The 57,671-nt window shown below is 42.5% G+C and carries 59 protein-coding genes and 1 pseudogene; 27 read left to right on the top strand and 33 right to left on the bottom strand.

The features are described 5' to 3' along the window. Positions 1-130 precede the first annotated feature (130 nt). Positions 131-2,107, bottom strand: a complete 1,977-nt coding sequence (locus tag AC1DO4_RS23670) for a KGGVGR-motif variant AAA ATPase (RefSeq protein ID WP_477420035.1) — start codon at positions 2,105-2,107, stop codon at positions 131-133. Then, a complete protein-coding gene (locus AC1DO4_RS23665; RefSeq protein ID WP_477420034.1) occupies positions 2,104-2,778 on the bottom strand; it encodes a toll/interleukin-1 receptor domain-containing protein in 675 nt (224 codons plus the stop codon). Before AC1DO4_RS23665 ends, AC1DO4_RS23670 begins: the two co-directional genes overlap by 4 nt. A gap of 299 nt (positions 2,779-3,077) precedes the next feature. On the opposite strand from AC1DO4_RS23665, the gene AC1DO4_RS23660 reads away from it, so the two are divergent. Next, positions 3,078-3,266 (top strand): hypothetical protein, encoded by a 189-nt coding sequence (locus tag AC1DO4_RS23660; RefSeq protein WP_477420033.1) that lies wholly within the window; start codon positions 3,078-3,080, stop codon positions 3,264-3,266. A 233-nt stretch (positions 3,267-3,499) separates the two neighbouring features. Here the strand turns inward: AC1DO4_RS23660 and AC1DO4_RS23655 are convergent, their stop codons facing one another. After that, a complete protein-coding gene (locus AC1DO4_RS23655) occupies positions 3,500-3,697 on the bottom strand; it encodes a hypothetical protein (protein WP_477420032.1) in 198 nt (65 codons plus the stop codon). Between the two features lie 440 nt (positions 3,698-4,137). Here AC1DO4_RS23655 and AC1DO4_RS23650 point away from each other — a divergent pair, with 440 nt between their 5' ends. The 5 genes from AC1DO4_RS23650 to AC1DO4_RS23630 all read left to right on the top strand — a co-directional run bounded on the left by AC1DO4_RS23650 (position 4,138) and on the right by AC1DO4_RS23630 (position 8,533). Further along, positions 4,138-4,686, top strand: coding sequence for an N-acetylmuramoyl-L-alanine amidase (locus tag AC1DO4_RS23650; RefSeq protein ID WP_477420031.1), 549 nt, complete (start codon positions 4,138-4,140; stop codon positions 4,684-4,686). A 626-nt stretch (positions 4,687-5,312) separates the two neighbouring features. Beyond that, positions 5,313-5,624, top strand: coding sequence for a hypothetical protein (locus tag AC1DO4_RS23645; RefSeq protein WP_477420030.1), 312 nt, complete (start codon positions 5,313-5,315; stop codon positions 5,622-5,624). 293 nt (positions 5,625-5,917) lie between these two features. Next, entirely contained in the window at positions 5,918-6,427 is a 510-nt protein-coding gene (locus AC1DO4_RS23640) for a hypothetical protein (protein WP_477420029.1), read from the top strand. A gap of 275 nt (positions 6,428-6,702) precedes the next feature. Then, a complete protein-coding gene (locus AC1DO4_RS23635) occupies positions 6,703-6,888 on the top strand; it encodes a hypothetical protein (RefSeq protein WP_477420028.1) in 186 nt (61 codons plus the stop codon). Positions 6,889-7,063: 175 nt separating this feature from the next. Next, on the top strand, positions 7,064-8,533 hold the full coding sequence (locus AC1DO4_RS23630; RefSeq protein ID WP_477420027.1) for a CHAT domain-containing protein: 1,470 nt from the start codon (positions 7,064-7,066) through the stop codon (positions 8,531-8,533). A gap of 289 nt (positions 8,534-8,822) precedes the next feature. Here the strand turns inward: AC1DO4_RS23630 and AC1DO4_RS23625 are convergent, their stop codons facing one another. The 6 genes and pseudogenes from AC1DO4_RS23625 to AC1DO4_RS23600 form a co-directional block, all read right to left on the bottom strand. Then, positions 8,823-9,578, bottom strand: coding sequence for a hypothetical protein (locus tag AC1DO4_RS23625; RefSeq protein WP_477420026.1), 756 nt, complete (start codon positions 9,576-9,578; stop codon positions 8,823-8,825). A gap of 80 nt (positions 9,579-9,658) precedes the next feature. Next, entirely contained in the window at positions 9,659-10,162 is a 504-nt protein-coding gene (locus AC1DO4_RS23620) for a hypothetical protein (protein ID WP_477420025.1), read from the bottom strand. Position 10,163: 1 nt separating this feature from the next. Continuing rightward, entirely contained in the window at positions 10,164-10,763 is a 600-nt protein-coding gene (locus AC1DO4_RS23615) for a hypothetical protein (protein WP_477420024.1), read from the bottom strand. 234 nt (positions 10,764-10,997) lie between these two features. Beyond that, positions 10,998-11,890: pseudogene (locus tag AC1DO4_RS23610) on the bottom strand (RteC domain-containing protein). A gap of 711 nt (positions 11,891-12,601) precedes the next feature. Next, entirely contained in the window at positions 12,602-13,192 is a 591-nt protein-coding gene (locus tag AC1DO4_RS23605) for an SLOG domain-containing protein (protein WP_477420023.1), read from the bottom strand. Between the two features lie 5 nt (positions 13,193-13,197). Then, positions 13,198-14,382 (bottom strand): toll/interleukin-1 receptor domain-containing protein, encoded by a 1,185-nt coding sequence (locus tag AC1DO4_RS23600; RefSeq protein WP_477420022.1) that lies wholly within the window; start codon positions 14,380-14,382, stop codon positions 13,198-13,200. Between the two features lie 216 nt (positions 14,383-14,598). Here AC1DO4_RS23600 and AC1DO4_RS23595 point away from each other — a divergent pair, with 216 nt between their 5' ends. From AC1DO4_RS23595 to AC1DO4_RS23540, 12 genes are all read left to right on the top strand, one after another. Further along, positions 14,599-15,786, top strand: coding sequence for a toll/interleukin-1 receptor domain-containing protein (locus tag AC1DO4_RS23595; protein WP_477420021.1), 1,188 nt, complete (start codon positions 14,599-14,601; stop codon positions 15,784-15,786). A 766-nt stretch (positions 15,787-16,552) separates the two neighbouring features. Further along, a complete protein-coding gene (locus tag AC1DO4_RS23590) occupies positions 16,553-17,878 on the top strand; it encodes a toll/interleukin-1 receptor domain-containing protein (protein WP_477420020.1) in 1,326 nt (441 codons plus the stop codon). Further along, a complete protein-coding gene (locus AC1DO4_RS23585) occupies positions 17,871-19,922 on the top strand; it encodes an nSTAND1 domain-containing NTPase (protein WP_477420019.1) in 2,052 nt (683 codons plus the stop codon). The genes AC1DO4_RS23590 and AC1DO4_RS23585 overlap by 8 nt, the downstream gene beginning before the upstream one ends. A gap of 419 nt (positions 19,923-20,341) precedes the next feature. Then, the gene (locus tag AC1DO4_RS23580) at positions 20,342-20,848 is read left to right on the top strand and encodes a hypothetical protein (RefSeq protein WP_477420018.1); all 507 of its coding nucleotides are present in this window, start codon (positions 20,342-20,344) and stop codon (positions 20,846-20,848) included. A 42-nt stretch (positions 20,849-20,890) separates the two neighbouring features. Next, entirely contained in the window at positions 20,891-21,052 is a 162-nt protein-coding gene (locus AC1DO4_RS23575) for a hypothetical protein (protein ID WP_477420017.1), read from the top strand. After that, positions 21,019-22,311 (top strand): hypothetical protein, encoded by a 1,293-nt coding sequence (locus AC1DO4_RS23570; protein WP_477420016.1) that lies wholly within the window; start codon positions 21,019-21,021, stop codon positions 22,309-22,311. Before AC1DO4_RS23575 ends, AC1DO4_RS23570 begins: the two co-directional genes overlap by 34 nt. Further along, positions 22,292-22,528 (top strand): hypothetical protein, encoded by a 237-nt coding sequence (locus AC1DO4_RS23565; protein WP_477420015.1) that lies wholly within the window; start codon positions 22,292-22,294, stop codon positions 22,526-22,528. Before AC1DO4_RS23570 ends, AC1DO4_RS23565 begins: the two co-directional genes overlap by 20 nt. A 319-nt stretch (positions 22,529-22,847) precedes the next feature. Then, on the top strand, positions 22,848-23,540 hold the full coding sequence (locus tag AC1DO4_RS23560) for a toll/interleukin-1 receptor domain-containing protein (RefSeq protein WP_477420014.1): 693 nt from the start codon (positions 22,848-22,850) through the stop codon (positions 23,538-23,540). Further along, positions 23,444-24,961, top strand: coding sequence for an nSTAND1 domain-containing NTPase (locus AC1DO4_RS23555; RefSeq protein WP_477420082.1), 1,518 nt, complete (start codon positions 23,444-23,446; stop codon positions 24,959-24,961). Before AC1DO4_RS23560 ends, AC1DO4_RS23555 begins: the two co-directional genes overlap by 97 nt. Beyond that, positions 24,962-25,495: an SIR2 family protein gene (locus tag AC1DO4_RS23550; protein ID WP_477420081.1), complete on the top strand. Its 534-nt coding sequence runs from the start codon at positions 24,962-24,964 to the stop codon at positions 25,493-25,495. 14 nt (positions 25,496-25,509) lie between these two features. Further along, positions 25,510-26,739 (top strand): nSTAND1 domain-containing NTPase, encoded by a 1,230-nt coding sequence (locus AC1DO4_RS23545; RefSeq protein WP_477420013.1) that lies wholly within the window; start codon positions 25,510-25,512, stop codon positions 26,737-26,739. Positions 26,740-27,730: 991 nt separating this feature from the next. Continuing rightward, complete coding sequence (locus AC1DO4_RS23540) at positions 27,731-28,426, top strand: IS1 family transposase (RefSeq protein ID WP_477420012.1); 696 nt, start codon at positions 27,731-27,733, stop codon at positions 28,424-28,426. Between the two features lie 414 nt (positions 28,427-28,840). Here AC1DO4_RS23540 and AC1DO4_RS23535 read toward each other — a convergent pair whose 3' ends face one another. After that, complete coding sequence (locus tag AC1DO4_RS23535) at positions 28,841-29,182, bottom strand: winged helix-turn-helix transcriptional regulator (protein WP_477420011.1); 342 nt, start codon at positions 29,180-29,182, stop codon at positions 28,841-28,843. 119 nt (positions 29,183-29,301) lie between these two features. Between AC1DO4_RS23535 and AC1DO4_RS23530 the strand changes: the two genes are divergently transcribed. Continuing rightward, positions 29,302-30,171 (top strand): SDR family oxidoreductase, encoded by an 870-nt coding sequence (locus AC1DO4_RS23530; protein ID WP_477420010.1) that lies wholly within the window; start codon positions 29,302-29,304, stop codon positions 30,169-30,171. A gap of 185 nt (positions 30,172-30,356) precedes the next feature. On the opposite strand, the gene AC1DO4_RS23525 is transcribed toward AC1DO4_RS23530, so the two are convergent. The 3 genes from AC1DO4_RS23525 to AC1DO4_RS23515 all read right to left on the bottom strand — a co-directional run bounded on the left by AC1DO4_RS23525 (position 30,357) and on the right by AC1DO4_RS23515 (position 33,413). Next, on the bottom strand, positions 30,357-31,244 hold the full coding sequence (locus AC1DO4_RS23525) for an NAD(P)H-binding protein (RefSeq protein WP_477420009.1): 888 nt from the start codon (positions 31,242-31,244) through the stop codon (positions 30,357-30,359). A gap of 26 nt (positions 31,245-31,270) precedes the next feature. Then, positions 31,271-32,332, bottom strand: coding sequence for an alkene reductase (locus tag AC1DO4_RS23520; protein WP_477420008.1), 1,062 nt, complete (start codon positions 32,330-32,332; stop codon positions 31,271-31,273). Positions 32,333-32,429: 97 nt separating this feature from the next. After that, the gene (locus AC1DO4_RS23515) at positions 32,430-33,413 is read right to left on the bottom strand and encodes a helix-turn-helix transcriptional regulator (RefSeq protein WP_477420007.1); all 984 of its coding nucleotides are present in this window, start codon (positions 33,411-33,413) and stop codon (positions 32,430-32,432) included. A 269-nt stretch (positions 33,414-33,682) separates the two neighbouring features. Here AC1DO4_RS23515 and AC1DO4_RS23510 point away from each other — a divergent pair, with 269 nt between their 5' ends. Together AC1DO4_RS23510 and AC1DO4_RS23505 are read left to right on the top strand one after the other, a co-directional pair. Further along, positions 33,683-34,252 carry a Crp/Fnr family transcriptional regulator gene (locus AC1DO4_RS23510; RefSeq protein WP_477420006.1) on the top strand — a complete coding sequence of 190 codons (570 nt, stop codon included), beginning with the start codon at positions 33,683-33,685 and terminating at the stop codon, positions 34,250-34,252. Positions 34,253-34,302: 50 nt separating this feature from the next. Next, positions 34,303-34,623, top strand: coding sequence for an SDR family NAD(P)-dependent oxidoreductase (locus tag AC1DO4_RS23505; RefSeq protein ID WP_477420005.1), 321 nt, complete (start codon positions 34,303-34,305; stop codon positions 34,621-34,623). A gap of 21 nt (positions 34,624-34,644) precedes the next feature. On the opposite strand, the gene AC1DO4_RS23500 is transcribed toward AC1DO4_RS23505, so the two are convergent. The 12 genes from AC1DO4_RS23500 to AC1DO4_RS23445 form a co-directional block, all read right to left on the bottom strand. Further along, positions 34,645-35,232 carry a TetR/AcrR family transcriptional regulator gene (locus AC1DO4_RS23500; protein WP_477420004.1) on the bottom strand — a complete coding sequence of 196 codons (588 nt, stop codon included), beginning with the start codon at positions 35,230-35,232 and terminating at the stop codon, positions 34,645-34,647. 160 nt (positions 35,233-35,392) lie between these two features. Continuing rightward, positions 35,393-36,073 carry a GNAT family N-acetyltransferase gene (locus AC1DO4_RS23495; protein WP_477420003.1) on the bottom strand — a complete coding sequence of 227 codons (681 nt, stop codon included), beginning with the start codon at positions 36,071-36,073 and terminating at the stop codon, positions 35,393-35,395. Between the two features lie 136 nt (positions 36,074-36,209). Next, positions 36,210-37,100, bottom strand: coding sequence for a helix-turn-helix domain-containing protein (locus tag AC1DO4_RS23490; RefSeq protein ID WP_477420002.1), 891 nt, complete (start codon positions 37,098-37,100; stop codon positions 36,210-36,212). Between the two features lie 104 nt (positions 37,101-37,204). After that, the gene (locus AC1DO4_RS23485) at positions 37,205-38,047 is read right to left on the bottom strand and encodes an oxidoreductase (protein WP_477420001.1); all 843 of its coding nucleotides are present in this window, start codon (positions 38,045-38,047) and stop codon (positions 37,205-37,207) included. A 424-nt stretch (positions 38,048-38,471) separates the two neighbouring features. Next, a complete protein-coding gene (locus tag AC1DO4_RS23480; RefSeq protein ID WP_477420000.1) occupies positions 38,472-39,350 on the bottom strand; it encodes an NmrA family NAD(P)-binding protein in 879 nt (292 codons plus the stop codon). A gap of 187 nt (positions 39,351-39,537) precedes the next feature. Further along, on the bottom strand, positions 39,538-40,089 hold the full coding sequence (locus AC1DO4_RS23475; protein WP_477419999.1) for a DUF420 domain-containing protein: 552 nt from the start codon (positions 40,087-40,089) through the stop codon (positions 39,538-39,540). An 11-nt stretch (positions 40,090-40,100) separates the two neighbouring features. Beyond that, positions 40,101-40,565, bottom strand: coding sequence for a hypothetical protein (locus AC1DO4_RS23470; protein ID WP_477419998.1), 465 nt, complete (start codon positions 40,563-40,565; stop codon positions 40,101-40,103). 299 nt (positions 40,566-40,864) lie between these two features. After that, on the bottom strand, positions 40,865-42,553 hold the full coding sequence (locus AC1DO4_RS23465) for a carboxylesterase/lipase family protein (RefSeq protein WP_477419997.1): 1,689 nt from the start codon (positions 42,551-42,553) through the stop codon (positions 40,865-40,867). A 151-nt stretch (positions 42,554-42,704) separates the two neighbouring features. Next, on the bottom strand, positions 42,705-43,202 hold the full coding sequence (locus AC1DO4_RS23460; protein WP_477419996.1) for a nuclear transport factor 2 family protein: 498 nt from the start codon (positions 43,200-43,202) through the stop codon (positions 42,705-42,707). Positions 43,203-43,291: 89 nt separating this feature from the next. After that, entirely contained in the window at positions 43,292-43,870 is a 579-nt protein-coding gene (locus AC1DO4_RS23455; protein WP_477419995.1) for a YceI family protein, read from the bottom strand. Positions 43,871-44,040: 170 nt separating this feature from the next. Next, a complete protein-coding gene (locus AC1DO4_RS23450) occupies positions 44,041-44,631 on the bottom strand; it encodes a Crp/Fnr family transcriptional regulator (RefSeq protein WP_477419994.1) in 591 nt (196 codons plus the stop codon). Positions 44,632-44,999: 368 nt separating this feature from the next. Further along, positions 45,000-45,710 (bottom strand): Crp/Fnr family transcriptional regulator, encoded by a 711-nt coding sequence (locus AC1DO4_RS23445; protein WP_477419993.1) that lies wholly within the window; start codon positions 45,708-45,710, stop codon positions 45,000-45,002. A gap of 135 nt (positions 45,711-45,845) precedes the next feature. Here AC1DO4_RS23445 and AC1DO4_RS23440 point away from each other — a divergent pair, with 135 nt between their 5' ends. From AC1DO4_RS23440 to AC1DO4_RS23420, 5 genes are all read left to right on the top strand, one after another. Beyond that, positions 45,846-46,559, top strand: a complete 714-nt coding sequence (locus AC1DO4_RS23440; RefSeq protein ID WP_477419992.1) for a class I SAM-dependent methyltransferase — start codon at positions 45,846-45,848, stop codon at positions 46,557-46,559. Positions 46,560-46,564: 5 nt separating this feature from the next. Then, a complete protein-coding gene (locus AC1DO4_RS23435; RefSeq protein WP_477419991.1) occupies positions 46,565-47,224 on the top strand; it encodes a methyltransferase domain-containing protein in 660 nt (219 codons plus the stop codon). Between the two features lie 64 nt (positions 47,225-47,288). Beyond that, positions 47,289-47,714 (top strand): DUF983 domain-containing protein, encoded by a 426-nt coding sequence (locus AC1DO4_RS23430; RefSeq protein ID WP_477419990.1) that lies wholly within the window; start codon positions 47,289-47,291, stop codon positions 47,712-47,714. A gap of 8 nt (positions 47,715-47,722) precedes the next feature. Next, positions 47,723-49,387, top strand: coding sequence for a SulP family inorganic anion transporter (locus AC1DO4_RS23425; protein ID WP_477419989.1), 1,665 nt, complete (start codon positions 47,723-47,725; stop codon positions 49,385-49,387). A 19-nt stretch (positions 49,388-49,406) separates the two neighbouring features. Next, the gene (locus AC1DO4_RS23420; RefSeq protein ID WP_477419988.1) at positions 49,407-49,577 is read left to right on the top strand and encodes a biotin/lipoyl attachment domain-containing protein; all 171 of its coding nucleotides are present in this window, start codon (positions 49,407-49,409) and stop codon (positions 49,575-49,577) included. A gap of 177 nt (positions 49,578-49,754) precedes the next feature. Here the strand turns inward: AC1DO4_RS23420 and AC1DO4_RS23415 are convergent, their stop codons facing one another. The 5 genes from AC1DO4_RS23415 to AC1DO4_RS23395 form a co-directional block, all read right to left on the bottom strand. Beyond that, positions 49,755-50,579 carry a DUF6544 family protein gene (locus tag AC1DO4_RS23415; protein WP_477419987.1) on the bottom strand — a complete coding sequence of 275 codons (825 nt, stop codon included), beginning with the start codon at positions 50,577-50,579 and terminating at the stop codon, positions 49,755-49,757. A gap of 25 nt (positions 50,580-50,604) precedes the next feature. Next, positions 50,605-50,871: a hypothetical protein gene (locus AC1DO4_RS23410; RefSeq protein WP_477419986.1), complete on the bottom strand. Its 267-nt coding sequence runs from the start codon at positions 50,869-50,871 to the stop codon at positions 50,605-50,607. Further along, complete coding sequence (locus AC1DO4_RS23405) at positions 50,868-51,203, bottom strand: hypothetical protein (RefSeq protein WP_477419985.1); 336 nt, start codon at positions 51,201-51,203, stop codon at positions 50,868-50,870. Before AC1DO4_RS23405 ends, AC1DO4_RS23410 begins: the two co-directional genes overlap by 4 nt. Before the next feature lie 11 nt (positions 51,204-51,214). Beyond that, positions 51,215-52,246 (bottom strand): Acg family FMN-binding oxidoreductase, encoded by a 1,032-nt coding sequence (locus AC1DO4_RS23400; protein ID WP_477419984.1) that lies wholly within the window; start codon positions 52,244-52,246, stop codon positions 51,215-51,217. 99 nt (positions 52,247-52,345) lie between these two features. Then, positions 52,346-54,877: a cation-translocating P-type ATPase gene (locus tag AC1DO4_RS23395; RefSeq protein WP_477419983.1), complete on the bottom strand. Its 2,532-nt coding sequence runs from the start codon at positions 54,875-54,877 to the stop codon at positions 52,346-52,348. Between the two features lie 598 nt (positions 54,878-55,475). On the opposite strand from AC1DO4_RS23395, the gene AC1DO4_RS23390 reads away from it, so the two are divergent. Next, a complete protein-coding gene (locus tag AC1DO4_RS23390; RefSeq protein WP_477419982.1) occupies positions 55,476-55,973 on the top strand; it encodes a pyridoxamine 5'-phosphate oxidase family protein in 498 nt (165 codons plus the stop codon). Between the two features lie 776 nt (positions 55,974-56,749). Here AC1DO4_RS23390 and AC1DO4_RS23385 read toward each other — a convergent pair. From AC1DO4_RS23385 to AC1DO4_RS23375, 3 genes are all read right to left on the bottom strand, one after another. Next, positions 56,750-56,917, bottom strand: coding sequence for a transposase (locus AC1DO4_RS23385; RefSeq protein WP_477420080.1), 168 nt, complete (start codon positions 56,915-56,917; stop codon positions 56,750-56,752). A 92-nt stretch (positions 56,918-57,009) separates the two neighbouring features. Next, entirely contained in the window at positions 57,010-57,396 is a 387-nt protein-coding gene (locus AC1DO4_RS23380; protein WP_477419981.1) for a hypothetical protein, read from the bottom strand. 1 nt (position 57,397) lies between these two features. Next, positions 57,398-57,671 (bottom strand): hypothetical protein (locus AC1DO4_RS23375; RefSeq protein WP_477419980.1); only part of this gene is annotated, 274 nt, incomplete at its 5' end.

Genomic DNA, 57,671 nt, shown 5'->3' with positions numbered 1-57,671 from the left:
CATTGACTGTTAAGTGCGATTTTCCAAATCACAAACACAACTCGATGCTCTAAGGCGCACGGAATGCAATGGTCTAGCTACTCAGAATATCCACTTATGTGCTTTCATATTGACCTATTAGACCATCTTATTATTTCTTAATGGAAGGGATGGTCAGGTTTTGAAGATCGCCCTCACTCCCGTTAAACTGATCCAAATCGATCTTTACACCGCCGGTATTGGTCACGCCATCTATTTCCCCCTCCGTGGTGAATTGCCAGAACGTCCAGGTTTTCCAGCCATCAGGCCATTTCGGTGAAAGCAGTAAGGACTTCGGCCGCGGGTTGTTATTTGGGCCATAAACGCCTACCCATAAAGAATAGGAAAGGAACCGTTTGTCCTGCGCCAGCACTTTGGCAAAGGTATAGGGTGCATAAATAATAGGCCTGATATGATAATGACTTTCCAGCGCGTCCAGTAAATATATGACATCATCCAGCTTGGTTTTGGCGTTGCCGGCATCCAAATCCAGTACCGGCGGCAGATCGCCGGCTGTTAAATGAACGCTTTTGATAAAATTTGCGGCTTGTACGCTCACGCTTGCCCTGTTGGTAAAATAGTGATATGCACCCCTAATCATCAAGTTGGCTTCGGCCTGCTCCCAGTTTTTTGCGAAAGTACTATCGGTATGATCGCTTCCTTCGGTAGCTTTGATAAGCACGAAGCTGATTCCCACCCTTTTGACTTTTGACCAGTCGTTGACCTGGTTGAACCGGGATATATCCATCCCGATAGGTTTACCTAATTCCTTAATCGCGTTAAAAACGGGCAGACTATCCGTTTTCTTAGAAGCGGAACGTAAAGAATCAAATTGTTTAGCCTGCACTTTTAAGATCGAGTCTTTAATATGCTGGGTGAGCACAGCCGGATCGACTTTCGCGCCGGCCTGAAAAAAGTAGATTCCAAATGCTATCAAGATGCTGACCACCGCCCCGCCTATTGCCAGCTGGGTTGTCCTGCGTTGTTTCCGTTTATTATTTTCTATTTCGTTAAGCGAATCATCCAGCTGAACTTCTTTCAGCTTCACGTTCCGTTCAGCAGAGATATAAGAGTTTTTAACGTCATCATGATCCAGGTTGATATCTGGGTTCATCGCCGAATAAATAAAATCCTGACGATTGTTGAGAAAAATATCGGCGTTGTTAAGCTGTTTAGCCACCAGCGCGGCTAGGCCTTGATAGGCATAGCCCATTCGCACTGGGTCTTTTACTCCTTCGTCAGCGACGGGCAGTCCTTCACCGAAACTAAACAAGGACGAATAAGGTACTTTTGTCTGCACCAATAGCTCATAGTTATTCAACCCTTTAGGTATCCAGGGCTTGTAGATCGCATCCAAACCGTCCGCGAACTTGCGCAGCCAGAGGGCATGCGGGGCGCTCTCCGCTGAATCCATGCGCGTGGGTACCGGCAACGCAGGTAGTTCCATCCGATCGTCAGGCAGAGTCAACCTGCCTTCCGCAACTTTTGCCGCGATCCGCCGGATCCCGTCGAATCCCTGGTCCGTAGGTGTAAATAAAAGCACCAGGAGGTCGGGTAATTGTATAGTACAGACGCCGCCGGTGTCCGTTACTCCCGTGCGGCTGTCGATCAGTATGAAATCAAACGCTTTCTTCCATTCGGTACGGAACCGTTCAATGATATTGCCGCCATTATAATTGCTGTAGAAATCGTTAAAATCAAAGTTCCTGACCTTTTTATAATATCCATCATCTACCCTTCCGGAAGTGATCATAAACAACTTATCTCTGATCAGGACAGCGGTATCGTCATTTTTTATAGGTATAGGCATAAGGCAATCCTGCCACTGTATTTTAGTGCCGCCGGTATTCATCTCACTGCCCAGTACATCAATGAGCCCGGGTTTATCCCGGGCCGCAGCAATCGAAATATACGTTTTGAAAAAGTTTTCAAGGCCCGGTGCCTCCAGGTCCCAGTCAATCATCAATGTCCGGTATCCCCAGTTAGCCAGTAGCACGGCCACGTTGGCCAACGCCATTGACCGGCCTACGCCACCCTTATAAGAATAAAAGGTAGCAATGGTACCTGGTTGTTTCCCTGTCTTTTTCATAAGGTAGGTAATGTAAACCTTTGGGGTTGTTGTTGCGGTGGCGGCGCGTCGAACCTGGATACAAAATAATCGGTCGTGCGCCACTGTGGATCCCAATCAGGCACCGACATCAGCCTTGGATAAATACTACGGAATACCCAGTCGTATATCTTAAAGCGCAGGTCGTCATAGGCTGGTGTTCCTTTAAAGCCTGCAGCAATACGAAAAAAACGTTCCCTGTCCAGTTGTAATGGTAAAATATGGTTTAGAAGCCGGGCGGCAGCATCGACGCCGTAAACTGCGTTCCGTTGTATAGGAAGCTCCTGACGCTCGTCAATAAATAACAGCGGGAAGACTAGGCCAACATGATCCTCGTTATTCCGCGCATCGGTTTCCTCTTCTCTTCTGAGCATAGCCGATAATTCAGCAGTGCACCAGTAGGAGTTCGTGAAATAATTTTTGGTAAAAACGCAGATCATACACTTGGAATTGGCCACACCATCCCTCAATACCTCGGGGATACTTGCCCCTCCTACGGTTTGCTTGACATCATGGAAAATATCATCATCGCCGAAGCGGTCTTTTAATTCGTCCATCACATTCGACAGGATAGGTACGAATACAGATTCGACCCAGGCCTTGACATCGCCATTCCATTTATAGCTGATAAAAATATCGTGTCGATAGCTCATTGGATTTATGTTTAGGTATTAATTACCAGACAGTTAAATTATAAATTATCCGTCATATTTCAAAGCTGATTTTATTATTTCCGTAGGTCGCCAAATGCTCAACCAGCCTTATGCCGAGCAGCTCGCCATCTCTTTATAACTCCCACCTTCGCGTGAGCATAAGCAGAACATATCGGTTACGAAAAAACTGACACGTCGCTGCGCGTCCGTTTTAACTAGGACAAAGTGTTCTTGGCGATAGAAAGTATTTATCATTATACAAAGAACAAATACCTGCCGTGGCTAATCTACTTAGTGCTATGATCATCGAACTTACTGGATCAATGCCGCTCCAAAAAGAGGGCCGGCAGCCTGTACTAGCGCAGCATATTCACGAATACCTAATTGAAATTGACTGTTTTTCATTTTTAAGCGTGTTAGTTTACCTCTTCATTCCGAACACCTCACTCTCTAAATCAATTGTTCCAAGCGCCAAATCTGGCGAATAAATCAATGGACTCTTGGTATTTATAAGCGAGCAGATAATTTATAATTACTTCTTTCCAAATCGGCTTTCTTAAAATATCAGCATAATAGGAAAGCGGAAAAGTGATATCTCTCTGCTTAAATAATTTATTTTGGATAGATTGTTCCACCATTTGAACGTAGTAAAAGAATGAGTCAAAGCAATCTTTAATATACTTTTCTTTATCAGAGTGGCTTTTTATCTCATCGCTGAATGCTAAGGTTGCAATAACTTCATGTATATATATATAGTAACCGGCTTCCCATCTATCTGATAATTCCGCTCGGGCCAATCAAGCATTCGGGTCGCGTCCTTGGCTTTGGGATTACTAACCAACTCGTCCATAAGCTTCTTGGCTGCTTCGGTCTGTTTCCAGCGAAGATCACGCGCACGAATTTTTCGGTTGAGCCTCATTTGCTTGATAGCAGTAAAGGCTGCTGTCAAACCACCAATGGTTCCCAATCCTTTGAAGACTAAGTCCAAAATATCCTTGGTACACATAACGTCATATTAAGTGCCTGTATAATAATTAAATATACATAATTAATTAAAAATCAAACTAGGGAATGATAATGAGGCATAATGAAACGTTTGGGTGTTTTGCAGATCAGCTTTGAGCGAAGATCAAGGACGTTCATTACTAAATCCCAACCCCAAATTCTGCCTATCATTACATGAATTATGACTTTTACAGTATTATTAATTATAAATTAACCAAGAAGTTTACACATAATCACAGAATATTATACAATTATCAAAAAAGTCAGAAATAATGGATTTAAGATTGTAATATTGACTTAACCAATATTTAATAAACCGAAGATACCCAATCACTTACTTCATTCCTACCCCAAATGAAAGTTAAAGCTCACTGGCTTCAAGCTGATTCAGCTGACGAGAAGATAACAATATCTCCATCCGGTAATGCCAGAAACCCCATAGATCCCGATTATTTAGTCATTCATTATACTGCAACTGATACCGCTCAATCTGCTATAAATTGGTTCATGGATACCAAATCAAATCCGGATAAGATTGCTGCGCATATTGTATTGAGTTACGATGGAACGATTACGCAATTAATTCCTTTTGATCACAGGGCTAATCATGCTGGCATGAGCACCTGGGATGGTGTTGATGGCTTAAACAGCCATTCAATCGGAATAGAAATTGTAAATCCTGGATTTGTTCAAAAATTACCAAATGGCGGTTTTCAAAGAACCACTGATGATGGATTGAAAACCTACCCTCCCGCAGAAGCTCACCAATTTATCGAGGCTCACCATAAACATAGGTTTTGGAAAGCGCAATATTGGCATATATTTCCTGATGCACAATTACAGGCTTTATATAAACTTTGCAAGGTCTTAGCTGAGGAATATCACCTAGTAACGGCGTCATGATGATATATCGTCAGCCCGTAAAGCAGACCCTGGCCCGGCATTTCCGTGGGATGCATTTAAGACCAATGTATTTGGGCAGACGAATAATACCGGGAAAATCTACATTGTAAACACAGATGGCACTAATTTCAGAACCTCATTTTCTACAACTTCGCCTGCCAAAAAACAACTAAATAAGGGATACGAAGTTGGTTTAATTGAAACCAATGGAGCCTGGAGTAAGGTTTATCTTGTCAACAGCGAGAGCGAGGTTATGATACAGGGCAAAAGCGTCAAGAATATCGGATGGATCTTTAGCGCTTTGTTGACACTGAAAATCTGATATGAACTTGAAATCCCAATAACCTAAACCAGGGCAAAGAACAAACTTAAACGATCACTATTTTATTTACTTACTAACACAGGAAATAACAACGATTCACCAAGGAACCGAATCCATTTTTCACCAAGCCAGGAAGTGCTGATTCGAACCAGTATTAACCGATCAGCGAATTAACACCCTTAAGATTACATCAATGCGTTTTTAAAGTCAATTATACTGCCTCATTACTGATAATTAAGTTCTAAAAATTGGCTGATAGCGCACTTATTGCAAAGTAGTTTAAACAGTTATTAAATACGATATCATGAGCAGCTTTCCAATTTTAGATTTAGTAGTAGGAATGATTTTTATTTACTTCTTACTGAGTATCATTTGTAGTTCAGCCGTGGAACTCTGGTTTTCTTTAATGAAAACCAGGGCGAAGATTCTCGAAAAATGGCTTGTTACCATTTTTAATTCTCCGGCGTTAGATCCGAACGGGCAAACTAAGGCCGACGGAACGACGGTGGGGCAAGCCATAATGAACCATTGCATAACCACCGCGCTTTCAAAGACAAATAAATCAACTACTTATATTGATCCGGAAATTTTGCGTCGGCATTACTTGACCAAATAACGCTTACCCCCGTAGCTTCAGGAGGAACGCCTGGAGCGGTTCAACCGCCTCCTCAGGATTTAAAAGGATATATTGATGCGATTGAAAAATCACCTGCGATATCCGGCGAATTAAAGAGAGCTATCTTAAGTTTTGCATTTCAAGCCCAGGCTGCTACAAGCGTATTGCAAAAGATTCCCGCGGTTGCCAATCTCACAACTAATATTACTACGGCAGTAAAAAGTGATATTGATTAGTTTCGTGAGTACCTGGAGCATTGGTATGATACCGTTTCAGAAAGACTAACAGCATCGATGAAACGCAAAAAGGCAATTCCCGCAACATTTATTGTTGGTTTCGTGCTTTCCATAGCATTAAATGCCGACTCCATAGCTATAGCCAGGTATTTGTATAGCCATCCTGAAGAAAGCAAAAAATTCGCGGACAAAGCGATGAGCGATTATCAAAAGTACAAAACGACGGTAGATAGTTTGAGAAATACGGTAAGGCCAGCAGATACCACCAGGCCCTCTGTTGAAAAGGTGGCAGCTCAGACCCAAAAATTGCAGAAAGAGGTTATTTTCCTTACTAATGCTGTACCTCCTGCCTTGCCGCTGGGCTGGAGCCGGGAACCATATGACTTTAAGAAGGATTTCTTTAGTTCAGTCGGAAAAACCATTGCCGGTCATGGAATTGGATGGTTGGCAAGCATTCTTGCCATTTGTTTGGGAGCTCCATTTTGGTTTGATCTATTAAACAAGATTGCCAACCTAAGAAGTTCAGGTCCGAAACCGTCGACAACAGATCAAAAAAATGCGTCCTGAGTTTGGAGAAGGTGGCGTAGTAATGATGGCCAAAAAATAGAAGATAATAGTTGAATGAAGATTACAAGGCGCATTACCCAAGATCACCAAAGCAATGAATTATACTCATTGCTCATCTGGGGAGATATCACATTTTCGTCGTGTTAACAGGACAATTCTCGAAACGCTTTTTTACAGGATTTAAAGAATCTAACGAGTTGAATATTAGTCTTTAATACTGTTTGTATATTTAGTAGAAAATATTTATTCTTAAGATGTTTTTTACATCTCAAAGTATGCTAACACTTACCGGGGCTTCTGGAGCCGCTCTTATCATTTGTAACGGGATGCAAAAAGCATTAAACTTTAACCCTAAATGGCTTGCTTTGACTGTAGCAATTGGTATATCCTTTTTGGGGTGTACGAAAGCAGCGGTAGACAATGGGATAATTATTTTATTGGACTTATTAATGGTTTTCTAATATTTTGTACAGCTGCAGGAGCCAATGAATCTATTGGCGGAAAAACTGGATCAAATGAAATCAAAGAACGAACTCGTAACGGTTCGCAAGAAGATGAAAATAACTCATCCGGTCAGAAGAGAAAATTGTTTTCCTCCTGGTTCCATTGAAATGACTATTACCAAATTTCAAGAATATGCAAAATCAAATAAATGTCTTGGTAGTTTTTGCAAACCCAATCGGCACAGATTCACTTAATTTAGGGCGGGAAGATAAAATTATACGCGAAGCTATTCATTTGAGTAAACATCGTGATCTTTTTTCGTTAGAAATTTGTCACGCTGCAACAATCCATGATTTGCGAAGAGCGTTGTTAAACGGCGATTTTCAAATAGTACACATCTCCGGGCACGGTTCTGGTGCTGGGCTAGTACTGGAAGATGAACAGGGTGGAAAATTCGTTGTACCTCAATCAGCTCTATCCGCTCAGTTGTCCGCATATGTTAAGCCTTTCGGTCAACTCGAATGCGTCATACTCAATGCCTGTTATTCTCTTAATCAGGGTAATCTAATTTCTTTGAATATGCCTTTTACAATTGCTATGGAGGGTAGAATTGGCGATACAGCAGCAATCGAATTTTCAAGGGGGTTTTATGACGCATTGGGGGCGAACAAAGGAATAGAATTTGCATATCAAGAAGGCTATCGTAATGTAATGCTATCCGCGCCGAGATCGCCATTTATATCAAAAATATTAAAGAATGGACAAATCGATCAACCAATTGATTTTTCCACAGACTACAGTGGTTCTGAGCAGACACGAGGTCCTTTTAAGGATCAGCTTAATAAAAGCTTAATTGGAATTGCGGTAGATGTATCTGGTTCTATGAAAATGCGAATCAATAACAACTCAAAACAACAGCTTACAAGGATGCAAAGTTTTGGGGGGGCTCTTGATCGATTGGCCAAAAACGCAAGTGAGATTATACAAAAAAATAAATCACAACAGATTGATACCTCCATGAGCGTATTCGCATATGCCTTTGGCCTAAGAAGTGGAAATGTCTGTGATCTATTGTCCTTACTTAGGATAGGAAGAGAAATAATTTCTCCGGAAGAAATTGAAGAACTAAAAGACCGCTATTCGCGAGAAATGAGAAATAAATATAGTTCCTATAGTGGATTAGGAGAATTGGCTCAACAATTTGGTCTTGGAAAAATGATGCAAGATGCTGAAAACATAGTTAGAAGGTCTGCTGAAGAAGAAATTAGGAATAAAATTATGCTTATAATCAGGGACAGGCTCGAAAAAAGCTTAATAGAGACGGGAGATACAACTCTGGGTATTAACGAATTAGCGGCACTATCYGAAAGTAACGGCGAGACATTGGAAAATGCAGAGGAATTTATATTTGGGTCGACCCCAATGAAAGAAGCATTTTCAAAAATTCAACAACGCTTTAGAAGGGAATTGGCTAAGAGCCCCAAAGATACGGTGCCTATACTATTTGTTCTATCTGATGGAGATCCTACTGACGGGAATCCGCTACCAATTGCGGAAGAAATAAAAAATGCTGGAGTAACCATTATCACCTGCTTTGTAACTGATAGGATGCCGCTGATCCAAAAGTCTTACCAGGAAAGAAAGACGAAAATTGGGATGTAGCGGCAAAATTAATGTTCGATATGGCTTCAACCTTTGAAGGACAAAACATCTTTATGGATTTCCTATTAAAAAAGGGTTGGACGATAACCAAAGACGCCAAGCTCTTTGTTCAGGTTAATCACTCTTCTATCATGGAGGAATTTATTAACGTAGTTCTTTCACCCTTGAATAACAAATCTAATAGCCTCCCTGAAGGAAGATGACCTAGATATAACCCGTCCGGGTTCGGGGCCGGGGTGATGTCGGCACGCCTTGGTTTTAAATGTTCGTGTTAGCAATTCATTAAATATCATGTTTTAATCAGCGTAATTAAGGCAATAAAAAATGCAATTGTTCCTGATATCCAAGACGTTCTATTTTGTTTCGTAAAAATAGCACAAGATAATGTGATTAGCATACCTTGAATAACAATCTTAATAAAAACATAGTTCTTGATATGGTAGTAATTAGTACTAGAGAAATAATCAAACGCCCACCACACTATAGATATGATAACAATCACTGAAATAATGGTTGTGCGTTTAAATTTCTCCTTTAAAATTTTGTTGTCTTCTTTTAATTTCTCGATTTCCTTTTCATAATTGGTCTCACTTTCGATTGCTTTAGTTTCCTTTACGGCTTTCTCTTCTTGCTTAAGTTTCACCAGGTGTTCAAAATTGTTTAACACTGCAATAAGTTTCTCTTCAATGATTTTTTCTTCCTGACGTCCTTCATCAGCGTAAGCCTTTACAGATTGAATAAAGCTCAACGAGTTTTTATTTGCAAGCTTATTTAGCTCATCTGGTTCTATGATTTTTTTCCTTGCTATCATAGAAGCGATCATTACTGTATCATCAGCACTAATTTGTGTCCCTCCGTACTTATTAAAATTATCATCTAAGGTTTTTAAAACTTTTGAACTTGGTAATGCATCGGAAATGGTATTTGAGACTAAGCGAGTTAAACCCAACACACTGAGGTTGGAGCTATTTATAAGAGGAGTGACGTTGGGATTACTAAGCCACAAGTAATTTAATATCTCATCGGCCCTTATAATATCCGGCAAGAATCCGTTGGTCGCGGGTATCGCAATATTATTATGCGTGTTCGTAACAAACCAGCAACTCGCCTTTTGTATTGTTCCCTTTATTGGTTTCCCCCTCTTTTCTCTTTGACATAAGCAATAGCTGTTGCATCATGAAGAGCACTAAAGCCATTTGTTCCTCTTAATCTTTGATAAAATTCTAAAATTTCGGTATATGCGTATTTTGCTATATTTCGATATTTTTGATCGTTAGCAACAATCCTTATGCTGTATTCTGTTTCTAGTATTGTTTTCAAATTATTAGCGATCTGTTGAAGTTGAGTTTTTGTTAACCCCCTTCTTTTAGCAGCATTGTAAATGCTCTCAGGATCCAAATAACCTTGAAAGAATGAGTTTTCTAATTGATTTGCTTTTCGTTCAATTAACATTTCCACTTCTTCAATAGTAAATGGAAGTATTGATGCTTTATAACCGATTCTGTTGCAGATCTCAAGGATCTTTCTACATGTGTGCGTTGATTCTTCTGAATTTAAATCTAATATTCCAACTATAAAATTTGTATCCAACAATAATTCAACTGTATTGGTTATAATGCCGATGTCCACTTCAAGGTAGGCAGAGAATATATACCCTTCTTAAAATTCCATAGACTTTGACGTTAGGCTTTATTGAATTAATAAAATTTGCTTGATGAACATATTCGATTTCAGGTAATACGTCATCTTTATAAGCAAAGTATTTGGAAAGATGTAGTCTGCTTTGGTCTATAAATTCAAATATTGATGGTTGTTGTTCAACATCCACATTGATAGATTTTAGATATTCAGTGTATAGTTGATTTACTTCATTAATTTCAGTTTCTCTCTCGCTAAGTTCTTCTTCATAATCGGCAAAAAGAAAACGATTCATCTGAAAAGATCCATCTTTATAAAGCTTAAAATGGCTTATCCCATCCGATTCGAACTCTTGAGAAATAATTGTCAAAAGGTTCTTTAATATAGGTATTGGTATATCCAATTGATATATAGTATCAATGTGCTTTTTAATTTCAATGACCGATTTGCCGCTATTAAAGCCTTGATCGTTCATTCTACATAATGAGGATTTTACAATGGGTAAAAAGATGTCTTCAAAGTTTTTTATTCCGATGTTATTGTCATTGATGTAAGCTAATAAGCTAAAGGAAGCAATCTTTTTGTGAATCATAATTTGGCTTAGGTTATTTATCAAATATAATTATCAATTAGGAATAAAAACCAATCAATATTAAATGTCCAAGTTACCCAATTATATTATATAATAAATACCTGATTTACATATATTTACATTTACACAATACTGATCTATTGGATCTGCGATGTTGTTATTGCAAAGTAAAAATATCTTTTTTGAAACTCGACATAAGGTGCAGTTTCCAACAACTCCATTTTGTCAAAACCATCATTGATCATATGAGAAGTAACTGCAGCCGGATTGTGTATATGCAAGAGTTTGCCGGGCCTCCTTCTGGCTCCGACAGCTATTGATCCCAGGCCCTCCTACCGCCCCCACTCCTCTTCTAACCTTCACCAAAGCCGCCTTCACCTCATCCCCATACTTAAACGAACTAATTCGTTTCCGTCGTGATATCGACTGCCAGCGCCGGTGCGCTTTACCGATCTTTACCCTGAAGTGTGCCTCCAACCACTCGATGATTTCAGAGATTGAAGCATTCCCATTATTCACCTGCCCCGTCAGCCAGATCCGTAAGCTATTTCTACCAAATTGATCGACTCGCCCGTCCACTTCAGCATCGGCCCGCTCCTCTCATCAACAGGCGAACCATCACTGCCCGAACCACCACTACCACCACGCAAACTATTCAACTCCTCCTCCAGCCAGACTTGCAAACGCTCATAAGCCATAAACTTCGCCCACAAATAATCGCCGTTAGTTGAAAACGCCGGGTCCGCATCCGGCAACTCCGGCAGCACCATGCCCGAAGGCCCGGCATCCCGCAGGAACAATACCGTATCCAGTTCGCCGGCCTCCAGCTTATAACACTGGTAGAGAAATCAGAAACGATTAATAAATATTTGTATCCGTCTCAGTTCTTCGCTATAATAGGCCTCCAGCAGTCCCTGGCTGAAGGCGGGCTTGCCGAGCAAAATAGTCGTGTACTCCGACAGGTAAATTTGTTCCGCAATAAACAGTGGCTTCTCTTGTTTGAAGAAGCGTATTTCTCCGGCTTCGTTCGCGAAACCATTCGCTATGACTTCCGCTTTTAGCCGCAGCGCGATGCCACGAATACTTTTTAGCGCGCCGCTCAGACGGTTTGCGGGCGGGTCGCCCATCTCTGAGTAAAAGGCGATGTCTTCCTGTACTTCATTATATAGCTTTTTGATTGAAGCGTTCATGACGCTAATATTATAGGGCAAAAAACTTCCCGTACGGTGTTTTTGCCGTTAGTTAATTGCAGTAATTTTTTTGATATTTCTTGAACCCGGTCGGGTTAAAATAGCCGCGGGGCAGGCCTGAAGGCAATACAGGTACTGGTATACCTAAGAACACGACAGTCAAGCCCGCGCTTTAGCGGGCGTTGCACATGTCTCTGTTCTTTTAAAATTACCTGTTTCGTATTACGAGAGAGTGAACGCATTAAATCATTCTATATATTAACTATAGTATTTCTGTATTGTATTTTTCATTTTATTTACGCTTTAAAGTTAGTCATTTTTGTTGTTTTTCAAGTCTTGCTATCCACCGCCTACCAGGCCCATTCCCCGGAAAGGTGCAGGCAAACCTGGACCTCGGGTAGGCTGTACATATAATCCGGGAAATCCCGCAGTGTTTGCGCGGCGTGTCGGTTCAGCTTCACCATGGTAATCATCAGCGTAGGCCTGCCCAATAGCTTGCGGTTAAGCCAAGTCGTCTTCTTTCAACCTTTTGCTAGGTAAAGATTTCTTCTAATTGGTGATCGTTCAGTTTAAACGCTCTTGAAGGCTCGCAGGTGTTATAACCTTTGGATAAGTTATATCAGCTCAAACCAATTATCACGCGCTGATCTACCCTAAAACTGGTCTGAGCAGGTCCTGAAAAAGCGACATATAGGCGTAATCGGTCAGCAGTCTCGGATCTAAGGTATCCGCTCCATAATGATCAAAAAGTAGCTTTGCTCCGCCCCCGGTGCTGGCCACCGGGAATAGAGGCGCACTAGGATACATTGACCGGAACATTTCGTATTCGATCTCAACACCTTCCATCCCGCCAATAAAAATACCTGCCGCGAAGTTCTTACCGCCAAGCATCTCCATCCGCAGTATCCTATTGCTGTCAATTTCGTTAGCACCCTTTGGCGTTAGCCGTACGTCTTCGAAATCGAAATTATCTTCTGGGAACGATTCGCGGTATTGTTCGGATTGGTATAATGTCACATGATCTCGCAGTTTAGCCACATTGTTATCCAGCTTCAACACTACATCACGGATCAGCGGGGTAATCGAGGGGTGTCCGCCCCAAAACAGATGTGCATGGGGTACTACAATCGTTGCCAGCGCCCGCACAGCGTCCCGGATCGCTATCCTGTCAGCCGTATCATAATATTTGGCAGATCTTTCTTTAAGCGGTATGCTGGCCGATAAAAATATATTCACCATCGTCTTTAAATTAATGTTGGAAAAATCACTTCCGCTGCACGCGTTTTTAAGGTTTTGATCTTAAAACCTACATTAAAACTTTGCTCCAGCCAGGTCAAATGAGCCAACCATTCGTCGCGAATATACAAATGATCATACAGTAAATACACATCGGCGACTTTACCGGTTTCAATCGTCTTGGTCACCAGGTCAGCTTGGTAATAGCTGAATGCTTGCGGGATACCAATGGTCGGCACAATGATTAGTAAATCGCCGTTTCGCTTGGTAACAACGAGGTATTTAGCCGGTTCTACCGTCACTGGCGCGCCGGTTCTGCTTACGATTGCGATAAATTCCTTGACCATATTGAATTGCCTGGCTGCAAGGCTGCGCGCACGAAGTGATTCGGCGGTGCTCACCACCCTGGCGACCGCATCCGGGCTGAGGTACTGATCCGATGCTGCAAAATGTGGGTTCCCGAAATCAGTAGCATGGAGCATCAGCGGCACGGAAAGTTGGGCATCGCGCTGCTGTTGGTATCCCGGCCACATCACTTGCAGGATACCGACCGACATCGCGTTGGCTCTGGCTAGTTCCTGGGTCGTCCATTCACTGTTCAGGAACTTCGGTGTGTTTAACAATACCACAACATCGGTATCGACCAGCTGATGCCAAAGCTCGGCCTGGAAAGCTTGGGCCGGACGGATACTGTGCGTGTCCAGGAAGACATGGAAACCTGCCGCTTCCAACTCTTCGAATAGCTGTACGGCCACTGGGCGCGATTCGTCGCGCTTATAACTAATAAATAGGCGGCGCGATAAACGGAGTAAGCTGAGGCCTTCCAGCACCACACTGACTAATTGCTCGATCTTCAGGCTACTGCCTAACGCGAAACCATTAATCGGTCTGAGTGCGGGCGGTATTTGCGCGGGAAAATGAGCCAGATCGTCCACAACAGGCAGAATAAGTTTGGCATCATCCTGCAAGCGGCTGATGATCACATCGTCATGAAAGGTACCCGAGGAATCACCAAAATAAATGCAAAAAGCCGGTGAAACAGCCCGGTACTCAGCAAAGTTAGCGGGCCTAATCACTATGATCTTGTCCGATTCGATACCGAGATCCTTGGTACGCTGGAAAAACGTATCCAGTATCTCCTGCCGAAGAGGATTGGCCGCGCCGATGATAATGAGCTGGTAGTGGTTCGTCATGGTGGTGTGTTGCTAAAGTAAAATTACTGATTATTTTCTCTTCTATTTTACATAATGGTCTGCATTGTCTCATGGTTGTCATTGGCGCCCATTTGCGGGATGAATTATTAACAATAATCTATTTTTTTTGTTGTTAATTATTATATTCGACTATTAATAAAATATTCATTTTCAACACTATACAATAATATAAATTTCAATATTAAATATAAGATTATGGCGCACGTTTTCATTTCTTACATGCGCGAAGATCAGGCCATTATTGACAGACTGATCAAGGCCCTCACAAAAAATGGTGTCAGGGTATGGTTAGACCGCAATGACCTCGAACCGGGCGTTCGCTGGCGAACGGTTATCAATACCGCGATAAATGAGGGAAGTTATTTTCTAGCATGTTTTTCAACAACAAGGACCGGTACTGAAGAATCTTATGCTAATACCGAAATGAATCTTGCGCTGGAGAAATTCAGAAAAGGCGAGAATGAAAGAAGTTGGTTTATCCCCATTAAATTAGATAGTCAGACTATTCCCAAGATTCCAATTCAGGGGACGGAAACATTATTGGACCTTCAATATATAGACCTCTCTTTCAATTGGAAGGCCAATCTCGAACAATTGCTAAGCGTATTATATTTACCAGAATTTGAACTGCAGAAAAAAATATTTACTAAACTTGAAATGCTAATTGCGATTTATTCGCTTGTTTATTGGCGCAGCCCCAAGCAGCTCCCACCCGAAATCATGCGGGATAGTGAATGGGAAAACAATTCTTTTACGCTCTCATGTGATGACATAAACTGGGGCAGCGACGTACCTGGCGAACCGGGTGAGCTTTTTTCTTGTTTCAGCGAGATTGTAACACAATATAGCAATTATGAAAGAGAGCCCTTTGAAGGATATTACGTAACACCTAATGAAGACTATTGGTACACTTTTGCTTGGCAAAGCCTTTTTAGATACCAACTGGACGTAGAACTCAATCCATCACCTAAAAGTGCTTATGGCGGTTACTACAGCCTACAGAACGCATTGGAAAACGAAACATCGATGACCGGTGATCCCGAAGGATATCCATTGCCGATCACTGGTTATGTTGTGCAAATTAACGGCTTGCGTTATGCTAAGAGCACAGGATTTTTGGTCGGCGATGGTTATATGCTCAGCAGTGTTGATGGCTACAACCACAAGAGAGATGAGTGGGTAATCTACCATACTAAAGACCTATGGTATAAGGAACAAGATTTACGTAAGGCTATCGACTTTGCGCTGGAATGGAAAAAGATACAGAAACCCACACTGGAAATGGGGGTACGTGTACTTGAGAATGAATGGAAAGGTCGGTATCCATACTTTAACGAGCTTTTTCTCAAAGAGTTAGGAATTGACCTGTTTCAATTCGATTAGCCTCCCATATACACGCCTAATGGAAACTGAGGCCTGCATGAAATGTCTAGTTTTAGTATTTTGACACCGCTAATCGTAGTTGCCTTGTTGTCCTTCTCGCGGGCCCGGCCAATCGGGGCCGAAGCCCTCCTATCGCGGTAATTTCGCCTGCTGTTGCCCTTGAAGGGCTAAGCCATATGCTGGAACAATTTGCGAACTCAGGTTGGTTTAGTGATGATATGGTGGTGGCAATGCGACAAGACGATATAAAATCGCGAGAAATGGAGGAGGAACATCTTTCTCTTCCATTCTGAAGCCATTAACCAAGTTATTCCGAAATGCCGAGCAGGAAATCCTTTATACTTCTAACATATTAAATATCTAATTATTAATTGCGATTTTTCTAATCACCAACACAACTCGGTGCTCTAAAGCGCACGGAACAGCTTTGTCAAGCCGCCCAGAATGACCACCTTTCGACCGGGATAGCACTAAGCCCCTTCCTGTCCGATGGAAAGCCGAGAAGAGTTCGGGATGGGCTGAAATGCATCAGCAGGCTTGCGGGCTACTTATTTTGCTACGAAATGTAATTTGTCAAAACTGGTGGAGGACTAGGGGGAACCCTTAGACCTGTTTCATCGTAAATATTTATTGTTTAAAATTTGATAATATTCGAAATATTGCCCAACTTTAATGCTGTAAACCAGGCTATTATACCTTATTCTGTAAAAAACATGCGGTGGCTGCAATAACCAAATATCGTTAATTGATCAAATCCCCTGAACCGATGGATCTCAAAAGCCTTTACCATATTTACAATGCGGACCAACTCGTATTAATTGTTGGCAGCGAGGTGCTCCGGATGCAGGATATGCCCCGGCCCCATGTGAACGGCGATCCCCAGCGGCTGGTGAATAAAACCTTCGAAGAAGCTGCTATTGAACGGATAACTGATCGGTCCAACCTTTCATCCCCGAAAACGTTCAGTGGTATCGCTATCGAGCAACCTGACAAAGGCCTGAGCAGCAACGAGGTGATCGGCGTATACCGGTCATTCCGTGATCGTGACTTCGATAAATCATTGGTTAAAAGCATTGCAAATCTCTCTAAGGTTAGCCTGGTCATTCAAACTTCATTCGATCCTGTTTTAAAAGACGCGCTCGGCAATAACATCGACACTTATGTCTGGAGCAAAGAGTCGAAAGCTCCTATACATTTCGACCTGACAAATGGTAAACGTAAATTATTCTATTTGTTCGGGGACATGGAAAAAGGCATCGCACTATTTGAAGAAGAACAGGTCGACTGCCTGCTAAATTTATCAGCTTCGAACGAGATCAATAAAAAAAACGCACCAAGTGAATATTCTTTTTTGGAATATTTGAATAACAAGACTTTGGTATTTATCGGCAATAACTTTTCGGATTGGTTCATGCGTTTAATGATCAGGACCCTGTATAATAGGCCTATCCCTTCAGAGGCAGGGAAAGCCTATATTATCAATGACAGCGAGGGCGGAATCAAATACCAGCGTTATTTTTTTGATAAATTTAAGATCCAGCTGATTCACGAATACCCGATCGAAGATTTCCTGGAATCCTTCCAGCAGATCATTGATGAGCACGGAAGTTTTAATAATTATTATGACGGTATGCGAGTTTTTATTTCTTATGATCGTCATGACCGGGAATGCGCCTTGCTTATCAAGAAAGCGCTCAATATTAAGCATATCGAAGTTTTTCTGGATACATCAGACATTGGCCTTGGTGAACACGATAAACAAATCACTGCGGCAATCCTGTCGAATGAGACCTGTTTTTTTGTTGCCGTTGTATCCCAATTTATGGTTGAACGCCCAAAAGCCGATTCTTACGCCAAGCGCGTGGAATGGTCAAAAGCCAGTGACCGTTATACGATCAATAAATATTTAGCTGCGACCCCGGATAAAAGCGACCCGACACCATTTGTAATTGTTCCGACAGCGGTCGATGATTTCAGGCCCTACCTCGATAGGCTGCCAAATTTCATTACAGAGAACACCATTTGGCCTTGTGATCCAAAACAGCTAGCTGATTTCATAGAAGTCGAAATAAAAAGACTGCGCCATGGATAAAAACAATCCCTACAAAGGCCTTTTTCCCTATACGGCTGCGGATGAAAAATGCTTTTTCGGCAGAGAGGCAGAAGCCTATGAGCTGGTGGAGATGATTAAAAACAGCCAGCTGGTGATCATATATGGGGAATCAGGAACAGGGAAAACCTCATTGATCCATGCCAAGCTCTTCCCCGAGTTGGAGCGCCAATATTATTTCCCTGTATATATCCGCATCAATTACAGCAGTATGATACCGCCGCTGGAACAATTTAAAAAAATCGTGCATGAAGAGTTGGTCAAATGGGATAAAGAGATCAAAACGTTCCTGCCCGGTGAGACATTGATCGAGTATGCGGCCAAAACCAAGATATTCAACGGCCTGGTCAAACCGATCCTTTTTTTCGACCAATTTGAGGAACTATTCACATTAGGTCCGCGGTATGGGATAGCGGCGGAACTGGATGAGTATGTTTCCCAATTGAGCGACTTGATCGAGATTCGTCTGCCACTGCATCTCACGGCAACAGGATCAACGAGCGAAACAGCGCCAAGGCAGCCACAGCAACGTTCCGCGGATGAATCAAGGGAAAATGTCCTGAATTACACGGTAGTGCTAAGTTTACGACAGGACTTCGTCGCTTATTTGGATGATCTCCGTTCGCAAATGCCGTCGGTGAGTAATAACCGTTACGGCCTTAAAAAATTTACCGTGGCGCAAGCCTTATCAGCGATAGAAAATTCGGTGGTCAGTTCGGCTGCTGATAATAACACCTCGCCCGATGCAGTCGATAAGCGCACGGCTGAACTGATCATCCATAATGTTGCCAAACTTGACTTGGGGGGAAACACTATTAATTCCAAACCAAACGTATCGGGCAGCCAGGCCCGGATAGCAAACGAAGATAACATGGACCGCGTCGGCATTGATCCGACCATACTGAGCCTGTATTGCTATCAATTATTTGAAGAAGCGCCTGGTAGTGATCATGAAAAAACGATCTCTTACGAACAAGTGGAGCGGTCCCCGGCAGCGGCGGTGATCGAGCATTATTATGTAAACAGTTTAAAGAGGAACAAACAACGATATGCGGTTGAAATGTACCTAATCACTTCTGACGGGAGACGGTTATTGTTCCCGTTGGCGGATTTTATTAAGAAATCCGGGCTGAGTGAAGCGGAAGTCAAAGAGCTCCAAAATGAAACCGCTATTTTCCGGACTTATGGAAAAGATGAATTCAGAGAGATCGAGCTCGCACACGACCAGCTGGCCAAAAGGGCGTTGATCAGCAAAAACAAACGGGCGGCTAAGAAGATCCGGCGGAACGCTTTTATCGTTATCGGCTCGCTGGCCTTGGTCGTCGCAACGATTGCGATTGCCGTGCTTATGTTGGTGAAGGAACGGGAAACAACGACCAGTTATAAATATCTTACAAGGAGCATAAAGGCGAGCCAAAACAGTTTGCAACAATCGCTTAACATTAGTAAAAAGCTAATGGATTCCGTAAGAATAAAACAATCATTACTTGATAGCCTTCATCAACGAGAATCTCATTCAACAGTTCAATGGCGAAAGGAAAACCAGGCCCTGGTGCAGCGCTTAGTGTTAAGAGGCGATAGCCTGCGTCAAATTATAGCGACCCTGGATCAGGTCAATAAAGACCTGTTAACCGCTAAGGCGTCGAACAGAACTTTGCAAGGAGAAATTACGAGTTTAAGGTCTACCAGGGTTCCGGCCGAACAAAAAACAAGTAACGCTGAAATACCTAAACAATTATCATTGGCATCCCTTGAGTTTGGGCCAATTTCGCCGGGCAATAGCTTAGCTTTTAAGGAGGATAGCCTGTACGTGATCGTCCGAAGTATAGATAAGCAAAATACTATTGACCTGGCAATTTCGAAAAATCGTGAACCAAATAGTGCTGCATTTTTAAAACAAGGCATGATCAAATTCAAACAGTCATTGTCATTATATTACAAAAATCACTATTTTATAGTTTATTGTTATTACATTTCGTCCAAAAAACAAGTACATCTTGACCTGATAAAAATGAATTTGCAATAAAAATGTTCACAACGTCGTATGTACTATAGGTTATTTATTGGACGATTGTTTAAGACTCTTTTTAAGAGAACGGTAATGTGTCGAAAGCCTGGCGCTGATGCGCACTAGCATGCTGGAAGAGCGCGTGGACGCGCTGGTCTGCATGGGGGGGTATGCTTGAATTTTTTTATTTTGGTGTCCTTAACTACGTTGAGATAGATAAGCAATAAAGACCATAATCAAATCAATATTAAAACTTAAAAACATGAGCGGCATCATTAAAGCCTCGTTGGCCAGGTTGCCCCGGGTAAACCTAATACGGACAGGTCATTTCGAGCAAATCTACCAGCTCTCGAATTAATAAACTCCTGAAAAAGAGGAAAAAAAAGAAAATGTTATTGCCGGTTAATTTTTATAAATTGACTTTTATTTAATTCATTATGCCACAACCCGATCACACTAACCTGCATAAGGAACTGGACCTGATCCAGGACGTCATCAACCGTATGGCGGCTAATTCCTTCCAGGTAAAAACCTGGACGATGGGCATAGTCACCGCCGTGCTAGCCTTTAAAAACGAAGAAATATTTAGCGCCGGTAAAACACACGGCCACCAGGGCGTGTGGATCAGTCTGGTGCTGCTGCTGCCCATCGTTTGTTTCTGGCTCCTGGATGGCTTCTTTCTTAAAACGGAAAAACTCTACCGGGAGATCTACAAATGGGTGGTTGATAACCGTAAGTTTACTACGGACCTTGAATATGACTTAAACACTTACAAGCGACGAATAAATTACGACCCGGCTGCCAATGTGGCTACAGAAAACGATCTGAAAGAAGAGGCCGGCACGATCTGGGATGCACTGTATACCACTACGCTTCCCTTGTTCTATCTGATCCCTGCATTGATCGTTGTCAGCCTGGCCGCCTATAACTGGCTTTCAAAATAAGTCAAACACCGAAATGAGTAAGCCTATAAAAATTCCGCCAGTATGTCCAAAATGATCGTGCCTTATTACCAATTCGACGTTGCCATATCGTTTTCTGGGAGCGACCGGCGAATTGCCCGAAGTATTGCAAAAGCTTTAAACAAGAAGGATATCACCGTTTTTTATGACGAATGGGCTCAGCATCAGCTTTGGGAAAGGACCTAACCAGCTACCTTTCTAACATCTTTTCGTCGCAGGCTTTGTTTTGCATGCCGCTGCTCTCCAAAAGTTATTTGCTAAGCACCTGGGCGAAGTTCGAGATCCACTCGGCGCTTTCGGCCAGTAACCGGACCATAGAGTATATACTGCCCGTGGTGATCGATGATACCGATATTATGGTTATTTCCAGAAATATCGGCTACCTGAAATATGAAGATCATAAATCTACAGGCGTTGCCAAAATGCTGAAGCTCAAATTGGAGGCTTTAAGGCCCGGTCAATTCCATCCGGATCCGCCGGCACCGGTACAGGAAGTGGGGGAACCGGCCTTTGCCACCGGCTTCAATCGCATACCCTTCTCCGCCATCACTAAAATTACGGAGCAGGAGATTGTCGACCTCTCCGAGCATACCTATCTTGATTCACCGCCGCTGGTACGCGCGCTCGTTGCCGAGCGGCTCGTGCGCTTTCTTGGCTTTAAATACGCAATTTATTCCGGTCCCGCTTACACGGCCTGGCGTAAAAATAATAAGCTATTCCTTTCCACTCTGCCCCAGGTTGGCACGAAAAGTTCCTTGGGGCAAAAAACACTGGAGTTTGAAATCCAGGACGCACCGCAAAAAACGCTGTATCTTTTAGCAGAATGGGTCCCGGACCCGCCGGATTGGGGGCCAATCATGAGCGAGGATTTTCATCAGCTGTTTACTGGCCTGATGGCCAACCGGTCAGGTTTCGATATGCAAAGGGAATCAACATTGCATTATTTGAAAGAACAGAAGGTCAACTTTCGTTTCCCGATCGTACCCTTCGGCAAAGAAGCTGAGGTATTCTGTGAATGGCGTCGGGAAGAACCACCAAGCCTGTTTTTCGACTGGGATCGCAATCCTAGATTAACCGGCCCGGGGATCGGTGTCTGGACGGATGTATATCATGCTGGTACCGGTATGCTGATATTTGTGTTACATGGCAGTTGGAAAAATGCCGCGCTTTATCAATTGGAAGACTGCCTGGAGCTATACCTACCCGGCCAGTACACGCGAATGCCCGTCACAAATGGGTCCATGCGCTTTTGTATCTATCTGAGCAACGAAGGTCTTGTAGCCAAACAGGCAGCTCATTCTGACTGGGACGACCTTTATCGGCGGGTAAGTTTACTATTCCTTGCGCTGAGCCGTATGACAGCCGCGCAGGACGATATCCGTGTTCCGGTCCTCAGCTGGCCTAAAGATCCCAGAGGTCAGTACTTTGAACAAAAACCTGTTTGAGCAGGCCGTAGCGGCTATCGGTCCTGGTGAATATCCCCGGGGGATAAAAGACCGATTATACGGCAATGAACCGGAAGGCTGGTGTGTCCTGCGTCACTCGCCAAGCGGTGAATGGCGAATGAACGGTTCGATTGACCGATTCAAGTGGGGCGTGCTGGTCACCGTTAATGAAACGCTGGATTACATTGCAAGCCTGGAGAAAGAGCTGCAGCATTAATATACAGAAGAACACCCGTATGACTTACCTAGCTATGCCGGAAGAGCGAAAATCCCGTAGAGGCTAAAATACATTCGATCGATCCGGAAGAACAAGCTGGCGTGATCCTGGAAGCCCTGTCCTTTGCCGGAATGCGGGCTGATAAAACGATATTGCTCATAAAGAATTAATTCCTTACCATGTTAGGTATATGGCATTTAACAACCAATTATTCTACCGGGCCCTTATTAGAACAGATAGAAATACCCGGCCGGCTGCCGGCTTTTGACGCAGGAGGAAGGTGCTCCATAATGGAATAAAATTTTTATCTTTAATTCCTATGGAACCCAAGCCCATATTTATCAATTACCGCAGGGACGACGGGCTGGATACGGCCCAGCTGCTGCAACTGCGCCTTGAGCATATCTTTGGCGAAGGAACCACCTTTCTGGATACGGATAGCATTTTCCCAGGGGATGAATACCCGGTGCGCCTGGAAAATGCGGTAAAAGCGGCCAAAGTGATAATCGTCATGATCGGCACTCACTGGACCGGGTCCGATCCTAGAAATAACAAGCTGCACAACCCGGAGGACTGGGTCCGGAAAGAGCTCGAAATAAGCCTCAGCGACCCAAAAAAAATCATCTTACCCGTCTTTATCAAAGGGGCCAGCGCCGAGCAGGCATTCGCAGGAATACCGGCTCATCTGGACAAACTGACCAAACTAAACGACGTCCAACTGCGGGAACGACAATTCAAAAGTGACCTTTTAGCGATCCTGCCGCACATTGAACGGCATCTTTCCTTGCGAGACCCACTCGGCGAACTACCTTACGATACCTCTCGTTATTTCTTCCCTAGACAGGGACCTTTTAAAGGTTTGGCCTATTTTACCGAGGAGGATACCCGGATCTTTTTTGGCCGCGGGGAAAAGAGATCCGGAAGCTCTTTCTCAAAATCACCAATGACCCTTTCGTGTTTTTATATGGTAAATCCGGCGCCGGAAAATCATCTCTGCTGTTTGCCGGGCTGAAACCCCGGATGGAATACCAGGGGTGGGAAGTTTGCTATATCCGGCGGGAAAAATCACGCACAATCGCAAAACAATTAACGGTCCGCCTGGACTTACAAAGTTCCCCTGGCAAACTGCTGATCATACTCGACCAGGCAGAAGAGATCATGACCGATCCGTCGACTGCGAACGAGGCTGAGGCGGAGCTGATCGAACTGGCTGTCGCCGTCAAAGCCGCGCTGGACCAGGGCTTTCATGTGTTGCTTGGCTTTCGGAAGGAATACCTGTCGGATTTTGAAAAATTATTTGCCGGCCGAGATTACCTCAAAATTTACCTGGAAGCACTGCAGACGAAAGGGGTTCTGGAAGCCATCCAAGGAATCACGCTCAACCAGGACGCCAAAGCTTATTATGAACTGGAATTCGCGGACGGACAGGTCCCGGCCCTGATCGCGCAAAGCGTATACGTCGATGAAGACTCACATGTCGCGCCGCTTTTGCAAATGATCTTGGTCAAAATGTGGGATAGGGTGGCCTCCAATTCACCCAGGGTCTTTGACAAAACCTTGTTGGCGCGCGTAAAAACAGATAGTTTACTGGACCTGATCACCGGTCAGATCGCGGCCATCGGAGCGGTCATCCCAGAGAAAGTACAGAGTGGGCTCGTCCTGGATATCCTGCATACTTTCACGACCACGCGGGCCACCGCCGGTACGAAAACGCCCGCAGCTTTGAAGAGTCAATACCGGCATATCGAGATCAACGATGTCCTGAGCGAGTTAAAGAATAAATACCTGCTGACCGATAACGATATTGGCGCAGGGAATAGCTTGCGCCTTGCACATGATGCGCTGGCGCCGTTGATCCGGGAACTTCATGCGTTGTCCGCATTGCCGGGCCAGAAAGCCTCTCGGCTGCTCGACAGCAAGCAGCAGGAGATAAATTCCGGTGGCCAGACTGAATTCAGCCGGCTTGACCTAGCCATTATTGCATCCGGCAAACATGGTATGCGGGCGCTGACTGAATCGGAACAGAGGGCTATCGACAAAGACAACCAACGGATCACTAAAGAAGAAAATGAAAAGCGGCTTCTGGAAGAGCGAAGACAAAAAGAACGCCACCGCGAAGAATTTGAAAAAGAAAAACTCGGTTCGATGTTCTTTAAGCTCAATACAGAGACGCTGAACGGCTTTGCGAAAGACATCAAAAAGGGAGCTGCAATCTTAATTACCGGCGACCGGCTGATCTTCAACTCCAAGGGCGAACCATTAGTCAATGAATTGTTCAGAGAAGCCAAGGGAGCCATCGGTCATGAGCATACGCCGGATGAAGACCTCCACCTGATCAGAACATCCAATAGCAGGGATCAGCAATGGTTCGTTCGGGCGCTTGAAGGTATTTTTAAAAATGCAACGGTTCCCGATAGTCCTTTTCTGAATTAGCTGGCAGCAATCCCTTTTTCATGCTGTATCAATGTCTCGTTCGATACGTTTTTAAAACAGGTCTTCTATGATAAGGGTTATGAATTTAAGTTTGAAGTACTTTCCCGGCACAATGCAACCACAAAACAGACATTTACTACTTCCGGTGACGACACTTTACTCTTTAACTTAGTCGGCTCATCGGAAAACGCTTGGGGTATTCCGCTTCGCGAGGAAGATATGTATCATCAGATCACCTCCATCCAACGCAATGAACACTTACCGGACCAACTCCTGTTGGCGATTAAAAAAGCCAATACTTTGATCGTTATCGGCGTGAATTGGGATTCTTGGTACGTCCAGTCATTGATCCGGTGGATCGTCAGTGATTATAAAAAATATCAGCAAATATATACCTGCAGGAATAGGGTCACTGCAGAAAATGCCGCCTTTTTAAAAAATATGCCAGTAATCGCTTTTGATTTGAATGAAACCGATTTTGTCGATTTGCTTTACCAAAAGGCAGGGAGCCCCGGCAGACCAAAAATATCGTAAATTAACCAATTCGAATGATCACCAACCAATCATACCGTTTTCCCGGCATTCGGCCTTTTGGGTTTGAAGATGCCCCAGTCTTTTTTGGGAGAGACGATGAATTAGATCATTTGATCACCAAAATAGATCTCCATCCTGTTACTGTTTTGTTCGGCGAAAGCGGATGCGGTAAAACCTCACTCGTTAATATTGCACTTGGCAACCCAAAGACAAATCACTTGTTAAAAATACACTGGAGAGCGGCCATGGCCTGGAATTCCGAACAAACCGTTGTCACTTCCCTAACCAGCCGCGTGGACCAGGAAGCTGGATCCTGGGACAAGATCGCTGAAAAACTCCGGCAGGAATTCGGGCTGGGTTTATGGCTGTCCCTCAAGAACGCCCTGCTGCAACAGGAAGATGGTCGAACCGGGATTGTTTTGGTCATAGATCAATTCGAGGAATTCTTTTTCTTAGCCGGTGAGGCGGCCGATGGATTCAAGGTCGCTATCGCTGAAGTACTTCAAGTCCGTATTCCGCGGCGCTACCAGGACTGGCTCCTGAATAACCCCGAAATTTCGGATAACGACTTGAAGCGATGGGACAGCCTCGCCGACATCAGCCTGGTCTTAGTTATCCGCTCATCAGAATTCGCCCGGTTACACCAGCTGAGCGATGCTATACCTGCGATATACCGGAATCCCATCGAATTGAAGAATCTGTCGGTTATTCAGGCCGCGTCGGCTATAACCGGCCCAGCGGGCGTATCGGGAAGTTTTGCTTCCGCCCCTTTCAGCCTCACACACGATGTGCTGGAAATCCTCTTGCAATCTCTTGTTGATGTAGAAGGAAGGATCAGCCCGGTACAACTACAGATTCTGGCCAGCTCGCTCGAACTAGCAGCCTCCACTGATGGACAAGTTATGAACGTCGACGACGCAAACTATTTTATTAAAAGTGCGATGGACCGTTTTTATCACCAAGCGCTGAAACGGTTACGGCCAGACGAATTGAACCAAGCATTACACCTCCTTGAGGACCTATTGATTCTTAATAACCACCGGTTATTGATGGACGTCGAGGCGTTGTCCGACAGCCACCTCATCCCTCGGACGCTCATGGAAGAGTTACAGCAATCCAGTATACTGCAATTCAGCAGCAATCATCTGGGACGGCTCAGCTGTGAGATTAGCCATGATTTTTTTATCCCGCCGATTCTAAACTATAAAGCAGAAAGGTCGGCACATCCGCCATGGAAACGCTAATCAGGCAAAAATTAAACAGTCTCTTCCTGTTGCTTATATAATTTTAGGACGGGTTTAAAAATCAATACTGTTGGTAAAATATTGTATATTATCTGAACCGGCATAACAAGGCACTCCCGAAAATAAGCCTCTGGAACTAATTTGAGATTCCAAGCGAAGTTATATTGAATTACATGCAAAGGCAGATCAGGTATAAAATATCGTTAAATATGTTGCACGGAACGAAAAACTGATCGCCTCCCTCCAATGAGAAAAGGTGGTGTTTCCAAAGTAATGGATACACCACCTTTTCTTGTTGTATGATTGTCTTTTCCAGTAAAAGTTTAAAAACAACTCTTATTTCGAAAAGAATTTAACCAGGAGATATAAAGATAAAGCCGGTGGCATTTCGTCCAGGTGAGCTAAGCAGAACTTACGAATGCTTTTCATAGCCTGGTCAAGGTTCCATTTGACGGTTTCGGGGATACGTTGAGCTGCTGGGCTACTTCTCCCCTTTTCATTTCTTGTTGTTTGATTAGGATGATTGGACGTTTGATATTTCAACACTATATTCAATATCTTGATCGCAAAAGCTTATCAGTCGTTTGATGGTAATCCAGTTTAATATTTTTAGTTCTATAAGTTAGAATTCACTGAACACATATTCATAGACCAACTCTAAAAAGTAATCCAAGTTAATGTACCTGAATGCAAGTATGTAAATTATATTACTATGTTAAAAAAAGCTTTTAATCAATATTTTCCTATATTTGGTTTAACAATTAGAGTCATTTACTATTGCGTTATTCGTAGAGTAAAGGACTTTTGAAAATGTAAAATACTGATTATCAATATACAAGAGGGCAATGTATCAATCGTGTTGTTATTAAATTAATAATCTGATAATCAAGAGCAATAAAAATACACCACATTAAATTTTATTAAAAAGGATGGTACTTATGTACCATCCTTTTTAATTTAGGCGATTATTTAGACTGTAAGTGCCTGGAAAGTGAATACGTGTATCAAAGCTGTTGTTAATTCAAATTGTCATCATTGTTTAGGGCCGACCATCAAGTTTGGCAAAATCCGGAATCAACAGCGTTACCATTGCAAAAGTTGTAATAAGACTCAATTATCAGATTACTTAAAAAAAGCATATACACCTGGCACCAATTCCTACATTATTAATCATGTCAAAGAAGGTTGTGGGATAAGGAGTATAGCAAGGTTGTTGAATATCTCACCAAATACGGTTATCCAGAGAATTAAGAATATTGCCTCAAATATTAAGAAACCACCTATTAACACAAACAGGGTGTATGAAGTAGACGAGTTAAAAACCTACATCAAGAAGAAAAGCGCGGAATGCTGGGTGATTTATGCTTTGGATAAGCAAAATGGGCAGGTAGTTGATTTAAAAGTGGGGCGGCGCACCAAAATAAATCTACAAAGAGTTACTGATACCCTTTTATTATCGAAATGCAAGCGAATTTATACTGACGCTTTGAACACCTATCGTCAAATTATACCAACTAAACTCCACAAAGTAAAACGTTGCGGCACCAATAAAATTGAGCGTAAAAACCTAACTCTTCGCACTTATTTGAAACGGTTTAATAGAAGAACAATCTGTTTTTCAAAAAGTATAAGCATGTTAGAAGCTTGCTTAAAAATCTATTTTTGGCAGGATACAGTTGCTGCCTGACCACCAGGTGACCTTCTTTCATTATTCTATTACTTTAACAACCTCATGAATACATTACCACCCTCTCCCCTTTTTACCTATAAATCAATAAGTTAAAATGACCGTTTACTTTGTTCACCTTTTTGTTCGCAGCCGACCCGATTTTTATTTATAAGAAGTGCACCCACCTGGGTAAACACTTATCTCTATTTTGAACTGATTATCAATCGCTTACGAGTTACACAAAAGACCTGGTAGCCGCTTAGGGGTATCACCTCTCTGACTTGTACAAAAATTGCGTTTCTGTGCTAATTTCGCAACTTTTTGAATTATGGTCCCATGTTCGAGCCTCCTACCAGGGTTCGAACCTGGGTTCTAAATATTTCCGTTGGCAGTTTTATAATTAAGGTGTATTGAAAAACTCAAAATAATCGATTACCCAACGTTAATCGATCGGGCATTCAATACCATTTCCTGGCCCCAGGTTGCCATATGTATTAGTAACGGCCTAACACTTTTCCCCAACTCGGTTAAAGAATATTCTACACGGGGCGGGATTTCCTTAAATTGTTGGCGGTTTATTAATCCATCCGCTTCCAGTTCTTTCAGTTGTTCGCTCAACACTTTTCGGGATATAGACGGCATCCTAGCGGCTATTTCACCAAATCGCCTGGTATGGTCCGATAGATGAAAAAGAATTATTGGTTTCCATCTTCCTCCGATCAAAGTTATCGTAGCCGTAACCGGGCAAGGCTTATTTTCAACTTTATTTTCCATTAGTCACATTTAGGTTACCACTATTTTCCATTGTTACCAAAAGGTAACAGTTACTTTTTGAAACTATCATTGGTAACTTTGTGTAACAAAGATAAATATTTAATATAAATTAAACAATTATGATTTTAGTAACAGGTGCAACAGGGCATTTAGGAAATGCAGCAATCCGTTCACTTTTAGAAAAAGGTGTTCCGGCTAGTAAAATTACCGCTTTGGTAAGAGACGAAAACAAAGCAGCAAATTTAAGTGAACAGGGTGTTCAGTTAAAAACAGGGAATTACAATGACTATAACTCCCTTGTAGATGCCTTAGAGGGTGTGGATAAGCTCTTTTTGATCTCTTCCAATGATGTGGCGGCAGATACGCTTTTGCAACATAAGAACGTCATCAACGCCTCTAAGGAGAATGGTCTTCAGCACATCGTTTATATAAGTCAGGAAATTAAGGATGATGAGACAACAGCCATTCCATTCGTAATTCAGGTTCATAGAGCTACAGCTGAATATATAAAAGAGACCGGAATTGCCTATACCATATTTAACAACTCGCTTTACGCTGACTCGATCGGCAAGTTTTCCGGGGAAGCATTTTTGGAAAAGGGTATTTTTTTTCCAGCCGGCGATGGAAAGGTTCCTTTTGTTCCCAGGACGGATATTGGCGAAGCCGCAGCTGTGGTGCTTACCACTCTCGGACATGAATATAAGACCTACACAATCACCGGAAATAATGCTTATTCTTTTGAAGAAATAACAGGCTTCCTAACACATATTACTGGTAAAAAGGTAACTTATTTGAAGCCTGAACTTGATACTTACAGCAATGCTCTTGGAAAGGCCGGCGTTCCGAAAGACGTTGTTGGATTCTTAGGCGCATTTTCTACTGCGATAAGAAATGGTGAGTTCGATACGCAGAGAAGTGATCTGGAACATTTATTGGGAAGAAAACCAACGGAATTAAAGGAATTCCTTAAAATCACTTACGGTAAATAAGTTCCGTAAGCGGGGTTACACATAATGAAAGATGGACAAGCTTAAAATTCTTTAGTCGCTTTTTACTTTATGGGACGCCACCAATAAGTGAATAAAGCAAAGGCTGTTATCATACGTATGATAACAGCCTTTGCTTTGTCAAAGAAACTTCCATGATTATGTGAGTTGTTATAGATAAATAGTGCTTAAGCGTGCAGATATGCGGCTTTGAACTCTTGAGCAAACTGTTCCAGCTTGATCTGACCGGTTACCTTAGCACCGCTGGCAAAAAAGTCCCAGGTGATAATACCTGCCCGTACACCTTGCCCCATTTCAACGATCAGGCCGACTAGCTCCGGCGGCAATCCTCCGGCAAGCATGCCCTGTTTTAACTGTTCATCCGGGATATTTGTCCAAATCAGTTCTGGTTTACCAATGGCCTGACCGAATGATTCTGCTATTGCTTCTCCAGTCGAAACATCACTTACAACGTACTTCACTTCAAAGCCGCTTCCTTCAGCTTGCAATTCCTCTGCAAGCGCTGTCGAAAGATCTTCAGGGTGTGTAAGGGCCAACCGGTCATTACCGTTATAATTATTACCGAAGATGCCTTTGCTTTTGATCAATGGAATATCTCTAAGAAAGTTAACATAGAAAAACCCTGACCTCAAAACAGTCACATTTACGCCGTCTAAACCTTGTAATATCTTTTCAACACGACGAACTCCTTGTACGGGCCCCGTACCTTCAGCAGCATCAGCGCCAACGCTGCTCAGCATGACCACGCGCGTTACGCCTGCTGTCTTAATGGCGTTCGCGTAAGCTTGTCCCGCATCGGCGATGTTTTGTATCATATTACCTGGCCCCATTGATGGTGGCATCATGGTATAAACTGCGTCTGCGCCGCTAAAAGATTCAGTCAAAAATGCTTCGTCACTAATAGAGCCGATTGCCGCCTTTGCACCCAAAGCCTCAATTTCGCTTTTTCGGTCATCTTTTGTACTGATCACGGTTACTCCATGTCCGGCTGCGATCAGCTTTTTTACTAATGGTTTGGCTACATTTCCTAATGAGCCTGTGGTTGTAATTTTCATAACTGTGTGTTTTTAAATGGTAAAAATTAAAGTACGGGGTAGTCGGTGTAGCCTTCTTCGCCGGGCGTATAAAGCGTGTTATAATCCGGCTCATTCAGGGAGACGTTTCTTTCTATTCGCCTCATAAAATCGGGGTTGGCCAAAAAACTTCTGCCAAAGGCAACCAGATCCGCTGATCCATCCTGTATATTGGCTTCAGCGGTTTCTGCCGTGAACCCGTTGCAATAGATAATGGTGTTAGCGAAAGCCTCACGTATATCCTGATGTGTTTTTCCGGGAATGCCGGGATTGTTTGAAACATGTAGGTATACGATGTCCAACTGGTTTACTTCCCGGGCCAGGCGAATGTAGGTTTCATGTACGTCAGCTTCTTCATAGGCAGGCATGTCGTTGGATGTTAGAAATGGTGAAATGCGCAGGCCAACCTTAGCTGCTCCGATGGCGGCTGCTATTTTTTGTACGATCTCCAGCGTCAGACGGCTGCGGTTCGCTATTGATCCGCCGTAGTTATCCGTACGGTTATTTACCTGCGGATTTAAAGACTGCTCCAGCAAATAGCCGTGTGCCCCGTGTAACTCGACACCGTCAAAGCCCGCGGCTATGGCATTTTCAGCAGCCATGACATGATCTTGCACAATACGGGCTATGCCTGCTTCATCCAATGCGGTTGGGGCCGAGTATTCAAACATGCCAGTATCGGTATAAATTTCGCCTGCTGCTTTAATAGCTGATAAACCCACAACGTGATGGCCTTCCGACAAATTGGAGCTATGGGCTATTCTGCCGGTATGCATCAGTTGTAAGAATATTTTGGAGCCGTTTTCATGAACCGCATTGGTCACCAGTTTCCATCCTTCTACCTGGGCATCGGTAAAAATACCCGGGGTACGGGGATAGCCTAAACCTTCTGGGCTGGGTGAAGTGCCTTCGGTAATGATCAGTCCGGCACCGGAACGCTGTTTGTAATAGGTGGCCATGAAGTCGTTGGGCACATTGCCGATCGCCCGGCTTCTGGTCATAGGTGCCATTACGACATGGTTCTTCAACTGAAGTGCAGCTTTGCTATAGGGCATAAATAACTTTTTCATTTCGCTTATCTTTTAATTGATAAAGCAAAATTGCGCCTAATAGCAAGCTGATAATAGCCTGAAAAGGCGAAAAATCAGTCCGATACGACGAATAGGTTTAAGCTTGTGAGGAATACCGCTTGGGTGTAAAGCCATAATATTTTTCGAACAACCTGCTAAAGTGGCTAAGGTTGGTAAAGCCCAGTTCATAGCCAACCTCAGCAACCGACCGCCTACCTTGCTTTAACAAAAAGGCTGCCTCTTCCATCCGGGCGCGCTGGAAGTAATTGTAAATAGTATCACCAAAGGCCTGTTTGAAAAGCTGTTTTAATTTGGTTTCGCTCATGGCAGCAATTTGTGCCAGTTCAGGTAAAACCGGCGGTTCGCTCAGGTCACTGATAATCTCGTTACGTACATGGAGAAGCCTGGCCACATCCGCGCTGTTAATAGTCTGATGCGGTAAGCTTTCGCGTTTTGATAGTTTTTGAAAAAGCAGGTATAGCAGCTCCTGTACTTTAATCTGCATATAGAATTGGCTTAACCCATCGCTCATATCCACCGCGCTTAAGTTTTTGAGAAGCAGTTTTGCCTCAGCCGTCATGTTCTCAAAATAGAGAAATGTATTACCGGGGCTAGTTATGGTTTCGAGTGTAGAATTCAGCTTATTTAGGGCCAATAGTGTTTTTAGATATGCCGGCATTATGGCGATCACTGCGTAACGGATAGTGTTCCCCGCCGGGAAACGTATGGTCGAGTTCAGGTCATTGGAGGTAACCTGGATGGCGGATTCATCGCGCTCAGAAAACTGAATATTGGGATTGTTGTCAAACACTATACCGAGCGTTTGCTCGTTGCTGTAAAAGAATATGGTGATCAGTTCGTTACCCAGGCCGGATGTATTGCGTTTGATGATCAGATCTTCCTTTAGCAGATAATGGTGAAAGGTGATCTTGAATTCCGGGCCGAACAAAAGTTTACGAATGTATCCGTTCCCAACGTGATCAGGAATGACCAACAAATCATTATTTACCGTTGCCCCGATATGCCGGGCAAAATAAGTCATGAAATCAAACTCCGGCGTAGCGGTAAAACTAAAGATCATTAGCTTATATTTGTCTTAATGACCGAATTTAAGAATATTACAGGAAACCTTTCGCATGGACTTCGATTGTGATTTGCTGGTGTAAGGATGTGAACCTGACCAAGGCTACTGTCTTCAAATTATCATTGGGCAAACTTTAGGCTCTGATCCCCCAGTAGCTGACCCTCAAAACAGGAAGTTTGTGTTTTATCGATACTTTTATGTTTACACAACATCATTTTTTACCAAATGGTAAATGAACTGCCCACAATATATTCAAAATTTAACTTATGGAAGTGTTCATCAATTACATACTGCAATTCGGGAATCAGAACAAACAGCAAACAGACTTCATTATAAGCAAGGCAAAAACGCTTGAACTTCATAAAGAGGAATATTTTTCTGAAGCCGGGAAGATACCGAGGTACGTTGGATTTATTTTGGAAGGTGTGGTTCGATTCTGTTACTATAACAATAAGGGCGAAGAGATCACGCATTCATTCATAGATGAGCATAATTTTGTTTCCGACCAGCAAAGGTTCGAGGCGCAGGTAGTTGCGTCCGAGTATATACAGGCCGTTACCCATTGTAAATTCCTGGTGTTTTCCAAAAAAGACTGGGACGAGACCGGCAATACGATTGTTGGCTGGAAAGATATTGAGCATCTGATCTTAAAAAACTGTTTGCTAAAAACGATCGAAAGAAGAAGCCCGCTTGTATCGGAAGATGCCACCACTCGTTATTTATCGTTCATAGAGCATTTTCCCGACCTTGTTAATCGTGTGCCGCTTTCTCATATCGCTTCTTACCTGGGGATCACCCAGCAGTCCTTAAGCAGGATAAGAAAAAATATCCGTTGAGATCACTTTTTACCAAATGGTAAATGTATCACTGTTCCAATTGCCAAAATTTGCGCTATCATTTAAACAATAAAAAGATGAGCAAAGAAATAGTTTTAATAACAGGAACAAACAGTGGATTCGGTTGGCTTACCGCCCATAGTGTCGCAGCTATAGGCCATAAGGTTTACGCCACCATGAGAGATACGAACGGAAAGAACGCTGATAAGGCAAATGCCTTATTAGCGTTAGAGAATGTAACCGTGCTGGATGTTACGCTGACCGATGACGAAAGCGTTAAGCAGGCCGTTGACACCATTATAGCTAAAGACACATCATTCTTGAACCGCTGTCTAATCACTCCGAACAATACCGTAAAACATACCACGTGATATGTTTTGTTTTAAAAAAAATTACATCAGACTCTTTAAATACTTCTCAAATTCCTTCAAAAAATCCGAATAGGAAGACTTGCCGAATAATTTCCCCATATAGCGCGCTCCACCATAATTTGTTATAACATGAAGGGCGATCTTATTGGCTTCATTATCCTGGCTTAACTGGCCTTTCTTCTGTGCTTTTAATATTGCCGCCTCAATGATAGTCTGCCACTTTTTGATCACACGCGTTAGTGCCTTCTGAAAGGATGGGTTTAGGGCTGCCATTTCATCTATCAGATTGATAACGGGACAGCCGAATTCGACTTTAAAGAACTCGTCGTTAAACAACAGTATTTCCATCATTTCGTAAATGTTTACCCGGACGTCGTTGGGCTTTTTAAGCGTTTTCTCTAACAGGGGGATTATTTGGGGATACATCAATTCATTGATGATACCAAGCCCCATTTGTTCCTTGTTCTTAAAGTGATAAAAAAAAGCCCCCTTAGTTACCTGTGTAGTGGCAATGATGTCATCAATGCTGGTGGCCTGATAGCCTTTCTGGTAAACTAAATCATATGCCTTTTGCAATATAGTCAAGCGTGTCGCTTCTGCTTTTGCCATAAATACCGAATAGTATGTTAGCAAAAATAAAGAATTAATTCATAGTGATCAGTGGCTATAATCACTTCTCGGCGATCCGGATGTCCGGTCGCTATTCCTGCTCAATTAGGTGTTCAGTTATAACCGGATGATGCCATTACACCCAGGCCATCAGTTTTAGCTATTTATTTTTTTGCAGGATATAGAAGTACATATCGCTGCGCACCTCGAACCCGATCTTTTTGTATACTTCAAAAGCGCGTTCATTACCATAGGCGACATGCAACATCGGGATATTTCCTGCATCCTTAATCCGGTTGATCTGGAACTCCACCAATTGTCTGGCATAGCCACGGCCGGTATAGTCGGGACGTGTGCATACGGCACTGATCTCCGTATAGGGTGATGGCTTCATCCGGTGTCCCGCCATGGCGATCAACTGATCACCGTCAAAAATTCCGTAATAATCGCCGAAGTCAATGGTACGGGCATCAAAAGGACCGGGATGGGTTAGTTTCGTTAATCCGATCATTTGCGGGATATGCACATCAGTCAATTTGACCAGGCTGGATGTATTTACCTCTTTCATATCACCCTCGTAGATCATTTGCCGGCCTTTGATCGGACTGAGCAATTTCCACATTTCGGGTATTTCTGTTTCAACAGGGGTAACATAACCGATCGGGCCATCAAAAGGCACCAGGTCATAAAGTTGCTGAAAGCTATCCGGTTGCAGTTCCTTAAACCCGATAAAAGGTGATACTTCGGGAGAGAAATATTTAATACCATCTGTGCCATTAGCCAGTTGTCTATTCCCAGTAGCTAAAGCGTTAAATGCGGGGTTATCCAATACATGTTCCATTTCTTATTCTGTGGTTTTACAAAGCTAATCTTAACATACCAATTAGTATGTTATTTGATAAAAAATAGGATCATTCAATTTGGTATTTCATCAGGGACTGCCTGGTTCATTTCTTATCCTGAATATGATTTCCAGCTTAGTTTAAAAGCTGTTTCTTAAAGTCTTTCGGGGTTTTACCGACTTCCTTCCTGAACGGTTTGGAGAAATAGGACATGTTTTCAAATCCCAGGGAATAGGCGATCTCCGATACGTTTTCTTCGGATTCCCTTAATTTGTTCTTTGCCACAGTAATGAGCGCGATATGAATGAGTTCCTGTGCCGTTTTTCCTGTCTCCATCTTTAACGCATTGCTGAGGTAGCGAGGCGACATATTTAGTGCCGATGCGATATAAGCGACCGACGGCAGTCCTTCTTTCAAAAACTTGTCCTCCCGGATATAATTATCCAGTAACTTATTAAAGGCTGTAACTGTTTTACCGGTCAGTTCTTTGCGGTTGATGAATTGCCGTTTATAAAAACGCTCGGCATATTTCAGCATCGAATCGATATTGACCAGGATAATTTCCTTACTGAATTCGTCGTGGTTATTGGCGTATTCTGATTCTATGGATTCAAATAACCGTGAGATGGTCTTTTCTTCTTTTGGCGCGAGATGCAAAGCCTCATCCGTTTCATAATCAAAGAAAGAATACTTTTGAATTTCCCTTTGCAGTGCGTTACCCAATAAAAAATCTTCATGAAACAGCATTATATAGCCATCCTCTTCCAGTTCCAGGTTGTTGACCTCAATTACCTGCCGGGGCTTCCAAAACACCATTGAGCCCTTTTCATGATCGAATTTAGTGCGCCCGTACAGCCAGTGGCCTGCCTTAATATTTTTCAGGCCGATCATGTAAAAATCGCAGGTAAATTCCGTAAAATTCAGCACCAGCCCAGGGGTGATACGCAGCAGGCTAAGCATCGGATGCTCGGGAGCCGGCAAGCCGTTTTCCCGGTGCATTTCACTTAAGGATTTAAAATGTTTCATCGTTTTTATCTATTAAAAGTAATTATTTTTAATAAACAAACCATTGGTTTAATCCTTCTACTTTTTCTTGTGTGTAAGGAAAAATAAAATATTCCTGGTCGGTTTTATGCTGTCACTTCAGTTGGGGTAAACTTGTCGGCCCATGCCTCAATTTCTTCGCTTACCTTAGCACTGTTTGTCCGGTATGATTCCAGCGAATCCTTACCTACCGGCAAATGAAGTGGCGGATTTTCTGCGGCAGCCAGTTCAACAACTACTTTCGCCAGTTTAGCGGGGTCGCCAGGTTGGTTGCCATGCAATGCATCGGGGACATTTTTCATTTGTCCGACCATGGTTTGATCATAATCCGGTATAGTACTGGCAGCTGAAGTGTAGGATTGCGCATTTAAGAACTGTGTGCGGAATAAGCCCGGGGCAAGCGCGGTAACTTTGATATTGAACGGTGCAAGCTCAAGCGCCAGACCTTCAGATATGCCTTCCACGGCGTATTTGGTAGAGCCATACAAAGCCCAGGCAGGTAAGGCTCCGTAACCAAAGAGAGAGGAGATATTGATAATATGACCTGCTTTCCTTTCCCGCATATTTGGTAATACCGCACGGGTAACGTTCAACAGACCGAACACATTGGCATCATACTGACGTCTTACCTCTGCATCAGATGCTTCCTCAATAGCGGCTACAATGCCGAAGCCTGCATTATTAACCACCACATCCAATTGCCCGAACCGATCAATGCCATCTTTTACGGCACGTTTTACCTCGTCTTCGTTCACGACATCCATGGTGACCACCAATAAATTTTCAGCGTTACCCAATTCGTTTTGCAGGCCGGCTGCATTATTACGGACGGTAGCTACTACTTTATCGCCAGAGGCAAGGACTGCTTTTATTATTTCAAGACCAAAGCCTTTGCTGGCACCTGTTACAAACCAAACTTTCGTTTTCATGATTAAAATTTTTAAAGTGAAATGATTTATTTTTTGATTATTTATTTGTTTAATCAAAGGTAGGTCTGGTGCTGCCGGGTGTACTAACGCTAATTTCCGAATTACTGTCACTTATCTGCATAATTGCATCAGCATGCTGATTTTCAATCATACCGACTTGAAAATCCAGGAAAAAACATGGCCATCAATGAAAGAACTACGATTAGTATCGGGCTAACCGGATCATGTCGACCGGCGTAATTACTTTTTTAGCATATCCCTGGTATCCGACATGTATCATCGCCAGGGCAAGCTCGCCATTTCTAAAAAGGTTTGCTTTTACTAAAGATAAAACAAAACATACTAACTGGTATGTTTTGTGAATAAAACTTTTCTCCCACAGAACGACGTGATTTGTCGCTTACTTTTTGCAACCTGTAAACGATTATTGAAACAAAGCCTTGTTCCTGGTAAAGAAATCAGCAAGCGTTGTTGGTTTTCTACCGGTAATCTTTTCTACCAGATCATTTGTTCCGGCAAATACGCCATTAACACAATCTTCGGCAACATGGGTGACATGTTGTACAAAATGTTCACTAGCCGCTCTTTTGGAATTAATTTCAAAGAATTGTTCAATCGTCACCGGTTCATATTTGATGGTTCTGCCTAATACATTTGAAATAATTTCGCTCATTTCAAATATGTTATATTCCTCCGGGCCGTAAAGCCTGATAACCTGACCTGAATAGTCTTCCATGGCCACGGCAATTTTGGCTACCGCACGGCCCAGATCAGCTGAATCGACAGGTGCCCAGCGTCCGTTGCCAAAAGGTAATACGATCGTGCTGGTTTCGTGAATAATATCACGGGTATAAAGGAACCAGTCATCAAAAAAGGTAGGCCTTAAATGAACAGTAGGAATGCCGGTCATATTTAAAATCTGTTCCCCAACCCAGTGATCCTGCGCCGCATTGCTTTTAGCTTCCCGTCTGGCAGATATCTGGGACATGTTAACGATGCCTTTCAAACCGTTTTCTTTAGCAGCCTGGGCAAAATAGGCCGTGGCTTGCAGCACTCCCGGAACAATAACCGGAAAACAGAAATAAGCGGTGTCAATACCCTGCATAGCTGTAGAAATTTCATTGTAATTGAGCAGATCGCCCACTACGACCTCCGCACCCTTGGCTGCGAGTTTTTCTGAACGTTCATCGTGACTGTGAACAAGAGCCCTAACGGGATAACCCATTTCCAGTAGTTCGTCTATCGCTGCACTGCCGCTTTTACCGGTTGCACCGGTTATCAAAACTTTTAATTGCTTTTCCATCTTTAAGATATTTATTTGTTAGTCAAAGGTAGGCAAGGCAATGAGAGGGCTGCTAACGTTAATTTCCGAATTACTGGCACTTATTTACAAAACCGGATTAAAATCCGGGAACAGCATCGCTCGAAGTCTTTTCTCTGCCTGGCAACAGGAAATGCCAATTTCCGGTTACGCCGCCGGCGTATGTTATTTACCTGTAGTAAGGCGATATCAATAAATAGACGATCACACCGGTTGAACTCACATATAGCCAAATAGGCATAGCCCAGCGGGTAATTTTTTTATGTAAAGTGACTTCCATATTCAGGCCGCGTCCGATGGATATGAGCGCCAGCGGGACGGTTATGATCGCCAGTGGGATATGCGTGAGCAATATTAAATAATAGATATATCTGAGAGCGCCATGCCCGCCAAACTTTGTGGACGGCGTGGTAAAATGATACAGGAGGTAAGACAATAAGAATACGGAAGTACATACAAAAGCGGCGAAAATAAAATTACGGTGCCGTTGTATGTTTTTCTGTTTAATGGCATACAATGCCAGCAAAAGAAAAATGAAGGTAGCCCCGTTCATTACTGCATTTACCAGCGGCAGAAATGAAAAGCTGTAGGCCTTAAAGCTTTCCTTATCCGGAAGGAAAATAGAAAATATGATCAGGCCATTTATACCTAAAGCCAAAGCCCATATTAAAGGTTTATAATTTCTAACCGTTGATGTCTTTTTGTTTAAAGTTTGATTCATTTAACCGATATTTAAAAAGATCTGAAATAAGGCCGGCTCGTCAATGGTGAGAATGGCCAGGGAACATTTGCCAGTATGATTATAAGGCCAATGGTAAACCAAATTGCCATTGTCTTAAACCGTTCCTTATCGGTTTGCCTGCGTTTGGCTTTTGCCGAACCGATAGTGATTACAATAATTGCCGTTATCATCATCAGGCTGTGTTCCATACCGAAAAAACGGATCTGTCTTTGATGAACGGCGTCTTTATAGTTATGCAGAAAATAGTCAATGATGGGGCTGATAAAATAAAGCCAAAGGCCGAAAATGAGCTGGATATGCGCTATAGTGGCGGTCCAATGCCTTGCGGCATTATCAATGCCGGAGAATTTTCTTTTGAAGAACCAACCATGGTAAGCCAGGAAAAGTGAAAAAAGCAGGCTTGACAGCACAAACCAGCGTACCAAAGAATGAAGTGCTAATAGGGTTGAATACATAGGCTGTTGTCGAGCACAATTGGCTTCGCGACAAAGATAAACAATAACATACCAACTGGTATGTTATTGGGCAAAATTATCTCCGTGTGTGGAAACGGGAGGCTTGGATATGGTATCCGTTAAGATCAAACCGCTGCTCGCGTTCAACTGAATCAAGATAAATGCCTGCCATTCCTATCCGGCATCAGAACGTGCGGCATATTATTAAGATAAATAATTTAACTGCTCACCTGTTACACGTTAAATATTTGAAAAAATCACGCTCATTATGGCAATCGTCGCTTTAGCATGAGTACCGGTTACCTTGAATTAAGCGAGTGATAACCTATTCGGCCTATCGACCGCCACATCGCCAGTTCTTCCTTGTACCTGTCATTAATTACTTCACATTTAGCATCTATGCGCATGGTGGGCCGGTCTGCCAAATTGTAAGCCGGCCACTCAGGAACATCTTTTGCGGCTGGCTTACCTGTTCTTGCAAAAGTAGTCCATAGTTCCGCCATATGGTGCGATGCAACAAAGCGCTCAGGCTTGTTCCCGCTTAAAAACCCAGCCGGTGCGCCCGGCACTTCGTTATTGAATTTGAACGTGATATCCATGGCATGGGGCGTACCGAAAGGATAATCAGTGTCAGGGACCTTTGCCTCAGATTTATAACCAAAATTATACAGATATACAGGGGCGCCATGTTGTTCAGCTTTCCTTTCTGCGATAGCAATGGTGCCAAGTCCCATCATATTAATTGATTTAACAGCCATCCAGATATCGCTGGCGGATGCGTTAGGCCTTGTTTGCCTATAGGTCCCAATTATTTTTTGCGCATCAGCGCCGAACTCCGGTTGGATTTTTGTTTGTAATGCCTCAAATGTAAAGTCGTTTTTCAGCGCGCCGGTATCATGTGAATACATTGCAAAAAACGCCCATTCATCTTCATTCCAACCCGTCATGAGCGGCTTGTCCTTTGAAATTTTCGGCGCAAAGGGATCAAAGGGGTCGTGGGGTAGTGCAACCCCGTCTACTACCGGCGCGAAATTATTAGGAACGAACCCTACAACACCGTGTTGGTGGATATAATCGCTGTCAGCCATCAGGCTGGGAACTTTATTTTGTACGTCAATTAAATCCTTTACGGGAACATCAAGTATTTTTTCCCAGTCCTTCATATCGATATTCAGTTCCCTGAATACCAATTTTGTCATTTCGATCGCGGCTTCTTTGGGCAACATTCTAAGGCCGGGGCCGCTTTCAATAGAGGCCTTATTAAAATAGGGTGCAGCCGCCGGCATAGCATATAAACAGCTTGTTTTTGCGCCTCCGCCTGATTCGCCCCAGATCATCACATTATCCGGGTCACCTCCAAAAGCTCCAATATTTTTTTTCACCCATTTTAAGCCGTCGACAATATCAAGAAGGCCATTATTACCCGAACCGGCATATTCCGGGCCTGCAATATGCTCCAAATAGAGAAAGCCCATTAATCCTAATCTGTGATTTGTCTCAACTACGACCACATCAAAAAAGCGGGCAAGGTTTGAACCATCCTGATCAAGGGCGCCGCCTGAGCCGTTAGAAAACCCTCCTCCATGATTGTAAAACATCACTGGGCGTTTTTTATTATCATTAGCTGGCGTCCAAACATTTAAAAACAAGCAATCTTCATCTGGCTTGGGTTCGTTTATACCACGAGTTTGAAATTGTGGTTGGATACAGGGGGCACCAAGTTGTAAAGCGTCACGTACACCTGTCCATGGCTCCAGTTTTGCCGGTCTTTTAAAACGCCTGTCACCCGAGAGCCTTCCGGCGTAAGGAACACCTTTGAATAAACAAACTCCGCCCTTTCTGATACCCCTAAGTTTGCCCTCAGAGGCTTCAGCCATCACAAAATCGTCTTCAGCAATAACTGAAGAATTGGCAAATTTGGGGAGGGTGATAGCAGCGGTAATAACCGACAGCTGCCCTAAGAATTTTCTTCTGCTTGATATATACATAACGTTGTATTAAATGGTTTTGGACAAATGTCCATATCATTTCAAATGATGAACTGATATAAATATTTTCTTTATTTCAATTACCCGGATTCGTCAGCCGGTAATTTCGCTATCTGAATGTCCCCGATTTTAACCGTTTGAACCTTCTGTATTAATTCTTTGCTTTTTGCGCCCCATCCCAATGTTCTGCAAGTTTTCCGTTTTCAATCCGAAACATGTCACACCAGGTTGTGGTGTAGGTTTTTGTGCTGTCCGCAGGGTCGGGTAATTTTGCGGCAAAGCTTATCACGACCAGATCTCCTTCCGCAACAATTGCAACCACAGGGGCTTTTATGGTATCCACAATTGGCGTAGGTTTCGCAAACTTTGAAAATAATTCAACAAATCCTTTTCTTCCGGTGGGAACATTCGGATTATGCTGCATGTAGTTTTCGGCAAGATATTTATCTGCCAGATCAATATGACCTGCTTCCAGCATTTCGCGCCAGCAATCGTATACAAGCTTTTTATTGGCCGCAAGCTTAGGGTCTTTGCTTTGTAACAAAGATTTTTGATTTGCAAGCCGGATTACTGGTAACTGTGCAAAAGCCTGGTCGGCGATAAGGGTAGTTAAAACAATTGCAAGGACAATGATGTTTTTTTTCATCATATTATAATTTAAGACGAACGACAGGTTGGCTTGAATAATTGGTATGCAACAATTGTTCAATGCTGAAGAAAGTTGCGTAATCGGAGTTGTCAATTGGCTTTGGCGAACTCGCCGTCGGCTTCAATTTCTACCTCGTCGCTTACAAGTACCGTTGGCGTGTTTGTCCCAATATTAAAGTCTGAACGCTTTAATGTACCCCGTAATTTAAAACCGGCATCATTTTTTTTGCTGTTTGGGTTCTCCTTTGTGCCGCGGTACCAAAGGTCCATCGTTACAGGTTTTGTAACACCATGCATGGTGAGGTTGCCGGTAAGCTTATACTTGTTTTGCCCGTCCGGCTTTATTGATGTGCTTTTGAAAGTGATTTTTGGATAAGTCGCCACATCAAAAAAGCTAGAGCTTTTTAAATCATTATCACGCATTTCCACTTCTGTGTTTATAGAAGACGCATCTGCTGAAAGTTCAAAAACGGCATCGCTGAAATCGGACTTCGCAGCGGTTATAGTTACTTCAAAATTTTTAAACAAACCATCTACGTCTGAAAGCAAATGATGGACAACGGAAAACTTAAGTTTGGAATGCATTTTATCATTTTTCCACGTAGTTGTTTGGGCAAATAATGAGTTTTGTAAAAGCAGAATAACCGCAAATAATAATAATTTCTTCATGTTTAATAATTGGTTTGAATTTAGTTAAATGAAAACTTCGGGGCTGCCAAATTGCATTCGAATGCTTAATTTGACGATAGGAAGCTTCGGAGTAAAAATAAACCGGATTTCGTTCCAATATCTTGATATGAATCAAGAAATTATATTGATTTCGGTCAATGGATCAATGATTATTCTTCAGTCTTTTTAACAGAAAGTTTCTTTCTCACACGGCTTAGCGTTTCAGGGGTTAACCCGAGATAGGAAGCAATCATATGTTGCGGGACGCGCTGCATAATATCCGGATAAATACTTAGCAGTTTGGTGTATTTTTCTTCGGTTGATAGCGTAAACATATCTATTAACCTTTTTTGCAGCGAAATATATGCGCCGCGATACTGAGCATAATTAAATTTAAAAAATTCGGGAACAGCGGTCTCCAGATAGACGTGTGCAGTTTTGCTCATCAATATCAATTCAGTATCTTCTAATGCATCAATATTCATAATAGATTTATCTTCAGTTATAAAACTGGATATATCGGAAATAAACCATCCCTCCGGCGCAAATTGGATAATTCGTTCGTTGTTTTTTTCATCTACTAAATATGAACGGAGGATGCCCTTACTCACAAAAGCGACCGATTTGCAAATTTCTCCTTCCTGCAAAAAATACTGGTGTTTTCTTAACTTCTTTACAATAACATGCTGCCTGAAAATTGCTTTATCAGCGTCTGTCAGTGTTATCCCTTTTGATAGCTTAGCGAAAAAATTATTGAGCATGGTTACTTAAAACGCTAATTTAACTTTTTTTTGCACGATGATTTCGATTGGCTGGTTATAATCGCAACCCTGGCAGGATTGCCTATAAAATTACAAACATATAAACGGATTTTTTATTTGGGGTAATACATTCATACTCCCCTATCCGCTCCGCCTCCTTTTCGGGTCGTTTTCTCGCAAAAACAGATCCAGGCCGTAAATCATCAAATCTCTGGTCGTGACGTTTCCAATGTAGCTAAAGGATACAGAAACCATACAAAAAGCTGTCATCCATGGAATAGGCAGCTTTTTTACTGAACCAAGGCAACCTGTTTTTTCGAAGACTGTTTGACAATACGTTCTTTTATTTATTTTCCCAGTAAGAAAGTTCATTGCCCGTAGTTTGACTTTTTAACGAGCCGCTTAATATCCTTGATCCATATTTTCCGGCCATCCGTCTCCAAAATACCTTCTTCTTTAAATTCCTTTAACAGGCGGATCACATTTTCCTGGGCGATCCCGGCCAGACTGGCCAGATCCATCCTGGAGATATTCAGAATGATTTCATTTTCAGTAGCCCCTTCATCTTTAAATTTTTCCCTCAATACGATCAGCGCAATGGCAAGTCGTTCCGTGGCGGTTCTTTGCGAAATCACGGAAATGCCATTGGCCAACACGGTAAACTCATGGCTCAATGTTTTTAATAAGCGCCGGGCAAAAAGCGGCGCCTTATCAAGAATAGTTAAAAAATCTTCTTTAGGAATAAAACTGATTAAACTCTCCTCCAATGTGGCGGCAGAGTCAGGGCAACGTTCTTCCGCTAAGACTGCATGGTACCCGATCAGCTCGCCTTTGTTGGCTACGTATATGATCTGCTCCCTGCCACTCCTGTCAACTTTATACTTTTTTATTTTCCCCTGGTGGATAAAATAAATACCGGAAGGCACAACACCTTCCTTGAAAATAATTTCCCCTTTTTGATATTTCTGTGCTCCCTGCCGGGAGATCAAAAAATGGTAATCTTCTTCTGAGAGAGTATTAAGAACAGACTGCGTTGTGAATTCCCATTTGTCAATTGGAAAAATTCCAGATAGGCTCATGTTATAAAGATACGAATTTATTGACACCTATTTTATTAGCTACCGCACGCTGCATGTGCAAAAAGCGCAACTCGCCTGGAAGATATAAAGCTCATGTCTATTGGCAAAAACTGATAAATATCAGCCTGCATACTGATGTCTTACCATAACGTTGCCGCTGCTATAACCATAGATTTGCATAAGATGAAAGATTATCGGTTTTCGCGCTTACCATCTGCTTATGGGGATCAAATCAAGCAGGGAATAACCGCACCGTCGGAAAACAATCTGGTCAATAAACTCTTATTCAGCGACGACACGGAATTTGATTGGCTATGCCCAAAACATGTTCAATTACTATCGCTCAAACATTTCACTCCGTTGTCTATTGCCCGAAAAGCCGCAGAATTCCTGTCTTTACCAAACACCAGGGTACTTGATATTGGTAGCGGCATTGGTAAATTCTGCTTGACTGCGGGTTATCATTACCCCGAAACTTTTTTTTACGGGGTTGAGCAAAGACATGAATTGCATCATTTGGCAGAAAATATCAAAAGGTATGCAAATTTGCCCAACGTAAATTTTATTTACGGTAATGTTACCCAGATTAATTTTAGAGAGTTTGATCACTTCTATTTTTATAATGCATTCTTCGAGAATATTGATCCGCTTTGCCGAATTGACGATACGATAGAACTATCGGAAAGTTTGTATGATTACTATACCCAATACCTTTATGCCGCGCTAAGCGCGAAACCTTCCGGGACGCGCCTGGTCACCTTCCACAGTTTAGAACAGGAGATCCCCCCGGATTATAAGCTGGCAGATGTTTCCTACGATACTTTGCTAAAAATGTGGATCAAAGAATAATCCAAATGAATGTGTTCAAATTTTTGACCGCTCCTTTCAGGAGTTTTGAAACCGATAATAAAGACAGTAGTATGCTCCATGATACTTTAAGTCCGTCCCTTTTTCGCAAAGACTATGTGTTTGACGATATCTACCCCGAGCATATCCAGGCATTATCACCTATGCACTGGACCTCTGTTGACATCGCTAAAAAAGCGGGTGAGTTCCTGGCAATTCCAAACGCCAAAGTATTGGACATCGGGAGCGGTGTCGGAAAGTTCTGCCTGGTGGCCGGTTTTTTCCATCCGGAAACAACATTTTACGGTATTGAACAGCGGAGCGAACTATTTACTTTCGCAGAAATAGCCAGGGAGGAAATTGATTTACCCAACGTAAATTTCATTCATGGTAACCTGACCGAACTGGATTTTGATGATTACGATCACTTTTATTTTTATAACCCTTTTTATGAAAATATCGAACCCGATAGCCGGATCGATTATGCGGTAAAAACCTCATTTGAGCTTTATGATCATTATAGCCGGTTTGTTTATGAAATGCTGGATAAAAAGCCAGCGGAAACAAGGCTGGTGACTTTTCACGGCCCGGATAAGCAGGTCCCTCCAAGTTATAAACTGGTCAGCAATTCCTATAGCAGGTTTCTGAAAATGTGGATCAAAGAATGAGTTCCCGGACCAACATTTTAAGTAATCGTGTTATAAAAGAAGCACAGCATTGAAAAAATAAATAATGGCAAAAACATCAAAATCATGGGCTATGCTGCACGCCAAATGCCCGCGCTGCCGCAGAGGAAATATGTTTGAGGAGGCTACATACAGCCTGGGCTCCAACAGGATCAACCTAAATTGCCCGCATTGTCAGATGTTTTTTGAGATTGAACCGGGCTATTTCTATGCGGCGATGTATGTGGGCTACGCTATGAATGTGGCAGTGGGAGGATTTTTATGGGTTGCCACTTTCCTGATCACCCGAAATAACGATTCACCCTGGCTATATATTGCCACGATCCTGGGTGGCTTATTCGTCCTTTCACCGCTGAATTTCCGGTACTCCCGTGTGATATTGCTTTACTGGTTGTCACCAAAGGTACATTATCACCCCGAACTGGACACAGATACGCCAGTTGACGGGAATAAATATAAATGGTTTCAATAACGAGCAGCATGATAAATTTGTTCAGACCAAAGCTGATCGATACCCTAAAAAATTACACCCTGGTACAATTTTATAAAGATGCCGTTGCCGGTGTAATTGTAGGTATCGTTGCCCTACCTTTAGCAATAGCCTTTGCAATAGCCTCCGGTGTATCCCCTGAAAAAGGAATTTTTACCGCTATTATTGCCGGGCTCGTCATATCCGCTTTGGGGGGTAGCCGGGTACAGATCGGTGGACCTACCGGTGCCTTTATCGTCATCGTTTATGGAATCGTCCAGCAGTTCGGTGTCGGCGGTTTAGTTATCGCCACTTTTATAGCCGGGATACTACTGATCATTATGGGCGTATTTAAATTGGGTAATACCATCAAATATATTCCCTATCCCCTGATCATCGGTTTTACCACCGGGATCGCTGTCATCATTTTCTCCTCCGAGGTCAAAGACTTTTTAGGTTTGAAAATGGGAAGCGTTCCTGCGGATTTTATCAGCAAGTGGCTGGATTATGGCCGGCACCTGTCTTCTGTAAATCTATATGCCCTGTTCATCGGGATTTTTACCTTGCTGTTAGTTTTGTTGTGGCCCAAAATAACCCATAAGATCCCGGGCTCATTGATCGCTATTGTTATAAGTACATGGGCTGTTTGGCTCTTTCATCTCCCGGTAGAAACCATTGGCAGCCGTTTTGGGGCTATCCCTTCTTCTTTACCAAGCCCGGTAATTCCGGGTGTCAGCCTGGCTACCGTCCAGCAATTGATCAGGCCAGCCTTTACCATTGCATTGCTGGGCAGTATTGAGTCTTTATTGTCCGCGGTTGTCGCAGATGGTATGATCGGCGGAAACCACCGGTCTAACACGGAACTGATCGCTCAGGGATTTGCTAATATCTGCTCTTCCATTTTTGGAGGTATCCCGGCAACCGGTGCGATTGCAAGAACAGCCACCAATGTTAAAAACGGCGGACGGACACCTATTGCTGGAATTATCCATGCCATCACCCTGCTCCTGGTCATGCTTTTTGTAGGCAAATGGGCAGCGCTGATCCCGATGGCAACACTCGCAGGTATATTGATCGTGGTCGCCTGGAACATGAGTGAGTTGGAAAATTTTATAGATGTATTTAAAGGCTCAAAAAGTGACGCAGCCGTTTTACTGACCACCTTTGGACTGACCGTACTGGTGGATCTCACCGTAGCTATTGAAATCGGAATGATCCTGGCAGCCTTCTTGTTTATGCGTAAAATGATGCAAACAAGTTCTGTACAGCAAGCTATTTTTTCCGCAAATCCATTACCTGACCAGGAACTTAACATGGAAGTAATACCTGCAGGGGTTGATGTCTTTGAGATCAACGGCCCTTTATTTTTTGGTGCAGCTTATAAATTTAAGGATGCCATGAAAGTTTTAGAGAAACCCGCAAAAGTATTGATCATCCGGATGGGAAATGTCCCTGTAATTGATGCAACTGGTATCAGGGTATTGAGAGACGTTCATAAAGAAATAAAAAAGCAGGGAACTAAACTCATCCTTTCCGAAGTGAATAGTGAACAGGTAATGGATGAGTTAAAAATGGCACGTTTGTTATTTCAAATAGGGAAAAGTAATATCAGAGACACTTTTGAAAAGGCTTTAAAACGGGCGAACGAAGTTTTATCGGACGCTATCGTTTTTTAAATAAATAAATAGCGCAACCATGAATTATCCTGAACAATTATACTATACGACGGGCCACCAATGGATCAGTTTTGAAGCACAGTATGCCTTGATGGGCATAACGAATTTTGCACAAAAGGAATTAGCGAACATTGTTGTGGTTGCCATCCCAAGGGACGGGAAGAGTTACCTATATCGGTTTGCCCGTTAAGCAGCGAGGCAATACCTAAGCCCGACCCGCCGCCAGAAATCGCCACACTTGAAATCCTGATGTACCTTATAAAAATTTTCAGCCAGGCTTACTGCTAAATTCACCTCAGTGTCAGAACCTTTGACTTTGATGGATTTACCAGAATCGCTACAGTTAAATACAGAACATAAATCGCGTTCAAAAAGCTTTAGGCACATTATACTCTATCTTTTTTATAAAGAATTTGGCGTAACTAAAATCGCCTTTTTTTAACCTCCACAATACTTCAAAAGTTGTGGGGACAATTATTTGATTCAATACTTTATAGTTAGCCAGTTTAATAACCCATGTTTCTAAATTTTTCTTGTCCATATAACGTTTCGATTCAAGTTGGATTATTTCGCCCGCATCATTAAACGAAACGATATAAAAGAGCGATAATCCAAGGTAGTTGAAGGTAAGTTTAGCTGTCCGCCTATCAATTGCAAACCATTGAAGTTTATCGCCTGGTAATAAATTTGTTGGATACAAAACACTTTCACCAAGCCAGCGAAGTAATTCGCCCTGGTCAAATGTTTTGCCAGCGCCATCTGCAATAGTATAAATGGAGACCAGCGAAACAACAAGTCGCCCTTTATCCTTAATATACATATCACGGGCTGTAAACATTGTTGTAGAACCTTTCCAAATAAAGCCTGGCTTTTCGGTAGTAGCGTATTGTTCCCCATTTATGTTTATCCAATCTTTATCTAATCCGGTTTTAAATTGCCCATCGTGTGTAATTCTTGCATAACTAATATATGGCTGCCCTTCTTTTAAAACAAGTTTGAAATAGCGCTGTACCGGTTCGGGTAAGCCAACTAATTGACTGTAATTAAATGTTTTGCCCTCTATATTCTTTGACTGCGAAAACAATTCTTTTACCTGATGGTAAAATTTGATTGATAAATTTATCCTCCCAATAACCAGGGTTATTAGCAAAATGCCGGATACTATGAGCGTAATGATCATAAGCTTTTTCATTTTTGAGTTTTATTTTTTATATAAATTAGCAGTTCAGTTTTTCGGCGAATGCGGATGCCGGTTTTCTGATTAAGGCGAATGTTAATAGACAAGGCGCTATCCCAAGTAGTATAAATAAAATGATCCCCGGTATTATGAAACTATGAAAAGGTGACTTTTCCAGTATGGATAATGGCATACCTATTAAATTGCCACCTGGTGAAATAATTAACAATCCACCTCCGCCAAGGGCTCCTAAACCGAGAAAGCCCAACAAGAAAATTAAATAATTTCGCCCTTTTGTTGTTTTCATTTTTTGGAAAGCTGGTAAACGGTAAGAATTATGATTATTATCACAATGATGGTATAAACCTGCTTATTGTACCGGGCTAACCACTCCGGGAGGTAGATATCGAAGTTGTATTTTGTGGATTGTGAATATTTGTGGGCCATAATGGTTAAGGGGCACATTTTATTGAAAATTAATAAGGTGATACCTTCCATTAGTATAATTCCATAACCGGCCCAAAGCTTCCAGTCAAGCTTGTTTTCGATTGCTGCATAGAGCATGTAAAAGATGACAAAATTGAAGAAAACCCAAATAACACTGTGGGTGATTTTTATGTTGGTTAGTTTTGAGAACATCTTATTGATTTTTAAAGAACTGTCGTTTCTTTAGCGCGTATCAGCCAGCCTACCGGCCGCCTTAATGAAACCGGTTCAGGATAATTCTTCACATAGCCCGTTCGTAATATAAACTGTACCGGGTCACTCATGCCGATTGATGCGTTAAGGCTTTGATGAATAGCCGGTTCTTCCAGTATTTGGGTCATCGGGTGTATGGCTATATTTTTATCTCTTACTTTTAGGAACAATCGTTGCATCCGCCTCCCGGTTTCAATGAGGCTGGTTACAGAGACATCCTTACTTGTAATTAAAAACCAGCCTGCGGAGGACGCTACCTGTTTCTCTACCTGGTCAATATTCTGATCTCTGAAGCTTCTACCCATCACATTGGGTTTTCCATAAAAGTTTCGGACTATCCAGCCGGAAATGCCCTCAATTTCCATACTGCCGGGGGTAAGTCCGTCCCGGTATGTTCCAGCATCCTTACTGGAAAACCTGATCCAGTCAGCCAGTTCTTTTTGCGCCGCATTGCGGTAGGACTGAACCTTATTGGCTTCGATGGTTTGTTCATTGAGATAATGATATGCTTTAGCCGTCCGGGGAATAAAGTGAATAAAATCGGGTTCATTGTCAACCAGTAGTCTGGTATCTTCCGGTTTTAATCCCGCGGCCAGTATATTTGATCTTACAGTGCGGCGTTGTTTGATGCTTTCGGTGCTGTACTTAAATGGGTTTCCTGACCTGATCAGTTTTACTTCCATTACTTTTTCATCCTGATTAGTTTTGGCAATTAAACTAAACTGACACACATAGCCCAGGTTGTTGGCGGCATACTCTAAATTTTGAATAAATGCACCCATTGATAGTATCGTTTCCCGTTGCGCCGGATCAACAGCCGGCAACCATTTACTCTTATCGTTGCAGATGATCCAATGCAAAGGTTCAATATGGTTGATAAACCAGGGTTGTGTATTATGGCCGCTTGGGGCCAGGGAAGCTAAATATAAAATCTTCCTTTCATCTACAGTCAATGGGGTTTTAAGCGGAGTATCCTGCTTCAAATTAGCCCTAACTAAGTTGCTTTTATCGCTGAAGGTATAATAGGTTGCACCCGCGATAACGATCGCCCCCCCCCGTTACGCTTAAGAATTTTCTTCTGTTCATGATGAGGTATGATTTGTAAAAGTCCTGCTGGCGGCCATTCCTTTTCGCCATTTAAAAAGTTCGAACCATATCACAGACAAAAAGCCAATACCTGCACTTATTAGAAGCTCAGACAAGTTTAGCTGTTCGAAACCAAAGAAGTCTGTCAATGGCTTAAGGTAGATCAGTGAAGATGAAATAAGTATAGTAATCCCGATGATCAGCAACACCAGGTTATTTTTATACCTGATTGTGGTAAACAGCGAATAGTAAAACGAACGGTTGACCAACGTGAGCAAGATATTAGCCGCAATCAGGCAGGTAAATACCATGGTACGGGTAAGCTGTTCATCTGCCCCTTTGCTTACAGCGTATTGGTAAGTGGCCAGCGTTCCGATAGTGATCACCAGGCCTTGAATAATACTGGTCATTAATTCTTTCCAGTTAAAAAAAGTTGTACTGATGGGACGTGGTTTTTGTAACATCGTATTTTTTTCCATCGGCTCATTCTCATAAATGATAGAACAAGTTGGCCCCATGATTAATTCCAGGAAAATGATATGTACCGGGGAAAAGATGTTAGGGTAGATCCAACCCAAAGCCAGCGGGATAAATACGGTCAATACGATGGGGATGTGGATGGAAATAATGTATTGTATCGCCTTTTTAAGGTTGGCGTATATGCGCCGGCCCATTGCCACGGCATCAACCATTTTAGATAAATCATCTTCCAATAAGATCAGTGAAGCGGCTTGCTTTGCAATTTCGGTGCCTTTTTTTCCCATGGCAATACCGATGTGTGCGGCCTTTAAAGCAGGGCCGTCGTTTACCCCATCTCCGGTCATGGCCACTATTTCGTTATTGGCTTTTAGGGCATTGATGATCTTCAGCTTTGCATCAGGGAACATCCGGGTAAAAATGTTTACTGTTTCCACCTTACCCCGGAGTTCTTTATCGGACAATTGCATCAGCGCATCTCCGCTAATGCATTGATCGTCCCCACGGAAATCAATTTGCCTGGCAATAGCGCTGGTGGTTTCCGCATTGTCGCCAGTGATAATTTTAACCGCGATCCCGGCCTTGTAGAAGCCTTGAAGCACTGTGTTAATATTTTTCTTGGGCGGGTCATAAAAGGCGATCAACCCTTTAAATGCAAAATGAAATTCCTGCTGTGTCGGTGGGAAATTACTTCCCGTGAAATTTGCTTCGCCTACAGCTAACACACGGTAACCTTCGGCTGCAAGTACCTCAATTGCTCCGGCTACCTGCTTTTTCTCACTGCTGTTTAAATTGCTGATGCTGATCAGTGCTTCCGGTGCACCTTTAGCCGCGATATTGCGTTTGCCGGTTCCATTTTCAAACAGATGGGTCATCATGGGCGGTTTGCCACCCAGGGGGTATTCATGGATCATTTGATAATCAGGGCGCTCATCCGCAAAGCCCGTTTTTGAATAGGCATCGTGCAGGGCAATTTCCATGGGATCGAAAGGAATCGGTTCGCTCGCCCACATAGCCAGCGTTATCAGCCGCTGAACAGGTCCAGTTGAGATCTTTCCCGTAGCATCTGCAATACAATTCTCCGATAGTGTGTACACTTTCGCCAGGCTCATCTTATTCTCGGTTAGGGTGCCGGTTTTATCGGTGCATATCACCGATGCGCTGCCCAGAGTTTCAACCGTTTTCATTTGTTTAACGACGATACCCATTTTCATCATCCGCCAGGCACCCAAGGCCATGAACGTCGTAAATGCAACCGGAATCTCTTCGGGCAAAATGCTCATGGCCAGGGTAAGTGCTTTAATGAGGCTATCCAGAATATTAGCCGAATGGCGATAGTTAATGGCCCACACGATCAGGAACACGATAACCCCAGCGATCACCATTTTCTTTACGAAATTGTTGATCTGTACTTCCAGCGGTGTTTTTTCTTCTGTAATAGATTCCAGGCTTTTGCCAATTTTACCAATCCGGGTTTGATTGCCTATAGCGGTTATGGTTGCGATGGCCAAGCCGCTTGCTACCGTTGTGCCATGAAAAATTAAATTGTCCGCTGAAGAGCTATCTTTATAAACGGCCAAGGATTCGCCAGTCAGTATGCTTTCGTTGACCGAAAAATCGTTGGAATGTACAATAATAGCATCTGCTGTTATCGAAGTCCCTTCTTCTACCATCAGGCTGTCGCCAACTACAAGATCTTTGCTTTTTATTTCTAAAACGTCTCCGTTCCTGATCACTTTGCATTTGGGTTGCGAAAAACCCTTTAGCTTTTCGAGCGCGTTGCGGCTTCGGGAGTCCTGGTATAAAGAAATGCCTGCCACCAGTACAATTGCTGAAGCCAGAAAAATGCCGTCGCCGGGGTTCCCGCTAATAAAGTAAATACATGAGGTAACCAGCAGTAAGATAACCATCGGTTCTTTTGCAAGTCCTCTCAGGGCGTCAGCAAAACCTTTTTCCTTTTTAAACGATAGGCTATTTGCTCCATATTTTGACCTGGCCGTAATTACTTCATTGTTACTTAATCCCAGTACATCAAAGTTATTTACCGCCATCTGTTTTATCGATTAGTATCATTACAGCCTTTATAGACCGTGGATGATTATTTCATTTCGGACGGAATAACCATCAATGGAATATGCTGGTTATTCTAAGCAGCCGCAGTTGTAGATCAGTCAAACAGGCTTGGGTTTTTCTTCCCAGGATTTTTGACCTGGCCCGTGATAAACTAATGCTTTCATATTTTCTGGTATTAACCCCTAACAGATTACTACAAAATTGCTGCTGTTTTGTTTATTTAAGATGCTGATTATCAATTTAAAAAATGATCTTAATCACTGTTTAAATATGAAAAATGTTCCATTTTTCTTCTATTAATCATACCGTCACAAAAAGACCCGTGATTATCCCCAGATTTACTACCGGCACGTTCTGAATACCAGCATTAATGATGGGCATGATTGGTTAACGGCCCATGGCCAGGTAGATATGATGGTAATGATACATAGAAACCATAGCGTTTGGCACCGTATTTTCAAAGGCAGCCATACACAGCAGATGTCCAGGAGGGTGAACGTACCGTTAATGGTTTACCCAGCCGAGTCCCAACCGATGATTTAGTTCGTTGAGACAACATACTTAAATTGATATCTTATGTTAGGAGAATTAAATAAGGAAATGATTGAAGAATTGCTGAAGACGCAATTGATCGGGCGTATTGGCTGTCATGCAGATGGAGTAACCTATATCGTCCCTGTGAATTTTGTCTATGAAAACCCTTATATATATGCCCATTCCGCAAAAGGCCTGAAAATTGACAACATGCGAAAAAATCCGGAAGTATGTTTTGAAGTCGATAAAATTGAAAGTCTTTTTATATGGCAAAGCGTTGTTTGCTGGGGCACATTTGAGGAGATAACCGACATTTCAGGAAGCGAGCAGGCCATGCAAAAGTTAATACGTAGCATTGAACCTTATCTCGCTAAAACAGAAGATGTACACCCTTCGCATGGTATCGTCGATCTGGCCAGTGAAATAGGAAGTACAAAAGAACTGATTGTTTATAAGATCAATCTTACGAAAAAAACAGGAAGGTTCGAGAAACGGGAATACTCAGCCGGCTACTCCAAGAGCAATGATAAGTTAGTATAATCGCCTTTTATAGTTATAGTGGTTAACCGGATTCCGCTATTAAAAGATCTATACACATCAGGAAACGGTGCTGATTGGGTAAGAGGTTTTAACAATCAGATCACCAGTTTTCCTACATCCGCACATGGCGATGCCGATCCGCTTAAAAAACAACTAAGCCTCTGCATTTAGCGATACAAGGCAAGAAAGATTATCAGGAAAAACTGTTTATCTGATTCCAACTTTGGTACTATATTCCCCAGGGCAATTTTTACAGACAGCTCAAAGGCCAATTAAATCTTACGTTTTTATAAGCTTAAAGCGATAATTCCGGCTGTATTTTTACAACCACTTTTTTCTTTAAACCCATATATAGATCAATTTCAACCTAATATGTAAAATAATCATTATTTATTTAATGCTTAAAAAGCAATTTAATTTATAAAAAATGCTGTACATTTGGCTTAACAATTAGAGTAAACTTGCTTTTTGCGTCATTCGTAGAGTAAGGAACCTTTTAAAATGTAAATTACTGATAATTRATATATTAGAGCGATGGTTCTGAACCCTAGCTCTCCGCTGATTTTGATATCAAATTATTTAAAAGCCTGCAAATCATATGATTGCAGGCTTTTCTTTTGGTGCTAGACTCTCATTTTATGCACCAATTCGGGATCAATCCGAAAAGTTGGGGGATAAAAAAGTCATGCGTATATTTTATCAAGTCTGAATAAGAAGAAAGTAGTCTCTCTTCCCCCTCTTAAAGTGGCCCTGAAAGCTTTGACCTTAGCGTTGAATCATTCTGCTGAGGCATTGGTGCTCCTGTTGTCAAAGAAGTTTAATATAGATTCATAATGCGTTTTTACAGATCTTGCGACAGTTTTAAAAGCATCAATTCCTGCATCTTCTACGTCGTTAAACCATATCGCCAGTCTTTTAAATGCCTGTTGCCTGTTTTTGCAGATGGTAAAGATCTGGGATCAGTCCGAATTGACAGGTTGTAAGCTTTTAATAACAAAGGATATCTGTGAAAAGATGACGCCTAATTATAATCCATTTAATTTGATATCCCGTAAGCTGTATGTATATTATCCTTTAACCGTTCAACCCTTACACCTTCCAAATCATTTCTTCTCTTTAAATCTTTAAGTTTTTTGCTTACATATTCAATTTTTACGTGATTAAAAAGCTTATCATATCTTTCAATTGTTTCTGCAAGCGAAGCCAGTTCCATGTGGTATAGCGAATAGATCTCCTCCAGTTCGGCCCTGTAGGCAGCAGCTGCCTGGCTGGTGTTTTGATAATTTTCGGCTACTGCCTTATTTTCCATGTTGTTGCCGGCTGCATCACTTATGAGCAATTCCTTTTCTTCGTGCAACAATTCTTCAAGTAGGAGCAGCGATTCAATTAAATGTAGATGCCTGCTTCTGTTAATTCCGTGCATTTTATTTTATGTAATTTAAAATATATACTGGAATAGCTACCGTTAATCCTAAAAGACCTTTGTCGGAGAATCTTGCATTTTTATTCAACTGACTTCCAACATCCGGAACTTCGTAATTTAAGCTTAGGTTGGCCAGAGTTCGCGTTTCGTTATTTACCTTTTTTTGTATAGGCACACTTATGCCAAAACCCAGGTCGGTAGATTTTAATTGCTGCGTTAACCTGCTTCTTCCGTAAAAATTAAGGCCGAACGCGTATTTATCGGGATTTATAAGG

The sequence above is a fragment of the Mucilaginibacter sp. P5_A6 genome, from assembly GCF_056400585.1.
This window is presented reverse-complemented; position numbering and strand designations above follow the sequence as displayed.

What these genes read in the sequence shown, in the direction of transcription:
- AC1DO4_RS23670 (WP_477420035.1), bottom strand. Translation starts at nt 2,107, where the DNA reads ATGAAAAAGACAGGGAAACAACCAGGTACCATTGCTACCTTTTATTCT.
- AC1DO4_RS23665 (WP_477420034.1), bottom strand. Translation starts at nt 2,778, where the DNA reads ATGAGCTATCGACACGATATTTTTATCAGCTATAAATGGAATGGCGAT.
- AC1DO4_RS23660 (WP_477420033.1), top strand. Translation starts at nt 3,078, where the DNA reads ATGATCATCGAACTTACTGGATCAATGCCGCTCCAAAAAGAGGGCCGG.
- AC1DO4_RS23655 (WP_477420032.1), bottom strand. Translation starts at nt 3,697, where the DNA reads ATGAGGCTCAACCGAAAAATTCGTGCGCGTGATCTTCGCTGGAAACAG.
- AC1DO4_RS23650 (WP_477420031.1), top strand. Translation starts at nt 4,138, where the DNA reads ATGAAAGTTAAAGCTCACTGGCTTCAAGCTGATTCAGCTGACGAGAAG.
- AC1DO4_RS23645 (WP_477420030.1), top strand. Translation starts at nt 5,313, where the DNA reads ATGAGCAGCTTTCCAATTTTAGATTTAGTAGTAGGAATGATTTTTATT.
- AC1DO4_RS23640 (WP_477420029.1), top strand. Translation starts at nt 5,918, where the DNA reads ATGAAACGCAAAAAGGCAATTCCCGCAACATTTATTGTTGGTTTCGTG.
- AC1DO4_RS23635 (WP_477420028.1), top strand. Translation starts at nt 6,703, where the DNA reads ATGCTAACACTTACCGGGGCTTCTGGAGCCGCTCTTATCATTTGTAAC.
- AC1DO4_RS23615 (WP_477420024.1), bottom strand. Translation starts at nt 10,763, where the DNA reads ATGATTCACAAAAAGATTGCTTCCTTTAGCTTATTAGCTTACATCAAT.
- AC1DO4_RS23605 (WP_477420023.1), bottom strand. Translation starts at nt 13,192, where the DNA reads ATGGTGAATATATTTTTATCGGCCAGCATACCGCTTAAAGAAAGATCT.
- AC1DO4_RS23600 (WP_477420022.1), bottom strand. Translation starts at nt 14,382, where the DNA reads ATGACGAACCACTACCAGCTCATTATCATCGGCGCGGCCAATCCTCTT.
- AC1DO4_RS23595 (WP_477420021.1), top strand. Translation starts at nt 14,599, where the DNA reads ATGGCGCACGTTTTCATTTCTTACATGCGCGAAGATCAGGCCATTATT.
- AC1DO4_RS23590 (WP_477420020.1), top strand. Translation starts at nt 16,553, where the DNA reads ATGGATCTCAAAAGCCTTTACCATATTTACAATGCGGACCAACTCGTA.
- AC1DO4_RS23585 (WP_477420019.1), top strand. Translation starts at nt 17,871, where the DNA reads ATGGATAAAAACAATCCCTACAAAGGCCTTTTTCCCTATACGGCTGCG.
- AC1DO4_RS23580 (WP_477420018.1), top strand. Translation starts at nt 20,342, where the DNA reads ATGCCACAACCCGATCACACTAACCTGCATAAGGAACTGGACCTGATC.
- AC1DO4_RS23575 (WP_477420017.1), top strand. Translation starts at nt 20,891, where the DNA reads ATGTCCAAAATGATCGTGCCTTATTACCAATTCGACGTTGCCATATCG.
- AC1DO4_RS23570 (WP_477420016.1), top strand. Translation starts at nt 21,019, where the DNA reads ATGGGCTCAGCATCAGCTTTGGGAAAGGACCTAACCAGCTACCTTTCT.
- AC1DO4_RS23560 (WP_477420014.1), top strand. Translation starts at nt 22,848, where the DNA reads ATGGAACCCAAGCCCATATTTATCAATTACCGCAGGGACGACGGGCTG.
- AC1DO4_RS23545 (WP_477420013.1), top strand. Translation starts at nt 25,510, where the DNA reads ATGATCACCAACCAATCATACCGTTTTCCCGGCATTCGGCCTTTTGGG.
- AC1DO4_RS23535 (WP_477420011.1), bottom strand. Translation starts at nt 29,182, where the DNA reads ATGGAAAATAAAGTTGAAAATAAGCCTTGCCCGGTTACGGCTACGATA.
- AC1DO4_RS23530 (WP_477420010.1), top strand. Translation starts at nt 29,302, where the DNA reads ATGATTTTAGTAACAGGTGCAACAGGGCATTTAGGAAATGCAGCAATC.
- AC1DO4_RS23525 (WP_477420009.1), bottom strand. Translation starts at nt 31,244, where the DNA reads ATGAAAATTACAACCACAGGCTCATTAGGAAATGTAGCCAAACCATTA.
- AC1DO4_RS23520 (WP_477420008.1), bottom strand. Translation starts at nt 32,332, where the DNA reads ATGAAAAAGTTATTTATGCCCTATAGCAAAGCTGCACTTCAGTTGAAG.
- AC1DO4_RS23515 (WP_477420007.1), bottom strand. Translation starts at nt 33,413, where the DNA reads ATGATCTTTAGTTTTACCGCTACGCCGGAGTTTGATTTCATGACTTAT.
- AC1DO4_RS23510 (WP_477420006.1), top strand. Translation starts at nt 33,683, where the DNA reads ATGGAAGTGTTCATCAATTACATACTGCAATTCGGGAATCAGAACAAA.
- AC1DO4_RS23500 (WP_477420004.1), bottom strand. Translation starts at nt 35,232, where the DNA reads ATGGCAAAAGCAGAAGCGACACGCTTGACTATATTGCAAAAGGCATAT.
- AC1DO4_RS23495 (WP_477420003.1), bottom strand. Translation starts at nt 36,073, where the DNA reads ATGGAACATGTATTGGATAACCCCGCATTTAACGCTTTAGCTACTGGG.
- AC1DO4_RS23490 (WP_477420002.1), bottom strand. Translation starts at nt 37,100, where the DNA reads ATGAAACATTTTAAATCCTTAAGTGAAATGCACCGGGAAAACGGCTTG.
- AC1DO4_RS23485 (WP_477420001.1), bottom strand. Translation starts at nt 38,047, where the DNA reads ATGAAAACGAAAGTTTGGTTTGTAACAGGTGCCAGCAAAGGCTTTGGT.
- AC1DO4_RS23480 (WP_477420000.1), bottom strand. Translation starts at nt 39,350, where the DNA reads ATGGAAAAGCAATTAAAAGTTTTGATAACCGGTGCAACCGGTAAAAGC.
- AC1DO4_RS23475 (WP_477419999.1), bottom strand. Translation starts at nt 40,089, where the DNA reads ATGAATCAAACTTTAAACAAAAAGACATCAACGGTTAGAAATTATAAA.
- AC1DO4_RS23470 (WP_477419998.1), bottom strand. Translation starts at nt 40,565, where the DNA reads ATGTATTCAACCCTATTAGCACTTCATTCTTTGGTACGCTGGTTTGTG.
- AC1DO4_RS23465 (WP_477419997.1), bottom strand. Translation starts at nt 42,553, where the DNA reads ATGTATATATCAAGCAGAAGAAAATTCTTAGGGCAGCTGTCGGTTATT.
- AC1DO4_RS23460 (WP_477419996.1), bottom strand. Translation starts at nt 43,202, where the DNA reads ATGATGAAAAAAAACATCATTGTCCTTGCAATTGTTTTAACTACCCTT.
- AC1DO4_RS23455 (WP_477419995.1), bottom strand. Translation starts at nt 43,870, where the DNA reads ATGAAGAAATTATTATTATTTGCGGTTATTCTGCTTTTACAAAACTCA.
- AC1DO4_RS23450 (WP_477419994.1), bottom strand. Translation starts at nt 44,631, where the DNA reads ATGCTCAATAATTTTTTCGCTAAGCTATCAAAAGGGATAACACTGACA.
- AC1DO4_RS23445 (WP_477419993.1), bottom strand. Translation starts at nt 45,710, where the DNA reads ATGAGCCTATCTGGAATTTTTCCAATTGACAAATGGGAATTCACAACG.
- AC1DO4_RS23440 (WP_477419992.1), top strand. Translation starts at nt 45,846, where the DNA reads ATGTCTTACCATAACGTTGCCGCTGCTATAACCATAGATTTGCATAAG.
- AC1DO4_RS23435 (WP_477419991.1), top strand. Translation starts at nt 46,565, where the DNA reads ATGAATGTGTTCAAATTTTTGACCGCTCCTTTCAGGAGTTTTGAAACC.
- AC1DO4_RS23430 (WP_477419990.1), top strand. Translation starts at nt 47,289, where the DNA reads ATGGCAAAAACATCAAAATCATGGGCTATGCTGCACGCCAAATGCCCG.
- AC1DO4_RS23425 (WP_477419989.1), top strand. Translation starts at nt 47,723, where the DNA reads ATGATAAATTTGTTCAGACCAAAGCTGATCGATACCCTAAAAAATTAC.
- AC1DO4_RS23420 (WP_477419988.1), top strand. Translation starts at nt 49,407, where the DNA reads ATGAATTATCCTGAACAATTATACTATACGACGGGCCACCAATGGATC.
- AC1DO4_RS23415 (WP_477419987.1), bottom strand. Translation starts at nt 50,579, where the DNA reads ATGAAAAAGCTTATGATCATTACGCTCATAGTATCCGGCATTTTGCTA.
- AC1DO4_RS23410 (WP_477419986.1), bottom strand. Translation starts at nt 50,871, where the DNA reads ATGAAAACAACAAAAGGGCGAAATTATTTAATTTTCTTGTTGGGCTTT.
- AC1DO4_RS23405 (WP_477419985.1), bottom strand. Translation starts at nt 51,203, where the DNA reads ATGTTCTCAAAACTAACCAACATAAAAATCACCCACAGTGTTATTTGG.
- AC1DO4_RS23395 (WP_477419983.1), bottom strand. Translation starts at nt 54,877, where the DNA reads ATGGCGGTAAATAACTTTGATGTACTGGGATTAAGTAACAATGAAGTA.
- AC1DO4_RS23390 (WP_477419982.1), top strand. Translation starts at nt 55,476, where the DNA reads ATGTTAGGAGAATTAAATAAGGAAATGATTGAAGAATTGCTGAAGACG.
- AC1DO4_RS23380 (WP_477419981.1), bottom strand. Translation starts at nt 57,396, where the DNA reads ATGCACGGAATTAACAGAAGCAGGCATCTACATTTAATTGAATCGCTG.